The following is a 57,333-nucleotide window of genomic DNA, read 5'->3' on the forward strand; positions in this document are numbered from 1 at the left end:
TATTTCAACCATTATATATATGTTTAATATAATGATTGAAGCGCCCACTTAAAGAACGTCTATTTTTTACTACCAACGAAGTTCGGATGTCGGCAAAAATGTTAATTTTTCAACCATCTCATTTTCGTCATATCGAATTTGTAAGGTTATAGGGATATGAAAGCCTTCAAGAGAGTATCTTTCCGTCATGCCAAATGATAATCCCGCAACTACCTTTGGGGGCAGGATTTTATCAGGCTCGGAAAGAGTTTCATGGACCCAATCGCGAGACATTTTCTCTTCTAATGGTGAGGGCAATTCGTTTGGGAATACCCAATTTTTAGCCTTACTATTCTGAATTCGTAATGTTACCTCTTTCAGAACTTGACCTTCGCGAGCGAATGATAAAAAGACTCCCTCCTTTGCCAAATCCAGGCTTATTACAGGAGAGCCAGGAGCCCCTTGAGGTTTTGTTTGATATGTTATTAATCCAGTTTTAACAAGATCAGGATAAGCCTTCCCAAGGCTACGAATCAATGTTTCTACGTGTATAGTCATTTTTTGTATAACCCCATGCTCTCGTTCAATTGGTGCATTTTCTCTCTGGCAGCTTCTAGTTGCTCCTCAGTCACACCATGTTCTTTCAATGCTGGTTTAATTGTATCTAAGTTTCTATTTACAGCAAATTTCAAGCCTTGAGCATCGCGAATTACTTGCTGGCGATCATTTCTACCGCCAAATGTTTCACTAATTTTTCTATGGACTTCTTTAGGAACAACGATCGCGGCTACTCGACTTGTAAGAATTTTAATATCATCATTATCCAGATCGGGATAATTAAGCCGATAAAATTCCTCCACAGCAGCCCTCGAAGGCATATGATCAGCCTCATACTTGCCCTGCCGTGAACGCCCTTTAAAATCACTATAAAGCTTAACTTCCAACAACTCGACCGGGGACTTACTGAGGTAGATGTAGATCGGCGGATGTATATTCCCCGGAAACACCAGAATGTAATCCCGAAAATCCTTTTCTTCCGGCACAGGCGTTGTGGTGATAGTTACGCCCTGAATATCGGGATGTTCAAGCCCCGGAATCGTTACAGTACCCGCTTGTGGACTGTTGTTACCTGTATTCCAGCTATCTTGCGATCCCGGCGTGCTTGCTGGTGTCCAGGTAATTAATGGCTTATTGCTTCGCTCATCGCCCCAAAATTCATAGCTACCGTCCATTTGCTTTTCAAGCAGTCGGACACGTACTTGATCGCGTCCACTGGCAGCACTTGTATGATAGCCAACAGCTCTCAATCGCCCGGTTTCATCGTCGGTAATCCAGTTATAGCGTACCCGGGTTGGTACGGTTCCCTTGCTGTGAGCGACTTCCAGTAACTTTTCAGGGGTTAGCAGATCGCTCTTGTCGCCCTTGAGTTTTGACTGAGCAATCGCCCCCATAACAACAAACGGCAAATTCATCGCAAGCGAACCGCTCCAGACTCCCGGGCCTGAAAGGTGTTTCATCGTATGGGTAAGGGCTTTGGCTGCGTCCTGATTCGCTTTTGCTGTAGCACCTCCCGCTGCTGCTGCCATTCCAGCTTCTGCTGAACCGCCCATAACAACCGGAGGCGGGGGAAGTGGCATTGCTTCAGCTTCACCAAAGAAGAAACCTGTTACTTTATCGAAAAGTGATTTTTTCTTCGGTGGCTCTGGTGGCGGCGGTGAAGTTTTCTTCTTCTTCGCGGCCTGGGCGTGCTGTTCTGGCTCAGGGGCTGGCTGCGATGGTCTGGACTGATAGAAACTCATCTCACCAACGTTGTCCTGTGGCTCGTCTTCTGTTCCAGCATCAGTATTACCCGTACCGCGAAGTGCTGATTTAGCAAAAACAGGTACAACAGCCGTTGCCACCAGGCTTGCTATAGCAGGAACAATATTTTTATTATTACCCGATGAGCTACCTGAAGTCCTGCTTCCCTCACTACGTGATTCATATTTCATAGCAGGGAATTTCGCAACGATGAATTTCGCCTGGCAAGGGCAGCTACTAAAGCTATCAAGCGTTCCTGCTATCAGCTTTATAGAATTACCCTCAGTATCTTTCATGAAGCTAATCCCGCCAATAATCCTGTATATGCCTTCATGTTTTCCACAAGTTACAGGATCGCCCATCCGCGCAACAGGTCGTGAATGAGATCTACGATTAGGATTCCCGCCAATAATCGTCCCTCCGCATGTGGTTTTATCGTTAAGGCAGAGGATGTATCCAATCGCCATGGCTATCCTTCCTCCCAAAAGCTGAACCCTTTTCCTTCAGAGGCCACAACGTACTGCCACATGTCTGTTTTTATAGCCATACCAGCATTTATTCCTTACATCCATATAATATCGAAGGCTTCCCCTCATGAATCAAATTGATATAGTATGCATAATATTCAAGAATCGACTTAACTTAAATCAACATGGATACAAAAACACCACAAATAGCAAGTAAACTTATTCCAGGAAAAAGGACAATAAAAAAGGTCGCTTTCGCGGCCTTATATTTTATGCCAGTAAACACACTCATTGAGAGCGACTAAATACCATGTACGCTGGTTGACTGAATATAACAGTGAGCGACCTCATGAGTCCCTGAATAACCTGATGCCGGAAGAATACCGGCTGATGGCTGAGAAACCGGAAATTTCAACAAGTGCGTGGCCGCTAACGGTTACCAGATGAGCGATGTTATCGCCTTTGGGGATAACTACAATGACCTCAGCATGCTGGAAACCGTGGGCCTTGGCGTGGCAATGGGCAACGCCGATGAGGCGATTAAAGCACGGGCAAAACGTGTTATTGGCACCAATCTGGAACCCGGCATTGCAGAAATAATATACCGTGAAGTGCTGTAATCAGGTGGTGATCGATACGCTTTTGATTTGAGCAAATAACCACATATTCGGCTTTATCATCAGCTCATCGCGGGCCCAGGGCGTTATACGCGCCCACAGCTCGCTTTGCCCCACCAGCAGCTTCACTTCCACCTGATTGTCGATCTCCAGCAGTTCAGATACCTGAGCCGGAATAACGTTACGGATGCTGCTGTTAACCGGCGGCTTCAGCACCAGCGATACGTCCGCCGCCTGAATACGGATACGTAGCGGTGTACCCTGCGGCAAATCTACCCGGTTTACCCAGATATGCTGATCGCCAAGGGAGAGCGCCGTCATCTGATAATGGGGATGCTGCTCCAGCACCTGAACGCGCAAAATACTGCTCTGGTCACTACGCGGCAGCCAGGGGCGCATGGCGCTGCTGGCCCAGACTCTCTCCAGCGCACCAAAAGCCTTCACTTTCCCCTGATCGAGCACCATCACGTTATCCGCCAGATGCAGCAGTTCATCCAGGCTGTGGCTGACATAGAGGATCGGCGTTGCCACCTGGCGCGCCAGGGTTTGCAGCCAGGCAAGCAGCTCACGCTTGCGCGGCAGATCAAGCGAGGCCAGCGGTTCATCCATCAGCAAAATATCCGGCGCAGTCAGCAGCGCCCGGCCAATAGCTACCCGCTGTTTTTCACCGCCGGAAAGCGACCAGGGAAAACGATCAAGTAGCGATTCCAGCCCCAGCAGCTGCACCAGAGTATCAAACTGCGGCCGCATACTTTTCGCCATACCGTATTCCAGATTGCCGCGCACCCGGTAATGCGGGAACAGCCGCGCATCCTGAAATACATAGCCAATACGCCGCAGTTCCGGCGGCAGCCAGATTCCCGTTGCGGTATCACTAAGCACGCGCTCTTTAAGCGTAATGCTGCCCTGCTGAGGCACACTCAGCCCGCCGATCGCATTGATCAGCGAGGTTTTCCCGGCACCAGAAACGCCAAAAATTGCCGTGACGCCGCTGGCAGGTATATTGGCCTTCACTGTCAGGGTATGGTCGCCCTGCTGTTGGGTAAAATCGAGAATCAGCATCAGAAACCTAAACGCTTACGACCCCAGCGGGTCAACCATTCGGAAAGGAGCAGAGAAACCAGCGCCAGCAGGATGGCAATCACGCATAAGCGCGCGGTCGCCCCTTCTGCCCCCGGCGTTTCAATCAGCGTATACATCGCTGAAGGTAGCGTTCGGGTCTCCCCCGGTATATTTGATACAAAGGTAATGGTCGCGCCGAACTCCCCCAGCGATCGGGCAAAGCCCAGCACCGTGCCGGCAATTATTCCCGGCAGAGTCAGCGGCAGAGTAATGGTGAAAAATACCCGCCAGCGCCCCGCTCCAAGGGTTCGCGCCGCCTGCTCCAGTTTGGTATCCACCGCTTCCAGAGCGAGGCGAATTGCCCGCACCATCAACGGAAAGGCAATCACCGCCGAGGCGAGCGCCGCACCGCGCCAGCTAAAGGCAAAGCTGAAACCAAACCAGTCATAGAGATATTCGCCAATAAAACCGCGACGCCCGAAACCCAGCAGCAGCAAATAGCCCACCACTACCGGCGGCAGCACCAGCGGCAGATGGATAATACTGTCGAGCAGGGTTTTTCCGGGAAACTGGCGGCGCACCAGCAGCCAGGCCACGAGGATCCCAAATGGCAGGCTACAGGCAACCGCAACCATGGATACTTTCAGGCTTAACGCCACCGCCTGCCATTCAGGGTCGCTTAAAAACATGCTTTAACCTTTATCACCTTCGCTTGTTAAACTTCAGCTATATCAGCTGCATCAGCTGCGCCGACTCTCCCGGTCACTTACCTGAGTAAGTTCCCGGGGATCTCCTTATTTGCTGCCCTGACGCCGTATTTGATTATTAGTGACGCCTGGCAGCAAACCGCATTTATAACGGTGCAAATCCATACTGTTTAAATACAGCGGCAGCTTCCGGCCCTTTCAGATAGTTATAAAAGGCTTTTACGCTGGCGTTGTTGTGATCTTTAACGATAGCCAGCGGATACTCCACTGGTTTATGGCTCTCTTTCGGGAAAATACCCACCACCGTCACTTTTTTACTGGCAACGGCGTCGGAACCGTACACAATGCCGTATGGCGTTTCGTCTCGCTCTACCAGCGCCAGCGCGGCGCGTACGCTATTACTGCGTGCCATCACCGGGGAAAGTTGCTCCCATGCACCGAGATTCTGCAACGCTTCTTTAGCATAAATCCCCGCCGGAACATGATCCGGATCGCCAACCGCCAGACGCTGGCCTTTGAGCAGGCTTTTCCAGTCGGTATTTTTATTGATACTGACTGCCTGTGGCTTACTGGCCGCTGGCGCCACCAGCACCAGATCGTTACCCAAAAGGGTAACACGGCTGCCGCTGTCGATGGTGTTCTTGTCGCTGGCGTAATCCATCCATTGCTGATCGGCAGAGATAAACAGATCTGCCGGTGCCCCCTGCTCAATCTGACGTGCCAGCGTAGATGAGGAGGCAAATGAAGAGACAATCTTCACCTCTTTGCCCTTCTCATACTGGCTGGCAATATCCTGCAACGCATTGGTCAGGGAGGCCGCAGCGAACACAGTAATATTCTCTGCACCAACAGCCGGACCAGTCACGCTCAGGCTAACGGCCGCTGCTGCCAGCCAGTGATTCCATTTTACAGACATGCTTATCTCTCCAGTGGGTTCGTTATGTACTGAATAATATAACGATACACTGGGAGCTGTAACCGTAATTATCGGCATTAGCGGAGGGAAGTTTAGGCAATGGCAGAAACGAAGATGCCCGGTATAACGTAACCGGGCATCCTGAAAGGCATGAAGGTGAGATTTACTGGCTGATACGATTTTTCTTCGCGGGCTGGTCATCATTGTGACCAAATTTGGAAATAACGTTAAATACTTCGCCCAGGCCCCAGATCAGCCCGAGAATAATCGCCATAACGACCGGTACCATAAGAATGGCTTCGACCAGGGCCAACAGTAACTCCAGCATAGGAACCTCATCTTACTCACATAAAAAAACCATTGTAGCGATAGATGCTCAGAAAGCACTGACCTTTTGTGCCTTAGTGCGCAATTTATTCTCCGTGCACTGATAGAATCAGCGCATAACATTTTTTTCCCCGTTCCGGAGTTCCTATGCAGGCCGATATTTCCCTGATCCTGAAGCTGCAACAGCGGCTGTTTGCCGACCCACGCCGCATTGAACTGCTGCGTCAGGTGAAAGAGAGTGGATCGATTAGCCAGGGCGCAAAACTGGCGGGTATCAGCTACAAAAGCGCCTGGGATGCGATTAACGAGATGAACCAGCTGGCAGATCGTACGCTGGTAGAGCGAGCCACCGGAGGTAAAGGCGGCGGCGGTGCGCTGGTGACCTCTTACGGCGAACGCCTGATACAGCTGTATGAGCTGCTGGAGCAGATTCAGCAAAAAGCATTCGATGTGCTGCAGGATGATGCACCTCTCGGCAGTCTGTTAGGGGCTATCGCACGTTTTTCACTGCAAACCAGCGCACGAAATCAGCTGTATGGCACGATTGTTACCCGCGATGACCGCCCGGTGCAGCAGCACGTTATGGTGCAGCTGGCCGATGGTCAGACTCAAATCAAGGTAGCATTGACGGAAGTGAGCGCTAACCGCCTGCAGCTGACCAGTGGTAAAGAGGTGCTGGTGCTGATTAAAGCGCCGTGGATTGACATCACCAGCGGCAGCGCGTATTCCGATAATCAGCTGCCTGGCACTATCAGCCAGATTGAACAGGGCGACAGCCACAGCGAAGTGCTGATTTCCGTTGGCGGCGGCGAAACCCTGTGTGCTACCGTTGATAATCAACATATTGTGCAGCAAAAACTCCAGCCGGGCACGGCAGTGACCGCCTGTTTCAATGCCGATCGCGTCATCATTGCCACGCTGCTCTGAACATGAAATGGAAATGATAATGTCAACATTACTGCAAATTACCCAGGGCATTTTTCGCCTGAGCGATACCCGCACGCTTAATCTGCATGACCTGACCCTGACCTCCGGTGAAAGCTGGGCGTTTGTGGGAGCTAACGGCAGCGGTAAATCCTCACTGGCCCGCGCACTCTCAGGCGAACTTCCGCCGTCCAGAGGTAGCGTCAACAGCCAGTTTCAGCGCACTACCCGCCTGTCACTGGAGCAGCTGCAAAAACTGGTGGCAGAGGAATGGCAGCGTAATAATACCGACCTGCTCAGTGCCGATGAAGATGATACCGGCCTCACTGCGGGTGAAATCATTCAGGAAGCAGTGCGCGATACCGTTCGCTGCCAGCAGCTGGCCGCACAGTTTGGTATTGAGCACCTGCTGTCCCGCCGCTTTAAATATCTCTCTACCGGGGAAACCCGCAAAACGCTGCTCTGCCAGGCACTGATGGCACAGCCGGATCTGCTGATCCTTGATGAGCCTTTTGACGGGCTGGATGTGGCCTCGCGCGCTAATCTCGCCAGCGTGCTCGGCGGCCTGCAACGGCAGGGTTTAACTCTGGTGCTGGTGCTGAACCGCTTTGATGATATTCCTGATTTTATCGATCGGGTGGGTGTGCTGGCAGAATGTACCCTGACTCACACCGGAGAGCGCAAGGCCATCCTTGCTGAAGCGCTGGTAGCGCAGCTGGCTCACAGCGAACAGCTGGCGGGTATGACGCTGCCGGAAGCCGATGATATCAATGCGATTCCCGCGCTGGCGGATAATGCTCCGCTGATTACGCTGCGCGACGGCTTGGTGTCATACAACGATCGGCCGATCCTGCATCATCTTAGCTGGCAGGTGGAGCGCGGTCAGCACTGGCAGATTACCGGCCCTAACGGCGCGGGGAAATCAACGCTGCTTAGTCTGGTCACCGGCGACCACCCTCAGGGGTATAGCAACGACCTGACGCTGTTTGGCCGCCGCCGTGGCAGCGGAGAAACCATCTGGGATATTAAACAACATATTGGCTATGTCAGCAGCAGCCTGCACCTCGACTACCGGGTCAGCAGCAGCGTACGTAACGTCGTGATCTCCGGCTATTTCGATTCTATTGGGATTTATCAGGCGGTATCCGATCGTCAGCAGGCGCTGGCAAAACAGTGGCTGGCGCTGCTGGGGATGAGCGGTGCCGTGGCCGACTCTCCGTTTCACGATCTCTCCTGGGGCCAGCAGCGACTGGTGCTGATCGCCCGTGCGCTGGTTAAACATCCGGCACTGCTGATCCTTGATGAACCGCTGCAGGGGCTGGATCCGATCAACCGCCTGCTGGTGCGCCGCTTTATTGATGTACTGATTGGGGAAGGACGTACCCAGCTGCTGTTTGTATCGCACCACGCGGAAGATGCTCCACAGTGCATTACCCATCGCCTGAGTTTTGTCCCTGAAGGTGACGGCTATGGCTACCAGCAGGAAGCTCTTCACTAAAGGGCTGCCAATATTGACGGAGGCCATCTGCAAAGGTGGCCCCTGAGTTAGCGTCAGGCGGCTGTTTGCCCTTAAGTGTAAGCGCTACCATTATTTCCCCCTTCCTGCCCGCCCCATATGTTTAACCTCGCTACTTTTATTGACACTTCGGAATATTCAGCTTGTGTAAACGATTCCATTTATACAGACTTGATCACGCTTTCCGCATCAACATTGTGCTATTTTTCTCTGTAGTTCAAAAATGCATAACACAGGTTATCAGGACTCAACATGCAGAAATTTAATCCGGTCGATCACCCTCATCGCCGTTATAACCCGCTGTCCGATCAGTGGATTTTAGTTTCCCCTCACCGTGCCAAACGACCGTGGCAGGGTGCGCAGGAAACACCGTCGCAGGAAAAACTGCCTGCACACGACCCCGACTGTTTCCTCTGCCCGGGGAATACCCGTGTTACCGGGGATAAAAATCCTGAATACACCAGCACTTACGTTTTTACTAACGACTTTGCTGCGCTGATGACGGATACCCCGGATGCGCCTGAAAGCGACGATATTCTGATGCGCTGCGGTAGCGCTCGTGGCACCAGCCGGGTGATCTGTTTTTCTCCGGATCACAGTAAAACCCTGCCAGAGCTATCACTGGATGGTCTGGTCGATGTGGTGAAAACCTGGCAGGAGCAGACGTCAGATCTCGGTCAGCACTATCCCTGGGTGCAGGTCTTCGAGAACAAGGGCGCGGCAATGGGCTGCTCCAACCCGCATCCGCACGGACAGATCTGGGCTAACAGCTTCCTGCCGAATGAAGCAAAGCGCGAAGACGATCTGCAACGAGCTTATTTTGCGAAACACGCTTCACCGATGCTGGTTGACTACACCGCACGTGAGCTGCACGACGGCAGCCGTACTGTGGTGGAAACCGAGCACTGGCTCGCCGTGGTGCCCTGGTGGGCTGCCTGGCCGTTTGAAACGCTGCTGCTGCCAAAAGCCCACGTTAAGCGTCTGCCCGATCTGAGTGACGCACAGCGCACCGATCTGGCGCTGGCGCTGAAGAAGCTCACCAGTCGCTATGACAATTTGTTCCAGTGCTCCTTCCCATACTCCATGGGCTGGCACGGCGCGCCATTCAATGACGATGCCAACGACCACTGGCAGCTGCATGCACATTTCTATCCACCGCTGCTGCGTTCAGCGACGGTGCGTAAATTTATGGTCGGCTATGAAATGCTGGCTGAAACCCAACGCGACTTAACGGCCGAGCAGGCAGCAGAGCGTCTGCGCGCCGTCAGCGATATTCATTTCCGTGAAACCGGAGCACAACCATGAGTTTACAGACCGCTACCCAACAGATTTTTAATACTGCCTTCGGCTACGCCCCAACCCATACGCTTCAGGCTCCGGGCCGCGTAAATCTGATCGGTGAACACACCGACTATAACGACGGTTTTGTACTGCCCTGCGCCATTGACTATCAGACGGTGATCGCCTGCGCAAAACGCAGTGACCGTCAGGTACGGGTTATTGCCGCCGACTATGACAATCAGCAGGATATCTTCTCGCTGGATGAAGAGATTGTCAGCCATCCCGATCAGATGTGGTCTAACTATGTGCGCGGCGTGGTGAAACATCTGCTGAAGCGTGCGCCAGGCTTTGCCGGTGCGGATCTGGTGATCAGCGGCAACGTGCCGCAGGGTGCCGGGTTGAGCTCTTCGGCGTCGCTGGAAGTGGCGGTAGGTACCGTGTTCAAGCACCTGTACCAGCTGCCGCTGGATGGTGCCGCGATTGCGGTCAACGGTCAGGAAGCAGAGAACCAGTTTGTCGGCTGTAACTGCGGCATTATGGATCAGCTGATTTCAGCGCTGGGTGAGAAAGATCACGCCATGCTGCTCGACTGCCGCACTCTTGGTACGCGTCCGGTGCCGATGCCGGCCGATATCGCCGTGGTCATTATCAACTCCAACTTCCGCCGCAGTCTGGTGGGCAGCGAATACAATACGCGCCGTCAGCAGTGTGAAGCCGGAGCGCAGTTCTTCGGAAAAACGTCGCTGCGTGATGTGGAACTGAGTCAGTTTACCGCGCAGCAGGATGCACTTGATCCGCTGGTAGCGAAGCGTGTGCGCCACGTGTTGACGGAAAATGCACGTACGCTGGAGGCCGCTGATGTACTGGCCCGTGGCGATCTGGCACGCATGGCCGTACTGATGGCCGAGTCGCACGCCTCAATGCGTGACGATTTTGAAATTACCGTACCGCCTATCGATCAGCTGGTTGAAATTGTTAAAGCTACTCTCGGCGAGCGTGGCGGCGTGCGGATGACCGGCGGCGGCTTTGGCGGCTGCATCGTCGCGCTGATGCCGTTTGAACTGGTTGATGAAGTGAAAGCAGCTGTCGCAGAACAATATGAGGCGCAGTCCGGTATTAAAGAGACTTTCTACGTCTGTAAAGCCTCAGCGGGAGCGGGCGTATGCTAAAACCTGACTCACACGCGCCAGACGGGCAGCCCTGGCGCATCACCACCCTGCGCAATAAAAACGGCATGGTGGTCACTTTTATGGACTGGGGCGCGACCTGGCTCTCTGCTCGCGTACCAATGGGCGATGGTCATGTGCGTGAGGCGCTGCTCGGCTGCGCCACACCTTCCGACTACCTGCAACAGAGCGCCTACTTAGGTGCAACGGTTGGCCGCTACGCCAACCGCATTGCTCAGGCACAGCTACAACGCGATGGTCAGTCTGTTACTCTCAGCGCCAACCAGGGGAAACATCAGCTACACGGTGGCCCTGATGGCTTCAACAGTCGCCGCTGGCAGATTGTCAGCCAAAGCGACAGTGAAGTGGAGTATCGCCTGAACTCTCCCGATGGCGACCAGGGGTTCCCGGGCGCACTACAGGTGACGCTGCGCTACCATCTTGACGACAGCAATACGCTGTCGATCAGCTATGACGCCACTGTGGATAAAGCCTGTCCGGTGAATCTGACCAACCATGCTTATTTTAATCTGGATGCAGAACATGGCGATGCGCGTGAGCATCACCTGCTGCTGAACGCCGACCACTATCTGCCGGTAGACAGCGAAGGCATCCCCAATGCCCCGTTAAAAGCAGTCGATGGCACCAGCTTTGATTTCCGCCAGGCGAAATCCATCATGCAGGATTTTATGCAGGACGACGATCAGCGGGTGGTAAAAGGTTACGACCACGCGTTTCTGTTAAACAGCGGAGCAGAACAACCGGCAGCAACCCTGTGGTCTGCTGATGGCAAATTGCAGCTAAATGTGTTTACCAGCGCACCGGCATTACAGCTTTATAGCGGGAATTATCTGGAAGGCACCCCGGCACGTGAACAAGGGGTCTATACTGCTTTCCAGGGCATTGCGCTGGAGAGCGAGTTTTTACCCGACTCGCCGAATCATCCTGAATGGCCTCAGCCCGACTGCTGGCTGCAACCAGGTGAATCGTATCAGTCGATAACTCGTTACCAACTGACTCCGGTTTGATAAAGCGCATGAAAATCGCGCATCGCGAGCGTTACGGACTTACGCGCTGCGCAGAATTCAGCTATGGTAATGCACATTAAAATTGCCGTGTGGTTGTTTCCGGCAGTTTCCAGTCACCATTATCATAGAAACGTAAAGTTATTAAGGAGTTAAGCTATGGCTGTAACTAAGCTGGTTCTGGTACGTCACGGCGAAAGCCAGTGGAACAATGAAAACCGTTTCACCGGTTGGTATGACGTTGATCTGTCAGACAAAGGCCGCACCGAGGCGAAAGCCGCCGGTCAGCTGCTGAAGAAAGAAGGCTTCACCTTCGATTTCGCTTACACTTCTGTGCTGAAACGTGCCATCCACACTCTGTGGAACATCCTGGATGAAGTGGATCAGGTGTGGCTGCCGGTTGAAAAAACCTGGCGCCTGAACGAACGTCACTACGGTGCGTTGCAGGGTCTGGATAAAGCTGAAACCGCACAAAAATACGGTGACGAGCAGGTTAAGCAGTGGCGTCGCGGTTTTGCCGTTACCCCACCAGAGCTGGATCGTGCTGATGAGCGCTTCCCTGGCCACGACCCACGCTATGCGTCACTGACCGCTGAACAGCTGCCAACCACCGAAAGCCTGGCGCTGACCATCGATCGTGTGCTGCCTTACTGGAACGAAACCATTCTGCCACGCATGAAAAGCGGCGAGAAAGTGATCATCGCTGCACACGGTAACTCACTGCGTGCACTGGTGAAATACCTGGACAACATGAGTGAAGAAGAGATCCTCGAACTGAACATCCCAACCGGCGTGCCGCTGGTATATGAGTTCGATGAAAACTTCAAACCAATCAAACACTACTATCTGGGTGATGCCGACGAGATTGCTGCGAAAGCCGCTGCCGTTGCTAACCAGGGCAAAGCGAAGTAAGTTTTTCGCTGATAAAAAAACCCGCCATCAGGCGGGTTTTTTATGCGCGTTGTGCCATCAGCCGCGACGCGTTTTCACTGCATCAGCCAGCTGGCGCAGCACGGTTTCTGTATCTTCCCAGCCAATGCAGGCATCGGTAACACTTTTGCCGTACACCAGTGGTTCACCGCTCTCCAGGCTCTGATTACCTTCTACCAGATGACTTTCGATCATCACCCCGATAATGGCACGATCGCCGCCAGCAATCTGCTGCGCCACATCCGCCGAAACGTCCAGCTGCTTTTTATACTGCTTGCTGCTGTTGGCATGGCTGAAGTCGATCATAATCTGCGGTTCAAGACCGGCCTTTTCCAACCCGGTTTTCACCGCGCTGACGTGGTGCGCACTGTAATTCGGCTCTTTGCCACCGCGCAGAATAATATGGCAGTCTTCATTACCGGTAGTCTCAACAATCGCTGAATGGCCATATTTAGTCACCGACAGGAAGCAGTGCGGTGCACTGGCCGCGCCGATAGCGTCAATCGCCACTTTAATGGTGCCATCGGTACCATTTTTAAAACCTACCGGGCACGAGAGGCCGGAAGAGAGTTCACGGTGCACCTGAGATTCCGTAGTACGCGCACCGATAGCGCCCCAACTCATCAGGTCAGCCACATACTGCGGGGTGATCATATCCAGGAACTCACCTGCCGCTGGCAGGCCGCTGTCGTTGATCTCCAGCAGCAGCTGTCGCGCAATGCGCAGACCGTCGTTAATCTGGAAGCTGCCATCCATATGCGGATCGTTGATCAGCCCTTTCCAGCCCACGGTAGTGCGCGGCTTTTCAAAATAGACTCGCATCACCACTTCCAGCGAATCTTTCAGCTCATCACGCAGTGTCAGCAGGCGGGAGGCGTACTCTTTAGCCGCCGCTGTATCGTGAATGGAGCAGGGGCCAATCACCACCAGCAGACGATCGTCCTGCTTTTTAAGAATATGATGAATTGCCTGGCGGGCCTGAGCAACGGTATTGGCCGCTTTGTCCGTGGCAGGGAATTTTTCAAATAACGCAACTGGAGGTAAAAGTTCTTTTATCTCTTTGATTCTTAAGTCATCGTTCTGATAATTCATAATATTTCCAGGTAATTTTATTGCCGTACTGCACACCAGGCGCATCGCCTTCAATCTATCGCGACTGCCCTGCCCTGTAAATCGTCTTAAGTCAGTAATACGCCGCTCAAATTTGATTTCTCCGCGATGCATACTACACTTTTAAACGTTATCTCTTGCATTAAAAGCATTTGTACCACTTACGATTTCTCCCTGACAGGTTTGCAGGATTTTATTCTGAACATAATAAAATGCCTTAATTCGTCGAAACGAGTGATTAGGTCAGGCAACATTCAATAATTAACGGAGCATAATGATGAATAAGTTTGCAATCGTACTTCTGACAGCGGCAATGACTCTGGGTAGCGGTGCAGCAATGGCTGCCGGAAATGGCGCGTCAAACGCTGCGGCGGACGCGGGCGCTATCGCCCCTGGCGCACATAAGAATATCGCCCCAAATCATGTCAGCAATGACAAGATCAATACTGACGGCACCGGCACTCATAAAGATATGAAAAACCATAATGGTATGAGTGCGGATGAAGTGAATAAAAACGCGCAGTGTAAAGATGGTAAATGCCCGGACATCAACAGCAAAGTTGGCTCCGATGCAGACACCAAAACTGACGGTACTTCTCAGTAACCCGTCACAATAACGGATTTACCAGAAGGAGAGCTGATGCTCTCCTTTTTTCTTTCTCATTTGCTTCCGTATTCTCATCGGCTATTCTGAGCCTCCTGTTTGACTTCGGACTTTTCCATGACCACGTTGCTGCTGATTGACGATCATCCGCTGGTGCAGGTTGCGCTGGAAGCGGCACTGGCGCACGCCCCTTTCCCCCTAAAATTATTCGCGGCTGAAAATCAGCAGGAAGCGCTGGCCCTGCTCGACGGTGAAAAGATCGGCCTGGTGATTCTGGATATCGGGCTGCCCGATACAGATGGCCTGCAATTATTGAAACGTATTAAGCGCCATTTCCCGGCGTTACCGGTGGTGATCTACTCCGCACAGGAGGAGCGTCTCTGGCCGCGTCTGACAGAAGCTGCCGGGGCATCCGGCTATGTAGCCAAGCGGCAGCCCCTCAGCCAGCTGCTGTCGGCTGTGCTGGCGGTGCTGGGTGGTCAGCGGGCGTTTCCTCCCCTGCAACAGGATGAGACGCCGCATGAGCTGCTGACAGCCAAAGAGTTACAGATCCTCGCCCTGCTGGCGCGCGGTCAGTCAAACCTGCAAATCGCCGGGCAGCTGCACATCAGTAATAAAACGGTCAGCACCCACAAAAAGAACATTATGGAAAAAACCGGAGCCAGGTCGGTGGTTGAGCTGGCACAGCTGTGGCAGTCTCGCCAGTGAGGGCAAAATATCTGCTGCTGCTCCTGCTGCTCTGTGTCACCAGCGTCTGCGCTAATCTGCGCCCTGTCAGCAGTATTGCCCTGCCGCAGGAAATGATGCCGCTGACATCCTCAGCTACCGGCTGGAGCAGCAACCTGCGCGTTGGCGTACTGTTGGGCGGCAGCTCCCCCTGGAATATGGTGGTCGGTAACGATCTCTACGGTATCAATGCAGATTATCTGGTGGCATTGCAGCAAACCAGCGGTCTGAATATCCACAGCGTCAAGGGCTACAACCGCCTTTCAGAGATGCTTGAGGCGTTGCAGCAGGGACAGCTGGATGTGCTGTTCGGCGTGCCGCAGTCTCCCCTCCCGGCAGGCGTGAGTGCCACCCAGCCCTGGTTCAGCAGCCCGCTGCGGATCTATCGCAATCGTAATAATCTGCGCCCGGTGATGTTTAACTCCGCAGAAGCGCGCATCAGCGTCAGCCGCGACACCCTGACGCGGGTAAACCCCGATTTCGTCAGTCGGCACCGCTGGCAGGTCGTTGACAGCGATTTACAGGCGCTGGCAGGCTTACTGAATCAACACAGTGATTACGTTGTGGCAGATGAAACCAGCGCAGGTTTTTTGCTGGGTCAGTTACAGCAGGGTGAGATTTACCAGCTCGCCTCCCCCCTCGATCCGGGAGTGTTACAGCTCAGGGCGCTGACCAGGGATCCGGCACTGACGCAGCAGCTGGATAGCGCGATACGCCAGCTTCCGATGGAGGTGGTAAACGGTATTCAGGGGCGCTGGAGCAGCGCACTACCGCGCTATCAGGACAGTAATACCGCGCGCCTGACCCCGATGGAGCGTAGCTGGATTGCCCGACACCCAACAATTATTTACGCGGCCGTCAGCGACGATTATCCGTGGAGCTACCGTAATGCCAGCGGCCAGCCTGCCGGTTATAACGTTGATTTACTCAACAGTATTGGTCAGATCACTGGCCTGCGTTTTGAGCCTTACTGGGTCAGCAATGCGCAGCAGGCGGGTATGCTGGTCACTCAGGGTCGTGCGCTAATCCAGCTAACGCTGCCGCTGACCGGCAATGGCGCGATGCTAAACAATACGCAGCCGGTCTGGCGCGCCCTGTGGGGCGTCTACATCCGTTCATCGGGGCAGAGCGTCAGCGAGTGGGCGGATCTCAGCGGCAAGCGGATTGGCATAAAGCGCGGCGACATTGCCTCCCGGCAGCTACCTGCGGACGTGGTGCCTCAGGTATTCGATGACACCACCAGCCTTTACGATGCCCTCGCCAGCGGCCAGATTGATGCACTGGTGGATAACGTTCTTTCTGCACGCTGGCGTATCCAGAGCCGCTATGCCAACCGGTTGCAGCTGGCCTTTACCGCCAGTGATACCGCCTGGCCCGTTGCGTTGGGTATCGCTCCTGACCAGCCGCTGCTGCGCGCATTACTTAATAATAGCCTGCAACAGATTCCTGTTGAGAGCTGGCAACGGCTGCGGGAAACCTGGAGCAGCACGCCGGAAGGTTTTGATGAGGGCCATCAGGGCGTGATGCGGCCAATATCACTGTTTGTGCTGGTCGCCGCGCTGTTTGCCATTATCTTCCTGCTCATTCTGCTGCTGAGGCGTTATCTCGATCAGCGCCGTGAACGCCAGCAGCGATTGCAGCTGGAGCAGGAGCGCGAAGTTGCCCAGCGGGAAAACCGGATGAAAAGCCAGTTTCTGGCGACGGTCAGCCACGAGTTACGCACGCCGATGCAGGCAGTGCTGGGGTTGCTGGAGCTGGAACTGGCACAGCAGCCCCAGCGCCATAATTTATCGTTGATTTACAGCAGCGCAGCCAGTCTGCTGACGCTGCTGAATGACTTACAGGATCATGCCAGGGTGGAGAGCAACAGTTTTAGCCTGGTGCCGCGCCCGCTGGAGCCGAAGAGCTGGCTCAGGCGCATGGAAGCTTTCTACCATCCGCTGATGCGCCAGCATGGCCCCCGGCTGCGCGTCAGCGCCGAGACAACGCTGCCCGCATGGGTATTGATTGATGGCGAGCGCCTGCAACAGATTGCCAATAATCTGATTGGTAACGCGATTAAATTTACCGCGCAGGGGGAGATCCATCTTACGCTTACTGCGCTGGAGGATCCGCCCCGGCTCTGTTTGTGCGTTACCGATACCGGCAGCGGCATTCCTCCGGATGAGCAGCAGCGGCTGTTTGAACCCTGGTATCAGACGCCGTCTGGCCGTCAAATGTCGGTACAGGGCAGCGGACTGGGATTGTCCATCTGCCGTGAAATTGTCAGCCGAATGGGCGGGACGATTGATTTGCAATCTGCACCCGGCGAGGGCACCCGGGTTAGCGTCATTTTGCCATGGCAGATAATTGATGCACCGCAGCATAGCGCGACTGCGGATCGCCCCGTTGCGGCTATCACCCGCCACCTGCACGTGGCAATTGTCGATGACCATCCGGCCAACCTTCTGGTTATGCAGCAGCAGCTGGCGCACTGCGGTATCCAGGCTGACACGTTTTCCAACGGTCGTGAGCTGCTGGACGCCGCGCGGCATACCCAATGGGACTTACTGCTGATTGATTTCAGCATGCCTCACCCGGATGGCGTAACGCTGGCGAAGATCCTGCGCCGCAGTGAACGTCATCAAACGCATCACACACGCATTGTGCTCTGTTCGGCGGATGCGCAGATCCTCAACCACCCACAGGCGCAGCAGGTTGCCGATAATCTGCTGCTCAAGCCCGTTTCTCTGACCGATATTGCCGCGCTATTGCAGGATGATGCCGCCGATGATCTGTTTGCCGACGTTGCCCAGCGCCTGAACCAGCTTGCCCATCATGATGCGCACTATTTCCAACGTTTGTGCCGCACATTAAGTGACACATTAGCTCGCGATTGCCAGGCAATGACCCAGGCGGCAGCCGCGCAAGAGTGGACGGCGCTGGAGAAAGCCGCCCACAGGATGAAAGGGAGCTGGCTGCTGCTGGGATACAGTGAAGGTGAGCGTCTGTGCCAGCAGATCATTGAAGCGGCACAAACTCATCAGTCAGCTAAATCTGCGCTAACTTTATTGGTATCATTTAGCGATAAATTACTCACTCAACTGGAATTTTATGGCTCACAACCACAGTGAAAAAGACACTAATCGCTCCCGTCTGCTGGCCGCCTTTACGGTAACGGCGATCTTTATGGTGGCAGAGGTGGCGGGTGGGCTGCTCTCTGGCTCGCTGGCGCTGCTGGCAGACGCCGGACATATGCTTACCGATGCCGCAGCACTGCTGCTGGCGCTGCTGGCTACGCAATTTTCCCGACGTAAACCCACAGCGCAGCACTCATTTGGCCTGCTGCGTTTAACGACCCTTGCCGCATTTATTAATGCTATTGCCCTGCTGGCGATTACCGTTCTGATTGTATGGGAAGCATTAGAACGCTTCTGGCAACCAAGACCCGTAGCCGGGGGCATGATGCTGATTATTGCTATCGGCGGGCTGCTGGCGAACCTGCTCTCATTTTGGCTGCTGCGCAACGGCAGTGAAGAGAAGAATCTTAATGTGCGGGCTGCGGCGCTGCACGTGCTTGGGGATCTGCTGGGATCGGTAGGAGCTATCGTTGCCGCGCTGATCATTATGCTGACCGGCTGGACGCCAATTGATCCGCTGCTGTCTGTTCTCGTCTCTTTGCTGGTGCTGCGCAGCGGCTGGGCGCTGATGAAAGAGAGCGGCCGTGAACTGCTGGAAGGTGCACCGCGCGATATTAACGTGGATAAACTGCAACGCGCGCTGGTGCGTACTATTCCTGAGGTTCGCCATATACATCATGTGCATCTGTGGCAGGTGGGAGAGAAGCCGGTAATTATGCTGCATGCCCAGGTGATCCCGCCGCGCGATCATGATGCGCTGGTACAGCGAATTCATGACTATCTGCAGGAACATTACGGCATTGGTCATGCAACAGTGCAGCTTGAGTATCAGCGCTGCGATGAAGAAGGCTGTGATTTACACTGGATTCAGGGCGGTGGCGAGCATCACCACCATCACCATTGATTCATCAGGGTCAGGCTGCTGCCTGACCCTGACCGTTTAGCGGGGCTGGCGGGCGCTCTTGATCCACAGCCACGAACCGTTGAGGGCAATCAGTGTCAGCAGGGCATATTCCAGCGCCATCGCATAGACGCCCTGGCGGGCGAAAATCATCACACTGATCACATTAATGATCACCCACAGCAGCCAGTTCTCGACATACTTACGTGTCATCAGAATCATCGCCACTATCGACAGCACCATCATGCAGGAGTCCCAGAACGGGAACGCATCCGGCTGTAGCTGCGGCATCACCACGTTGAGACCCAGGCTCTGCATCAGCGATACTGAGGCGTGCGTCAGGAAGGCAAATACCGGATCGATGAAACGTGTCATCAGCGCAATGGCCACGACAATCGCCGCACCCCAGCCAAGCAGTTTTGGCAGAGGCAGCCAGCGGATTTTCAGCGCTTGCTGATTATCGCTGGTTTGCCGGCTCCACGCGTACCACCCGTAGATATTGGCGACAAAGAAAAACAGTTGCAGCAAAAGGCTGGCGTACAGCTGGATCTGGAAGAAGATCACCGCAAACAGCGTAACGTTGATCAGACCAAACGCATAGTTGACGATCTTTTCCTGGCTCGCCAGCCAGATACAGAGCAGTCCGGCAATGGTGCCAATCGCTTCGATCCACGACAGATCGTAACCGCCTGCACCAAGAGGAATATGCACCAGAATATTAGAAGTACTGAAAAAATCCATATTGGTAAATCCTTCAATTTATAGCCTGTTATAAGCCTGAATGGTGCTCGGTAACCTCAGGCAATCAGGCATTACCTTTGCCCATGATTTTAACTTTCAGATCAGCAGCAAAGGTTAGCATACGATCCAGCGGTATCAATGCAGCCTGACGCAGTGCCTCATCCACAAAAATTTCATGCTCATGCCCGCCCTGCTCCAGGCCATCGGCAATGGCTTTCAGGCCATTCATCGCCATCCACGGGCAGTGAGCGCAGCTGCGACAGGTGGCACCTTCACCCGCAGTTGGCGCTTCCAGCAGCTCTTTATCCGGACAGGCCTGCTGCATTTTGTAAAAAATTCCGCGATCGGTAGCAACGATCATCTGCTTATGGGGCATGGTCTGTGCGGCGTGGATCAGCTGGCTGGTGGAACCAACGGCATCGGCAAGGTCGACAATCGCCTGCGGGGATTCCGGATGCACCAGCACCGCTGCATCAGGATAAAGCAGCTTCATTCGCTGTAACGCCTGGGTTTTAAACTCGTCGTGAACAATACAGGCTGCCTGCCAGCAGATAACATCGGCACCGGTTTTGCGCGTCACGTACTGACCAAGATGGCGATCAGGTGCCCAGATGATTTTTTCACCCAGACTATCGAGATGCTCAATCAGCTCTACGGCAATACTCGAAGTGACAACCCAGTCGGCACGAGCTTTAACCGCCGCCGAAGTGTTGGCATACACCACCACGGTGCGGTCGGGATGAGCGTCGCAGAATTTACTGAATTCATCGATCGGACAGCCAAGATCGAGCGAACATTCTGCCTGCAAGGTCGGCATCAGAATGGTTTTTTCAGGGCTGAGGATTTTCGCTGTTTCCCCCATAAAACGAACTCCGGCCACCAGCAGCGTGGAAGCGGGATGCTGGCTGCCGAAGCGGGCCATCTCAAGGGAGTCCGATACGCAGCCGCCGGTCTCTTCCGCCAGCGCCTGAATTTCCGGGTCGCTGTAATAGTGGGCCACCATCACCGCATCACGCTCTTTCAGGAGGCGCTTGATTTTCTCGCGGTAAAACTGTTTTTCATCAACAGATAAACGGGCCGGTTTCGGCGGAAAGGGATAGATAGCAGCTTCAGGATCAAACATCAGGCTCATAAGGCGACTCTCGTTTCTTCAACTTAACCGAATTAACGTAGAAGGCCCGTCTGGTGCCAACTCTACGGCTGGTTTGTTTTATATGCTAAACACAATAGCTGAATTACGAATTTATGTCGCCGGGTTTTTAATTTTTGCCTCAGGGTGTGATGACGATCGTCAAAGCGTCTCTTCCGTCCACAGCTGCCCCCCCTCCAGGCGCAGCAAGAAGGCTTTAGTTGGCAGGCCGCCGGCAAACCCGGTCAGCTTACCGTTAGTACCGATCACCCGGTGGCAGGGAGCAATAATCGACAGCGGGTTACGACCGTTGGCAGCACCAACCGCACGCACGGCGGTAGGGTTACCAATCTGTTGGGCAATCTGCCCGTAAGTACGGGTTTCACCAAAAGGAATAGTCACCAGCGCAGCCCAGACGTTCTTTTGAAACTCGGTGCCGATAAACACCAGCGGTAGTGAAAATTGCTGACGCTTGCCGCTAAAATATTCCCGTAACTGACGTTCCGCTTCCAGCAGCGTCGCGTGGTGCAGGTCTTCCTGCTGTGGCCGGAAGCGTACGCGTTTCGGATCGTCGTTCTCCCAGAGCACTGCTGCCAGCCCCTCTTCCGTCGCAACCAGCTTAAGTTCCCCGACCGGGGAGTTCATCATTTTGTACCAGAATGCCATCTTCCCTCTCCTTCTCTGTCAGGGGTAAGCTGTATTATGCCCTGGCGCTGGCGCATCGCTGGCCGTTTTCGGACACCGGCACAGAATAATTTCGCGTCCGGAAATGGCGAGTACCAGAAGTGCTAAATGCCTACACTGAAGTGAATTGTGTGCAACAGGACATAAAGATGATTGATCCGACCTCTGCTTACCGCGCCCTTACCTCACGTGATGCACGCTTTGACGGCGTATTTTATGTGGGCGTGACCTCAACCGGAATCTACTGTCGGCCAATTTGCCCGGTTAAAGCACCGCGGGCCGAAAACTGCCTGTTTTTTGACAGTGCTGAGGCAGCAGAAAAAGCATCTTTCCGTCCGTGCCTGCGCTGTCGCCCCGAACTGGCCCCCGGACACGCCCCTGTGGATAGCGGTCAGCGGATTGCGGAACGATTAATGCAGCGGATTGATGAAGGGCTGATTGAGCAGGTTGATAGTCTGGAAGAGATCGCCGCCTGTTTTCATCTCAGCCTGCGCCAGCTTCGCCGTATTGTGCAGAAGGAACTCGGGGTTTCTCCGCAAGAGCTGCGCCAGACCCGGCGACTGCTGCTGGCTAAACAGTTATTGAGCGAGACCCACCTGCCGGTTACGCAGATTGCCTTTGCCAGTGGATTCTCCAGCCTGCGGCGCTTTAATGCTGCATTCAGCAGCCAGTATCGTATGCCTCCCACTCATCTGCGTAAGCATCGCGAGGCCCGCGAAGGCCACCTCAACGGCGGTGATACTTCCATGCTGCAACTGAGCTATCGCGCCCCTTATGACTGGGAGGCGATGCTGGCCTTTCTGCGGCGTCGTGCGCTGATGGGGGTAGAGAGTGTGGATGATAGCAGTTATGCGCGTACCGTTCGTCTGGGGCAGCATAATGGCTGGATAAGAGTGACGCAGCAGGTTGAGAAGAAAGCGTTACAGGTAGAATTCACACACTCACTGAATCCCGTGCTACCTGTTTTGCTGCGCCGCCTGAGAAATCTGTTTGATCTGAGCGCCCGCCCTGACCTGATTGCGGAGCATCTGAGCCAGGATGCGTTATTGCGCCCTTCTGTGCTGGCTAATCCAGGATTACGGGTTCCCGGTGCATTTGATGGTTTTGAGATGGCGATGCGCGCCATTCTCGGACAGCAGATCACCGTGAAAGCAGCTGCTACGCTGGGCGGTCGATTTGCTACGACGCTGGGTGAAGAGATCGAAACGCCTGTTGCCGGGCTGACGCACCTTTCCCCTCTGCCTGCCCGGGTGGCGCAATGTACTGTAGATGAGATTGCCAGTCTGGGAATCGTCAGTGCCCGCAGCCGCTGCATCCTGGCGCTGGCGGAGCATTGTTCACAGGGAAAATTGCAGCTGGATGCCGCCAGTCATACCGAGCAGACCATTACGCAACTGCTGACCCTGCCGGGAATTGGCGAGTGGACGGCACAATACCTTGCTATGCGCGCTCTACGCTGGCCAGACGCGTTTCCGGCGGGAGATATCGTAGTGCGTAATAACCTTGGCGGTCTTAGCGTTAAACAGGCGGAGGCGCGCTCTCAGGCATGGCGTCCGTGGCGAAGCTATGCGGTGATGCATATCTGGCATAGCGGAAAGTTGGTTTAGGCCGGCGGGTCAGGCGTGCCTGACCCCTACGAGGGCGCGCAACTATTTACCCAGGGACGTGCCGCGCTGGCATCGCAGATAGCAAAAAGGCGCCTTTAGGGCGCCTTCTTAACATTGGTGGGTCGTGCAGGATGACTCGGCTTCGCCTCGCCCTTCGGGTCGTTGCTGGCGCAACGCTGTCTCACTGCGTTCGACCCGAACCTGCGGCAGGTTCGAACCCCGCCCGATTTGCACATAGCAAAAAGGCGCCTTTAGGGCGCCTTCTTACATTGGTGGGTCGTGCAGGATGACTCGGCTTCGCCTCGCCCTTCGGGTCGTTGCTGGCGCAACGCTGTCTCACTGCGTCGACCCGAACCTGCGGCAGGTTCGAACCCCGCCCGATTTGCAGATAGCAAAAAGGCGCCTTTAGGGCGCCTTCTTAACATTGGTGGGTCGTGCAGGATTCGAACCTGCGACCAATTGATTAAAAGTCAACTGCTCTACCAACTGAGCTAACGACCCGATATGGTGGGTGATGACGGGCTCGAACCGCCGACCCCCTCCGTGTAAAGGAGATGCTCTACCAACTGAGCTAATCACCCATATCAGAACTGCTACGCATGCTTTCACGGTTTACACCGCTTACTGCTTAGATAGTGGTGGGTCGTGCAGGATTCGAACCTGCGACCAATTGATTAAAAGTCAACTGCTCTACCAACTGAGCTAACGACCCGCAATGCGGTAAATCTGTACTATGCTATCTCTTACTACTTTGAAGTGGTGGGTCGTGCAGGATGACTTCGCCCTTCGGGCCGTTGCTGAAGCAACGTTGTCTCGCTTTCGCTCGACTCGAACCTTTTACGGTTCTCATCCTTCACGGTTTGCACCGCTTACTACTTTGAAGTGGTGGGTCGTGCAGGATGACTTCGCCCTTCGGGCCGTTGCTGAAGCAACGTTGTCTCGCTTTCGCTCGACTCGAACCTTTTACGGTTCTCATCCTTCACGGTTTACACCGCTTACTACTTTGAAGTGGTGGGTCGTGCAGGATTCGAACCTGCGACCAATTGATTAAAAGTCAACTGCTCTACCAACTGAGCTAACGACCCGATATGGTGGGTGATGACGGGCTCGAACCGCCGACCCCCTCCGTGTAAAGGAGATGCTCTACCAACTGAGCTAATCACCCATATCGAAACTTCAAAGCACGGCTTTCACCGCTTACTGATTACCAATATCCTTCACGGTTTGCACCGCTTTCGCTCGACTCGAACCTTTTACGGTTCTCATCCTTCACGGTTTGCACCGCACACTACTTAGATAGTGGTGGGTCGTGCAGGATTCGAACCTGCGACCAATTGATTAAAAGTCAACTGCTCTACCAACTGAGCTAACGACCCAATTTTGTGCTGCTGGCGTCTGTTAAGATATCCCCCGGCAACGGCGGCATATATTACTGATTTCCATTTCCAGCGCAACCACTATTTCTGGATAAGCCGTTCAACTGCTTAGGATTCACGCGGCAAGACTATAAATCACGCTAAAACAGGCCAAATCACACCAGTTAAAGTGTTGCAGAGCGCTTTTGCGCCTGTTTCGCAGCTTCACTGTTTGGGTACAGTTTAACCACCTGCTGATAGACCGCTTTGGCTTTCGCCTTGTCGCCTTTTTCCTGCATGATCACCCCAACCTTCAATAACGCATCTGCGCTTTTAGGTGATTTGGGGTAATTTTTAACTACAGTGGCAAAATAAAATGCTGCGTCGTCTTTTTTGCCTTTGTTGTAATTCAGCTGGCCGAGCCAATAGTTCGCGTTAGGCTGGTAAGTTGAATCCGGGTATTTCTTCACAAAAGCCTGAAACGCAGATATCGCCTGATCGTACTGTTTCTTTTCCAGTACCAGCGCAACAGCCGCATTGTAGTCGGTATTCGCATCACCGCTCTGAGTTGGAGCAGCGGCAGCAGCTGGTGCTGCCGCCGGGTTGCTACTATCAGAAGAGCTGGCAGCAGCCGCACCAGCACCTGAAGCAGCCGCTGCGCCGGCGTTTGCACCACCGCTGCTGAGACTGTCAATCTGCTGATAAAGCCCTTTCTGACGCTCCACAACCTGATTCAGCTGATAGCTATTTTCCTGAATTTGACCGCGTAATGAATCAATATCACTTTGAGTTTCGGAAAGTTGCTGCTGAAGCTGCTGGAGGAGTTGCGCTTGAGAGTTAGAAATACGCTCAAGGGTAGTGACACGGTCTTCAACCGAGCCGGAGCCAACGTTACTGATTGTTGCCTGGGCATTAGCGGCCCAGGGGGCCGCTACGCCAACCAGTAACGACAGACTCAACAAGTGAGTTCTGAAGCTACTAATCATGTGATTCTCTTAGTAAACCAGTACTGCACGACGGTTTTTAGCATAAGCTGCTTCGTCGTGACCCAGTACTGCAGGTTTTTCTTTACCGTAAGAAACGATAGAGATCTGGTCAGCAGAAACGCCTTTACCCTGCAGGTACATTTTAACAGCTGAAGCACGACGTTCGCCCAGGGCGATGTTGTATTCAGGAGTACCGCGCTCATCCGCATGACCTTCTACAGTCACTTTGTATGATGGGTTGCTGCGCAGGAAGTTAGCGTGTGCATCCAGCATCTGAGCGAAGTCAGAAGCGATGTCATACTTATCCAGACCGAAGTATACGATGTTGTTTTTCTGCAGTTCTTGCATCTGCAGACGTGCCTGCTCATCAGAAGACATGTTACCGCTGTTCATGCCGCTGTTAGAACCGTCACCCATGCCCATACCGTTAGTCTGGTCATTGTTGTTGTTCTTGTGAGAGCTACATGCAGCCACTGCGATTACTGGCAGTGCCAGCATTAAGCCTTTCAGCACTTTGTTCAGTTGCATTATTTAATTCCTATTATAGTTTGCCATACATATTTACACATGCATCACAGATACGGCGACCAGGCAGGAAATTTGACCTGTCCATCGGTTGCCGGAAGACGCGCTTTGAAACGCCCATCCGTCGAAACCAACTGCAATACGGAACCCATACCCTGTGTAGAGCTGTAGATTACCATTGTGCCGTTAGGTGCGAGACTTGGCGTCTCATCCAGGAACGTGTCCGTTAATTGTTGAACGGCTCCCGTTACCAGATCTTGTCGGGCGACGTGTTGAGCGCCGCCATTGGTGCTGATCATCACCATAGATTTACCATCAGTGCTTACGTCGGCGTCCTGGTTCTGAGAACCTTCCCAGGTAATACGCTGGGCAGTACCGCCGCTTGCGCTGACTTTATAGATTTGCGGGCGACCGGCCTGATCAGAGGTATAAGCCAGACTCTGGCTGTCCGGGAACCACGTTGGCTCGGTGCTGTTGTAGCGACCATCAGTGACCTGACGAATCTGACCAGAACCAATATCCATCACATACAGATTCAGGCTACCGGTTTTAGATAACGCAAACGCCAGTTTGCTGCCATCTGGAGAGAATGCCGGCGCACCATTGTGACGTGGGAACGAAGCAACCTGTCTGATAGCGCCGTTTGCCAGCGTCTGGATAACCAGTGCAGACTTACCGCTTTCAAAGGTAACGTACGCCACTTTGCTACCATCTGGTGACCAGGCTGGTGACATCAGTGGTTCAGGAGAGCGATGTACCACAAACTGATTGTAACCATCGTAGTCAGAGACGCGCAGCTCATAAGGGAACTGACCGCCGTTGGTCTGTACTACGTAAGCAATACGGGTACGGAACGCACCTTTAATGCCGGTCAGTTTCTCAAAGCTTTCATCACTGGCAGTGTGCGCTGCATAACGCAACCACTGTTTGGTGACTTTAAACTGATTCTGAGCCAGCACAGCGCCCGGGTTGCCGGAAGTATCCACCAGCTGGTAAGAAACCTGATAGCTTCCGTCCGCGCCTGGCTGAACCTGGCCTACTACCACGGCATCAATACCCAGTGCGCTCCATGCAGCAGGCTGCACTTCGGCAGCAGTGGTTGGCTGCTGTGGTAAACGTGAACGATCGATTGGATTGAATTTACCGCTGTTGCGTAAATCAGCAGCAACAATGCCACCAATATCTTCTGGCGCAGCACCTGGGCCATCCCATTTGAAGGGGACAACACCAATTGGACGCGCAGAATTTACACCCTGGGTAATTTCAATGCGTACTTCTGCATGCGCAACTGCGACAAACAGCATTAAAAAACTCAGCGCTACACGAAATGCCTGCTTCATTCTTTCTCCCTTATCCGGGCATAGCACCCACGATAATTAGCCTTGTATCAAGAAACCTAAGAGTACGGCATGCAGAACATAGTTCAACATGCCGCTGATTACTGAATTCTTACAGTTTAAACACGACCGTTGCTTCTTTCACCGCCTGCCAGACATCCTGACTAGGTGGTTTCGGGATTTTCGCCGTACGTGCCGCACTTAATGCAGCCTGGCACAGTGCAGGATCGCCACCCGCAGAAGTTGCAGAAATCAGCAAGCCATCCGGCGCCAGCTTGATGCGGATATCGCATGTTTGTCCGGCGAAAGTATCAGCATCATACAACTTACTCTGGATTGCGCCTTTCACCTGGCCGAGATAACTGTCAATGGCAGCTCCCGATGCACCCGCTTTTTTCTGATTGCCCTGCCCTGCGGCACCGCCACCACCGGCTGCGTTGCCAGATTTTGGCGCATTTTTACCTGAAGTCAGGTCGCCCAGCAGGTCTCCGACATCGCCGGATTCCTTAGCGGCTTCAGCGGCGGCCTTCTTCTTGGCTGCGGCATCAGCTTTGGCTTTCGCCGCTGCTTCAGCTTTCGCTTTCGCGGCGGCATCGGCTTTTTCTTTCGCTGCCGCTGCGGCTTTCTCTTTAGCTTCTTCCGCAGCTTTGGCTTTCGCCTCAGCGGCGGCCTGCTCTTTAGCTTCCTGCGCGGCAGCTTTTGCATCCGCAGCAGCTTTCGCTTTAGCGTCAGCGGCTGCTTTGGCTTTCGCATCAGCAGCGGCTTTCACTTTAGCTGCTTCGGCGGCGGCCTGTTTTGCCTCAGCTTCAGCTTCTTTTTTTGCGTCGGCAGCGGCTTTTTTCGCCTCTTCAGCCGCTTTTTTCTGTGCATCTGCGGCAGACTTCGCCTGAGCATCAGCCTGAGCTTTCGCATCCGCTTTGGCCTTCGCCGCCGCTGCTTCTGCCTGTTTTTGCTCCTGCTGTGCCTGCTTCGCAGCATCAGCGGCCTGCTTCTGCTCGGCGGCCTGTTCAGCAGCCTGCTGTTTAGCCTCTTCCTGGGCTTGCAGTCGCTCTTTTTCGATCTGTTTCAGTCGCTGCTGCTCTGCGGCCTGCTTCTGCTGCAACTCTTCTGCCTGCTGTTTAGCCTGCTTTTGACGTTGCTGTTCAGCTCGCTTGCTGTCACTTTGCTGATTTTGCTGACGATTGTACTGTTCTACGACCGCGCCAGGATCGACCATAACTGCATCAATATCGCCACCGCCACCGCCGCCGCTGGCGTCGATGTTTTCGTCAAACGAGCTCCACACCAGCACTGCCACCAGAATAATGTGGAAGATAACTGACAGGGTTATGGCTCGTTTTAACTTTTCGTCTTGCTCGGTTGCCTTCGACACTCTCGGTTCCCAAAAACGGTTCGAATGAATTAAATCGGCTGCGTCATTAATCCGACAGACTTCACGCCTGCCTGATGCAGCAAGTTCAGTGCCTTGATGATTTCCTCGTAAGGAACCTCTTTGGCTCCGCCAATCAGGAACACCGTTTTAGGGTTGGCCGTAAGGCGACGCTGCGCTTCGGCTACCACCTGTTCCGCTGGCAACTGCTCCATCCGATCGTGATCGACCACCAGGCTGTACTGCCCGACGCCTGCAACTTCAACAATCACAGGAGGATTATCATCGCTGGAGACGGTTTTAGAATCTGTTGCGTCCGGTAGATCAACTTCCACGCTTTGAGTGATGATTGGCGCCGTTGCCATAAAAATCAGCAGCAGCACCAGCAGCACGTCCAGCAACGGAACAATATTGATCTCGGACTTGACGTCGCGGCGACCGCGACCACGCCTTCTGACCATGCTAACCTCCGACTTACTTGCTTACGTCGCTAGAAAAAGCCTGACGATGCAGGATAGCCGTGAATTCTTCCATAAAGTTGTCGTAGTTCTGCTCCAGCTTGTTCACGCGCTGGGTCAGGCGGTTGTAGGCCATAACCGCAGGGATAGCGGCGAACAGACCGATTGCGGTTGCAATCAGCGCTTCTGCAATACCCGGTGCTACCATCTGTAAAGTGGCCTGCTTCACCGCACCCAGTGCGATAAAGGCGTGCATAATCCCCCATACCGTACCAAACAGACCAATATAAGGGCTGATGGAACCTACGGTACCGAGGAAAGGTATATGGTTTTCCAGCGCTTCCAGTTCACGGTTCATGGAAATACGCATAGCTCGGGTCGCGCCCTCCACAACCGCTTCCGGCGCATGGTTGTTAGCACGATGCAGACGGGCAAACTCTTTAAATCCCGCATAGAAAATTTGCTCAGAACCGCCCAGCTCATCGCGACGAGCCTGGCTTTCCTGATAGAGACGAGACAGTTCGATACCAGACCAAAACTTATCTTCGAAGGCATCTGCATCACGCGTAGCTGCATTCAAAATACGGGTGCGCTGAATGATAACGGCCCAGGATGCGATAGAAAAACCCATTAAAATCAACATGATAAGTTTGACCAGAAGGCTCGCCTTCAGGAACAAATCAAGAATGTTCATGTCAGTCACTGCTTGAACTCCGCGACAATAGACTTGGGAAGCGCTATCGGCTTCATTAGATGTGGATTGATGCAGGCGATCAAGACCTCTGCCTCATTGAGCACACGGCCTTCTGCATTAACGATGCGTTGTGCGAATGTCATGGTCGTTCTGGTCATGCCAATAACCTCGCTTTGCACATCGAGCATTTCGTCGAGTCGTGCAGCTGCAAGGTAATCAACCGTGATACGACGCACGACGAAAGCCACCTGCTGTTCCAGCAGAGCCTGTTGATTGAAATGGCGCTGGCGCAGCATTTCAGTTCGTGCCCGTTCATAAAAAGCGACATAGCTGGCATGGTAAACCACACCACCGGCATCGGTATCTTCGTAATAGACACGCACCGGCCATCGAAACAGCGTTGTACTCACTCTACATCCCGGTAATGCTAACGTTGGTACAGGAAAACGTTGCTACTATACGCAAGAGCTAACCTATTGGGAATGGGTTGCCACAAGCTGATGAAAATAATTATCGCACCGTAACAACTTCACTAATTTCAGCACATTTGTTAGACAATGATTGACATAAAAGCAGCTGAGAAAAGATTTAAAGGCAATACAACGCGGTGTTTTAAGAAGAGAAGAACAGAGGGGCCTGAGAAACTGCCCCTCTGCACTATCAGAGGAAGAAAAAGCCGACTCCACTCAGCAGGATCAACAACGCCGGAAGTGGAGAGAAGAAACCGCGCCAGCGCAAACGGTGCGGGCGGAAACCCACGCCGTGAATCACACCGGTACAAACGGCCCACATCAGTACCAGCCCCTGCCAGATAGCCAGGTCGCTGCTGTTGGCCGCAAAGCGCGCCGGGTTCCAAAACATACATCCCGCCAGCACTAATGCAGCCACCAGGGAAAGAGCCCGCAACGGGCCCTTATCCATAAGTTGATAGAGTCGAGCGATGCCCTCCCCCATTACAGCTTCTCTTTACTCGCAGCAGACGCTTCAGCTTGTTCCAGCGCCAGTGCCGTAATGATACCGAAGGCACAGGCCAGCAGCGTGCCGAGAATCCAGGCAAAATACCACATGATGTCGCTCCTTCCTTAGTAGAGAGAATTGCTGTTACTTTCAATCTGTTCTTTGGTCACACGACCGAACATTTTGTAGTAACACCAGGCTGTATAGGCCAGGATGATCGGAACGAAGATGATGGCCGTTACGGTCATAACTTTCAGCGTCAGCACTGTTGATGTGGCATCCCACATTGTCAGGCTAATATTCGGTACGGTGCTTGATGGCATCACGAACGGGAACATGGCGATACCCGCAGTCAGGATGACACAGGCCAGCGTCAGTGAAGAGAACACAAACGCCCATGCCCCTTTCTCAAGCCGTGAGAACAGAATCGTTAACAGCGGCAGTACCACACCCAGTGCCGGGATAGCCCAGAGAACAGGTGCGTGGTTGAAGTTTACCATCCAGGCACCCGCCTGACGGCTCACTTCTTTGGCCAGTGGATTAGATGCACCGTTATGATCCATCACTGAAGTCACGACGTAACCATCAATGCCGTACACTACCCAGATACCAGCCAGCACGAAGCACACCATCATTACCGCAGCAGAAATCTGTGCTGCTTTGCGTGTACGCAGGTGGAGTTCACCAACGGTACGCATCTGCAAATAGGTGGCACCCTGAGTCAGGATCATGGTCAGGCTGACAATACCGGCCAGCAGGCCAAACGGGTTCAGCAGCTGGAAAAAGTTACCGGTATAGAACAGACGCAGATCGCTGTCGATATGGAACGGTACGCCCTGTAACAGGTTACCGAATGCCACACCAATCACCAGCGGCGGAACAAAGCTACCGATGAAGATCCCCCAGTCCCACATACCACGCCAGCGCATATCTTCAATCTTAGAGCGGTAGTCGAACCCGACCGGACGGAAGAACAGTGACGCCAGCACCAGGATCATCGCCACATAAAAGCCGGAAAACGCAGCAGCATAAACCATCGGCCAGGCGGCAAACAGCGCGCCGCCTGCGGTGATCAGCCAAACCTGGTTACCGTCCCAGTGTGGAGCGATACTGTTGATCATAATTCGGCGCTCGGTATCGGTACGACCAAGAATGCGGGTCAGCATCCCTACCCCCATATCGAAGCCGTCGGCGACTGCAAAACCAATCAGCAAAATGCCGATCAGCAGCCACCAGATAAAACGCAATTCTTCATAAGTTAACATGTGTGGACTCCTGTCTTAGCGTGCCGGCTGCGAGGCGATGCTGGACTGTTCATAGTGATAGCGTCCGGTTTTCAGGCTGCTTGGACCCAGGCGAGCGAACTTGAACATCAGATACATTTCAGCCACCAGGAACAGCGTGTACAGACCACAAATCAGCCCCATTGAGAACAGCAGGTCGCCGACAGTCAGTGATGAGTTCGCTACAGCGGTTGGCAACACTTCACCAATTGCCCACGGCTGACGGCCGTACTCTGCAACAAACCAGCCTGATTCAATAGCAATCCACGGCAGCGGAATACCGTACAGAGCACATTTCAGCAGAAGCGGGCATTTACCAATACGGTTACGAATGACTGACCAGAATGAGAGGCCAATGATCAGTAACATCAGCACGCCACAAAGAACCATGATGCGGAAGGAGAAATAGAGCGGTGCAACACTCGGAATCGAGTCTTTGGTTGCCTGCTGGATCTGTGCTTCGCTGGCATCTGTAACTTTCGGTGTATAGCGTTTTAACAGCAGACCATAGCCAAGATCGTGTTTCGCTTCATTAAACGCAGTTCTTACCGCCGGATCCTGATTACCTGTGCGCAACTCCTGCAACAGCTCATAGGCTTTCATCCCGTTACGAATACGCACTTCATGCTGTTGCATCAGCTCTTTCAGCCCGGTGACCTGCTTATCGACAGATCGGGTTGCGATCAAGCCCAGAGCCCACGGAATCTGGATTGCATATTTATTCTGCTGTGCTTCCTGATCAGGAATACCAAACAGAGTAAAGGCGGCTGGTGCAGGCTGTGTTTCCCACTCTGCTTCGATTGCGGCCAGTTTGGTTTTCTGTACGTCACCAATTTCATAGCCTGATTCATCACCCAGCACGATAACGGACAGGATAGCCGCCATACCGAAGCTGGCAGCAATGGCAAATGAGCGCTTGGCGAAAGCAATGTCGCGGCCACGCAGCAGATAGTAAGCACTGATACCAAGAATGAACATGGCACCACAGGTGTAACCCGCTGCAACGGTGTGCACGAATTTAACCTGTGCTACCGGGTTCAGCACCAGCTCGGAGAAGCTGACCATCTCCATGCGCATGGTTTCAAAGTTAAAGTCAGATGCGACAGGATTCTGCATCCAGCCGTTTGCCACCAGAATCCACAGTGCGGAGAGGTTAGAACCTAATGCGACCAGCCAGGTCACTGCCATATGCTGCACTTTGCCCAGGCGATCCCAGCCAAAGAAGAACAGCCCGACAAAGGTCGACTCAAGGAAGAACGCCATTAAGCCTTCAATGGCGAGAGGGGCACCGAAGATATCACCCACGTAGTGCGAGTAATAAGACCAGTTCGTACCGAACTGGAACTCCATGGTCAGCCCGGTTGCAACACCCAGGGCAAAGTTAATACCAAACAACTTTCCCCAGAACTTGGTCATATCTTTGTAGATTTGTTTACCAGACAGTACATAAACCGTTTCCATGATGGCCAGTAAAAACGCCATACCCAGCGTTAATGGCACAAACAAGAAATGGTACATAGCAGTCAAAGCAAACTGTAATCGCGACAGTTCGACAATATCAAACATTTTGACTCCTTGCTCCGCAAGTGGGTTCCGACAGAAGAATACCCGAGTAAACTACTCAGAATTACCTGGAACATCCCAATAAAAAATGAATATTTAAATCCCATAATGTGGCCACGGAGAGGCAGGAAAAAAACACCTCAGCCTTTAACCCAAAGTTCACGTCACAGCTCAGGAAAATCCAAAAGACATTCCATCGACTATAATACGCCTTTATACACACAGGTTTAAAGTGGTTTTGTGACACCCGTATTATTTTTAGCAGGTTGCATCAAATTTCAATGAAATGGGAGACATAACCCTAATTTGATGCAGCGCAATTTAAACCAAAAACAGGCTAACACTCCAGAGAAATACCCAACAAATAAGTTTGTTTTTGTTGATCTAAATTAATATTTAGATCTCTCACATTGTGGTACCACGCGATTCTTGTTAAAGAATTGTATGCGTTATTTGGGATAAGGTTAAATATAAAAAGCAATACCGGGGCAATTTAACGTTAAATAACATATTGAGGATTTAATAATAATTTAACGTTAATGCACATACCGTGAAAAGTGTGGCAGAGGAAAACAAAAAAGGCCACCCGTGGGTGACCTCTGCTTGAAAAAAGTTGCTGCGGGCGAATGTTACTGAGGCAGTACCGCTTTTACGGCTTCGCCGATATCAGCCAGACTACGGACAGTTTTCACCCCGGCCGCTTCCAGTGCAGCAAATTTCTCATCCGCTGTACCTTTACCGCCCGCGATAATGGCACCTGCGTGGCCCATACGTTTACCCTTCGGCGCAGTCACACCCGCGATGTAGCCGACCACAGGTTTGGTCACGTATTCTTTGATAAATGCCGCTGCTTCTTCTTCAGCACTACCGCCGATTTCACCAATCATCACGATGGCTTCGGTCTGCGGATCATCCTGGAACAGTTTCAGGATATCGATGAAGTTAGAGCCTGGGATCGGGTCACCGCCAATGCCCACACAGGTGGACTGTCCGTAACCAATATCGGTGGTCTGCTTCACGGCTTCATAGGTCAGGGTGCCGGAACGGGACACAATGCCGATACGGCCTGGCTGGTGAATATGACCAGGCATAATACCAATCTTACAGGCACCCGGAGTGATGACACCCGGGCAGTTTGGACCAATCATACGCACACCGGCTTCATCCAGCTTCACTTTCACGGTCAGCATATCCAGAGTCGGGATACCTTCGGTGATAGTAATAATCAGCTTGATGCCCGCATCAATCGCTTCCAGGATACCGTCTTTGCAGAAGGGTGCCGGAACGTAGATCACGGATGCAGTAGCGCCGGTCGCTTCTACCGCTTCACGCACGGTGTTAAACACTGGCAGACCCAGGTGCTCGGTGCCACCTTTGCCTGGCGTTACGCCGCCAACCAGCTGAGTACCATAGGCCAGCGCCTGTTCGGAGTGGAAGGTACCCTGACCACCGGTGAAGCCCTGGCAGATTACCTTGGTGTTTTTATCGATCAAAATAGACATTATTTACCCTCCGCTGCGGCAACAACGCGCTGCGCCGCGTCACTCAGGCTGGTTGCTGCAATAATATTCAGGCCGCTTTCTGCCAGTTTACTGGCACCCAGCTCGGCATTGTTTCCTTCCAGACGTACCACAACCGGCACGTTCACACCCACTTCTTCCACCGCACCGATGATGCCATCAGCAATCAGGTCACAACGTACGATACCGCCGAAGATGTTCACGAACACCGCTTTCACCGCATCATCAGAGAGGATGATTTTAAAAGCTTCGGTGACACGTTCTTTGGTGGCACCGCCGCCAACATCAAGGAAGTTTGCAGGCTGACCACCGCTCAGTTTAACGATGTCCATCGTACCCATCGCCAGACCGGCACCGTTCACCATGCAGCCGATGTTACCTTCCAGCGCCACATAGTTCAGTTCCCACTGTGCAGCGTGTGCTTCACGGGAGTCTTCCTGGCTTGGATCGCGCATTTCACGCAGTTCAGGCTGACGGAACAGTGCATTACCGTCGGCAGTCAGTTTACCGTCCAGGCAGACCAGATCGCCCTGCTTAGTGATAACCAGCGGGTTGATCTCAACCAGCGCCAGATCGCGCTCCAGGAACAGCGTCGCCAGACCCATAAAGATCTTGGTGAACTGACCAACTTGCTTACCAGTCAGACCCAGCTTGAACGCCAGCTCGCGGCCCTGATAAGGCTGCGGCCCGGTCAACGGATCCAGCGCCATTTTATGAATCAGGTGTGGAGTTTCTTCAGCGACTTTTTCAATTTCTACGCCACCTTCAGTCGACGCCATAAACACCACGCGACGGGTGCCACGGTCAACTACCGCGCCCAGGTACAGCTCCTGATCGATATCGGTCGCAGATTCAACCAGAATCTGGTTCACCGGCTGACCGTGCGCATCAGTCTGGTAGGTCACCAGACGCTTACCCAGCCAGTTTTCTGCAAAAGCACGAATCTCTTCTTTGCTGTTAACCACTTTCACACCGCCCGCTTTACCGCGGCCACCGGCATGAACCTGACATTTCACTACCCACGGGCCGGCACCAATCTTAGAGGCGGCTTCTTCTGCTTCACGTGGCGTGGTGCAGGCATAACCGGTTGGTGCCGGTAAACCATACCGTGCAAACAACTGTTTTGCCTGATATTCGTGTAAGTTCATGATGTTCTATCCATTCAGATCTGAAAAGATTTAGCTGCGAGAGAGGCAGCTACACATAGGGTTGAGCACGGCATAATGCCGTGCTCAGGGGGTCAGACATCCAGCAGCAGACGCGCAGGATCTTCCAGCAGCTCTTTAATCGCCACCAGATAGCCCACAGACTCGCGGCCATCAATCAGACGGTGATCGTAGGAGAGTGCCAGATACATCATTGGCTGGATAACAACCTGTCCATTGACCGCCATCGGACGATCTTTGATCGCATGCATACCCAGAATCGCGCTCTGCGGCGGGTTGATGATCGGAGTAGACATCAGGGAACCGAAAACACCACCGTTGGTGATGGTGAAGTTACCGCCGGTCAGTTCGTCAACGGTAAGCTTACCGTCGCGCCCTTTCACCGCCAGCTCTTTAATTTTCTTCTCAATGTCAGCCATGCTTAATGCATCAACATCTTTCAGCACCGGGGTCACCAGGCCGCGCGGCGTGGAAACGGCAATGCTGACGTCGAAGTAGTTGTGATACACCACTTCTTCGCCATCGATAGAGGCGTTGACTTCCGGATAACGTTTCAGCGCTTCGACAACGGCTTTGATGTAGAAGGACATAAAGCCCAGACGCACACCATGACGTTTTTCGAAGGCATCACCATACTGCTTACGCAGGGCCATAATTGGCTGCATGTTGACTTCGTTAAACGTAGTCAGCATCGCAGTACTGTTTTTCGCTTCCAGCAGGCGCTCTGCCACGCGTTTACGCAGGCGTGTCATTGGCACGCGTTTCTCACTGCGGTTGCCCAGTGAAACTGCCGGGGCAGCAGCAGCAGGCTCTGCGCTCTTCGCAGGCGCTTTCGCCAGATGTTTTTCCACATCTTCACGGGTGATACGTCCACCAACACCGCTGCCTTTGATAGCAGCCGCATCCAGGCTGTGTTCGGCGATCAGGCGACGAATAGCCGGACTGAGGGCATCGTTGCTCTCTTCTTCCAGAGATGCCGTCGCACGCTGCGCAGGAGTTGACTCATTGGCTTCTGCTTTCGCTGAAGTCTCTTTGCCGCCGCTGTTGCCTTCTTTCAGGCGACCCAGCGCCTGACGTGAAACGACGGTAGCGCCTTCATCTTCGAGAATCGCTTCCAGTACGCCGTCGGTGGAAGCCGGGACTTCCAGAATGACTTTATCAGTTTCAATTTCTACCAGCACTTCGTCACGCTTGACGCTGTCGCCAGGTTTTTTATGCCAGGTTGCTACGGTGGCGTCAGCCACAGATTCAGGCAGGTCAGGAACAACGATATCTACGCTACTCATTCTTTTTCCTTAATTATTCAACGTTCAGCGCGTCATTAACCAGATCTTGCTGCTGCTTCTGGTGAACGGACATATAGCCAACTGCCGGTGATGCAGATGCAGGGCGACCGGCATAACGTAATGAAGCCCCAAACGGCACGATTTCGCGGAAGTGATGCTGGCTGCAATACCATGCACCCTGATTCAGCGGCTCTTCCTGACACCAGACAAAATCATGCACGTGAGAATACTGCTGCAACACATCCTGTACCGCTTTGTGCGGGAACGGATATAGCTGCTCAATACGCACGATAGCGACGTCGGTTTGCTCATTTTTACGGCGTTTATCCAACAGATCGTAATAAACCTTGCCGGAACAGAGCACAACACGCTTGATGCCTTGCGGATCGAGGTTATCGATTTCACCAATTGCAGGCTGGAACGCACCGCTGGCAAGCTCTTCCAGAGAAGAAATTGCCTGAGGATGACGCAACAGTGACTTCGGTGACATTACCACCAGCGGACGGCGCATACCGCGCAGCGCCTGACGACGCAGCATATGGTAGACCTGCGCAGGCGTAGAAGGTACGCAGACCTGCATGTTCTGTTCAGCGCAGAGTTGCAGATAACGTTCCAGACGTGCGGATGAGTGCTCAGGCCCCTGACCTTCATAGCCATGCGGCAGCAGCATCACCAGGCCACACATACGGCCCCATTTCTGTTCGCCGGAGCTGATGAACTGGTCAATAACCACCTGCGCACCGTTAGCAAAGTCACCAAACTGCGCTTCCCAGATAGTCAGGGTGCGCGGTTCTGCGGTGGCGTAGCCATATTCAAATGCCAGTACGGCTTCTTCCGAGAGTACGGAGTCCCAGACTTTGAAGATGCCCTGCCCGTTGTGCACATGCTGTAACGGGGTGTAAGTCGAGCCGTTTGCCTGGTTATGGATGACCGCATGACGATGGAAGAAGGTACCGCGCCCCATATCCTCACCGGAGAGACGGCACGGAATGCCTTCATCCACCAGCGTAGCGTAAGCGAGGTTTTCTGCGGCACCCCAGTCGAACGGTTTATTACCGGCCGCCATTTCCGCGCGATCGTTGTAGATCTTCGCCACGCGTGACTGCATTTCTACAGATTCAGGCACCGTGCTGATACGTTTAGCCAGTTCCTGCAAACGTTTCAGTTCGATAGCTTCCGGGTAACCTTCGTCCCAGTCGTGGTTGAGATACGGCGACCAGGTGAAAGAGTGCAGGCTCATCGGACGCCATTCCGGCACCACGCACTCACCGGCATCCAGTGCATCACGGTACAGGTTGACCATTTCCGTGGCATCTTCCAGGCTGGCTACCTGTTCGGCTTCCAGCTTGTCAGCATAGATCTTACGCGGTGTTGGATGTTTTTTGATTTTCTGATACATGACGGGCTGCGTGGCGCTTGGCTCATCAGCTTCGTTATGACCATGACGGCGATAACAGACCAGGTCAATAAACACGTCGCGTTTAAAGGTGTTACGGAAATCCAACGCCAGACGGGTGACAAAGGCAACGGCTTCCGGATCGTCCGCGTTAACGTGGAAGATCGGGGCCAGCACCATTTTACCGATGTCAGTACAGTACTGGGTGGAACGGGCATCTTTAGGATTCGAGGTGGTGAAACCAATCTGGTTGTTGATCACGATACGCACGGTACCGCCCACTTCGTAACCCCGGGCCTGGGACATGTTCAGGGTTTCCTGCACCACACCCTGACCAATTACCGCAGCATCGCCGTGAATGGTGATTGGCAATACTTTATTGCTGGCGGGTTCATCAAGACGGTCGAGACGGGCGCGTACCGATCCCATCACCACCGGGCTGACAATCTCAAGATGCGACGGGTTGAACGCCAGCGCCAGGTGAACCATGCCGCCTTCGGTTTCCACATCGGATGAGAAGCCCATATGGTACTTAACGTCACCGGTGCCCAGATGCTCTTTATGCTTACCAGCGAATTCGTCGAACAGATCCTGTGGTTTTTTGCCCAGCACGTTAATCAGCACGTTCAGACGGCCGCGGTGTGCCATACCCAGCACCACTTCGCGCGTACCGCTCTTACCGGCATGACGGATCATCTCGTTCAGCATGGGCACCAGCGCATCGCCGCCTTCCAGTGAGAAGCGTTTGGCACCCGGGAATTTTGCTCCCAGATAACGCTCCAGACCTTCCGCTGCGGTCAGCTGTTTGAGGAAGCCTTTCTTCTCTTCAACGGAGTAGGAAGCCCGCCCCACCACCGATTCCAGACGCTGCTGAATCCAGCGTTTTTCTTCAGTGTTGGTGATGTGCATATACTCCGCACCAATCGAACCGCAATAGGTCTGCTGCAATGCGGCAAACAGATCGGCCAGCTTCAGCGTCTCTTTGCCGATGGCAAAGGAACCAACATTGAAGCTCTCCTGGAAATCGGCCTCGCTCAGACCATGATAGGCCGGGTCGAGATCCGGTACAGTTTCCTGCTTCCACAGGCCTAACGGGTCGAGGTTTGCTTGCTGATGTCCGCGGAAACGGAAGGCGTTGATCAGCTGCAATACTTTAACCTGTTTGGCATTGGTTTCAGGATCGCTGACGGAGGCGGTGTAGCGCGAAGCATCTTTCGCCAGACGGCGGAAATACTCGCGAGTAGTGGAGTGAAATTGCTCAGGTCTAACCCCAGTTCCAGGAAGCTGCTGGAAAAGAGACTTCCAGGCCACATCGACAGAGTCAGGATCGGTTAAATAGTCCTCATAGAGCTGTTCTATGTAGGACTGGTTCGCGCCGGCCAGCCAGGAGGAGTCCAGCCAGGGTTTCATCGCGCTGTTCTGCATTGTGATCCCTTAAGCATATTTGTGCTTTTTTTTTCGCCGTGGTTGGTTATGGAACCTTTGCAAGTCCCGCGCCGCGTTAACGGCTTACCGTGGTACGGTTCTTCGATACGAGCGACCGGCCCGTAAGGGAACCTTTGCAAAGGGTTTCCGGCAACATATCGCTCTGCCGAAAACACCTTACAAAGATGACCTGATAACGCCGGGAATCCGCAGATCCCCGGAACGTTACGGTTAAGCGCCCCGCTGCAACAGCATCGACTTGATATGGCCGATGGCGCGCGTTGGGTTCAGTCCTTTCGGACATACGCTCACACAGTTCATAATGCTGTGACAGCGGAATACACTGAAAGCATCGTTAAGATTGTCGAGACGAGCATCCGTTTCGGTATCACGGCTGTCAATCAGGAAACGGTATGCCGCCAGTAACCCTGCCGGGCCAATAAATTTGTCCGGATTCCACCAGAATGACGGGCATGAGGTGGAGCAGCAGGCGCAGAGAATACATTCATACAGGCCATCCAGTTTTTCACGCTGTTCCGGCTGCTGAAGGTGCTCCCTTGCTGGCGGTTTTTGCCCATTATTCAACAGGTAAGGCTTAATCTTCTCATACTGAGCATAGAATTGCCCCATGTCCACCACCAAATCGCGGATCACCGGTAAACCGGGCAGCGGGCGGATAACAATTTTCTGTTTACCATTACCCAGCGCAGAAACTGGAGTAATACAGGCCAGACCGTTTTTACCGTTCATATTCAGACCGTCTGAGCCACACACCCCTTCACGGCAGGAGCGGCGAAACGCTAACGTCGGGTCTTTCTCTTTCAGACGCATTAACGCGTCCAGCAGCATCATGTCGCGGCCTTCTTCAGACTCCAGCGTATATTCCTGCATACGCGGAGCATCATCGACATCCGGATTGTAACGATAGATGGAAAATTCGAGTCTCATGGTGTTATCTCCGCAAACTAGTATGTACGTGCTTTCGGCGGGAAGGCCGCACGCAGTTTCGGCTGCATGTTCACCTCACGGCGCGTCATGCTTTCACTCAGCGGCAGATACACGCTGTGACATAACCAGTTTGCATCGTCACGTTCAGGATAGTCGAAGCGGCTGTGCGCTCCACGGCTTTCGGTACGATAGTTGGCAGATACCGCCGTGGCGTACGCTGTTTCCATCAGGTTATCCAGCTCCAGGCACTCAACACGCTGGGTGTTAAAGTCGCTGGAACGGTCATCCAGACGGGCATTCTTCAGACGCTCACGCAGTACTTTCAGCTCTTCAAGACCGCGCGCCATCGCATCACCTTCACGGAACACCGAGAAGTTGTTCTGCATACAGGATTGCAATGCTTTGCGCAGTTCTACCGGATCTTCACCCGTGACGTTATTGTTCCAGCGGTTGAGACGGGCCAGAGAAGCTTCAATCTCTTCTTCTGTTGCCTCACGCAGTTCACCCTGCTCGGCGATGGACTCCTGCAAATGCACGCCCGCAGCACGACCAAATACCACCAGGTCAAGCAGCGAGTTTCCGCCAAGGCGGTTAGCACCGTGCACCGAAACGCAGGCGATTTCACCTACCGCAAACAGTCCAGGAACCAGCACATCTTCGCCCTGCTCGTTCACGGTCAGCGCCTGACCGCTCACGCGGGTCGGGATACCGCCCATCATATAGTGACAGGTTGGGATAACCGGGATCGGCTCTTTCACCGGATCAACGTGAGCAAAGGTACGCGACAGCTCAAGGATACCCGGCAGACGCGCTTCCAGCACATCTTTACCCAGGTGATCCAGTTTCAGCTTGGCGTGCGGGCCCCACGGGCCATCGCAGCCGCGACCTTCGCGGATTTCGATCATGATGGAGCGCGCCACCACGTCACGGCCCGCCAGATCTTTCGCATTCGGCGCGTAACGTTCCATAAAGCGCTCGCCGTGCTTGTTCAGCAGATAGCCGCCTTCACCACGGCAACCTTCCGTTACCAGCACGCCCGCACCGGCAATCCCGGTCGGGTGGAACTGCCACATTTCCATATCCTGTACCGGTACACCGGCACGCAGTGCCATGCCCACGCCGTCACCGGTGTTGATATGGGCATTGGTTGTGGACTGATAAATACGTCCGGCACCGCCGGTCGCCAGCACGGTGGCGCGTGCTTTAAAGTAGACAACTTCACCATCTTCAATGTTCAACGCGGTACAGCCAACAATAGCGCCATCCGCATTTTTCACCAGATCCAGCGCATACCATTCGGAAAAGATAGTGGTGTGGTTTTTCAGGTTCTGCTGATAAAGCGTATGCAGCAGGGCGTGGCCGGTACGGTCAGCTGCCGCCGCCGTACGTGCTGCCTGCTCACCGCCGAAGTTTTTCGACTGACCACCAAATGGACGCTGATAGATACGACCATCATCAAGACGCGAAAATGGCAGGCCCATATGCTCCAGCTCAAGAATGGCTTCCGGGCCGGTTTTACACATATATTCAATCGCATCCTGGTCACCGATATAGTCGGAACCTTTGACGGTGTCATACATGTGCCATTCCCAGTTGTCTTCATGGGTATTACCCAGCGCCACGGTGATACCACCTTGCGCAGACACGGTATGGGAACGGGTTGGGAACACTTTGGATAACAGGGCACAGGTCTGGCCCGATTGGGAAATCTGTAAGGCAGCGCGCATACCTGCACCGCCTGCGCCGATAACCACGGCATCAAATTCTCTTACTGGCAAACTCATTACGCACCCCACACTACGACAGTTCCATAAATTGCATACACTAACAGAGCTACCACAATCACCAGCTGCAACATCATGCGCAGCGCCAGCGGTTTAATATAGTCTGTTAATACCTGCCACATCCCAATCCAGCCATGCACCAAAATGGAGAACAGCGTCAGAAGGGTGAAAACTTTCGTGAAGTTGGAGGCAAAAAAGCCACGCCAGATGTCATAGCTCAGTGGCCCTGACATAACGATAAAGCCGAGGATATACAGTACATAGAGGGTCATAACCATAGCAGCAGCACGCAGCAGCAGCCAGTCATGAATGCCGTTGCGACCCAGTGCAGAAGCATTGCTTACCATACGAGGACTCCAGCCAGAATTGAGAGCACGACAGTGATACCGAATGCAATTTGCGCAGAAAACTTGCCCGTTTCTAATGTTTCACCGAGGAAGCCAAAGTCCATCATCATATGGCGGATACCGCCAGCGATGTGGTACGCCAGTGCGGTCAGAATGCCCCACATGATAAATTTGGCGATAAAGCTGTCCATGACGGCGGAAGCCTGAAGGAAACCTTCGGGAGAAGAGAGCGACAGACCCAGTAACCAGAGCAGAATCCCGATCGACACAAAGGTGATCACGCCGGATACGCGGTGGAGAATGGACGCAATTGCGGTTAAGGGAAACCGGATCGTAGTGAGATCCAAGTTGACAGGTCTTTGTTTTTTCACGGTTTTGCCCACACAGCTTTTCTTATTTTGCTTCCTCCGGTCCTGAAGGGGGGTCAGACAGCGTTAAATAAGTAAACATCGCGCCAGGCACCAAAACTACAACGTCCAGTGTCAAAAACGACGCGTATGAAACGCTGGGTGGCTCCTACTGCAGGGTATTTCCGGAGACCTGGCGGCAGTATAGGTGGATCACATTCTCATTACAATTCCCCTACAAACTCTTTGGGAACATTTCAGCGGAACAGTGATCGCTCTCACGATTTTCATAAATGATACATTTTTAATTGTTTGATTTGACAAAAAATCAACATTATTGTTACAACCAGACGGACAATAGTTCTATGATGCACAAAAGTTATGGGGATACACTTTCCCCTAAGCACAAGTTATGTAACATTGGTTGTGAATACCCATAAAGCATCAGGAATTGACGATAATAACGTCATATCCATACCGGATCTTTATACAACCATGTACGCTTCAGGATTATGTCATCCCGGCCAGTACGCGCCCGTCACTCTGTACCCTGCACGCAAAAAGATGCCACAGAGTTGATGACCTTCTGCGCCCGGCACAAGGCCGGGAGAGCTGACTTTCCTGGTGATAAAGATCCCTAAATAAGGCGCTAAGGAGACTGTAAATGGCTGATAAAAAAGCAACGCTAACCCTAGATGGCGAAGATCCTATTGTTCTTGATGTGCTGAAAGGCACATTAGGGCAGGAGGAGATCGACGTCCGAAATCTGGGTTCTAAAGGGTATTTCACCTTTGACCCCGGCTTTACTTCTACTGCGTCCTGCGAATCTAAAATTACCTATATCGACGGTGATGAAGGCATTCTGCTGCACCGTGGTTTCCCGATTGACCAGCTAGCCCTGCACTCTAACTATCTGGAAGTCTGCTACATCCTGCTGAATGGTGAAGCACCAACGGCGAAAGAATTTGAAGAGTTCAAAACCACCGTTACCCGCCATACTATGCTGCATGAGCAGATCCACCATCTGTTCCGTGGCTTCCGTCGTGATTCACACCCGATGGCGGTAATGTGCGGTGTGACCGGGGCGCTGGCGGCGTTCTATCATGATGCAATGGACGTCAATATTGAACGCCACCGTGAAATCGCCGCGTTCCGTCTGCTGTCAAAAATGCCTACCATGGCAGCCATGTGTTACAAATACTCCATTGGCCAGCCGTTTGCCTATCCGCGCAACGACCTCTCCTATGCAGGCAATTTCCTGCATATGATGTTCTCCACTCCGTGTGAAGACTATGTGGTGAATCCGGTTCTGGAACGCGCGATGGATCGCATTCTGATTCTGCATGCCGATCACGAGCAAAACGCATCGACCTCTACCGTGCGCACTGCCGGTTCTTCTGGTGCTAACCCGTTTGCCTGTATCGCTGCGGGCATCGCCTCCCTGTGGGGACCGGCGCACGGCGGCGCAAACGAAGCCTGCCTGCGGATGCTGGAAGAGATCAGCACCGTTGAGCATATTCCTGAGTTCCTGCGTCGGGCGAAAGACAAAAATGATTCGTTCCGTCTGATGGGCTTCGGCCACCGCGTTTATAAAAACTACGATCCGCGTGCCACCGTGATGCGTGAAACCTGCCATGAAGTGCTGAAAGAGCTGGGTATGAAAGATGACCTGCTGGAAGTGGCCATGGAACTGGAACACATTGCGCTGAACGACCCGTACTTTATTGAGCGTAAACTCTATCCAAACGTCGATTTCTATTCAGGCATCATTCTGAAAGCGATGGGTATTCCCTCTTCCATGTTTACCGTTATCTTTGCGATGGCGCGTACCGTGGGCTGGATTGCGCACTGGAAAGAGATGCACGATGACGGCGTGAAAATTGCCCGTCCGCGCCAGCTGTACACCGGCTACGACCAGCGCGATTTCTCGTCAAAAATTAAGAAGTAATCTTACAAAAGAGAAGGGTCAGGCATGCCTGACCCCTACGGGGTGCGGTATCACTACTGCGCCCCGTTTTATTTCTGACAGCCCGGACACCAGTAGAACGGCCGCGATGAGAGCATCGTGCGCTCAATCGTTTCACCACAGCGCTCACACCCCTGCCCTGCCCGGTGAAACACCTTAAAACGAAACAGCGCGCCGTGATGATGGTTTTCATCCACCTGCCCGCGCGTCTGATAAGAGAGACGCGGTACTGCCAGCAAGGCGGTAACCAGCGCATCAAGCTGAGTTTCGTTTAACGATTCAGCTTTATGATGTGCAGCCAGCTGCGCCTGCCAGAGGATCTCCACCCGCAGATAGTTACCCAGCCCGGCAAGAAAAGTCTGATCCAGCAGCAGCCCGCTGAACTGTCGGCGACGAAAACGCGGCGATAACAGCCGCTCGCGCACCGCCGCCTCCGTTAATGACATATCCAGCACATCTGGCCCGATTTTTTGCAGGAACGGATGGGTAGCCAGCCCTGCGGCATCCAGCAGCTCAATATCTGAGGCGCTGAACAGCAGCAGCGTCTTATCCGCCGCCGCCAGCCGTACGCGCAGTATGCGTTTCCCCTGTGGTTCAGTGCCGGTTTTCACCACGCGCCAGACGCCGTAGAGCTGGTTATGGCTGTAAAGCGTCAGGCCATTAGAGAAATGAGTCAGCAGCGCTTTGCCTCTGGTCTCAATCGAGAGCACGCGCTCCCCCACCAGCGCCTGCTGGTAGGTTTGCAGCGCCGGATAGGCAAACCAGACATCGGTCAGCACTTTGCCTTTGATTGCTTTTTCCAGCTGATCCGCCGCACGACGGATTTCCGGTCCCTCTGGCATAGCATCCTCACTAAGTTAATGTGTCGCACCGCCTTCCAGGCAGATATCTTTTTCAACTGTCAGAGCGATGCTGATGGCCATTTCCAGCGCCAGCACCACGGAAGCCTGAGACATGCTCGGTGTGCCCGGACGCTCAATCGCCTGCTCAGGTGAGCAAGGAATATGGATCAGCCCGGCGCGTGCTTTACGCCGCCGCAGACGGTGCAGCAGGCCATACATCACGTGATTACAGACAAAGGTTCCTGCGGTCTGGGAAACAGAAGCAGGAATGCCTGCCTCACGAATAGCAGAGATAATGGCTTTAATCGGCAGCGTGGAAAAATAGGCCGCCGGGCCAGCGGCGATAATTGGCTTATCAATCGGTTGATTGCCTGCATTATCCGCTATACGCGCATCATCAATATTTATCGCCACCCGCTCAACGCTGATATCCGTGCGACCACCAGCCAGTGCCACGGCAATCACCAGCACGGGATCCAGCTCATCAATCGCCTGCTCCAGCACTTCGAGCGAGGTGCCAAAAACACAGGGCAATTGTCTGGCGACCACTTTCACCCCGCCAATCATCCGTTCATTCAGCTGTCTGGCCGCTTCCCAGGAAGGATTGATGCGTGCGCCTTCAAAAGGCTCAAAGCCTGTAATCAGTACAGTTTTCATCGTTCCTCACAAAAACATCATGAAATACAAAAGGAAGATATTCGCTATCAACAGTAGCACACCGGTCGGGATCTGGGCCTTGATCACCGCGTTGCGGTCAGGCAGCTCCAGCAGCCTGGCAGGCACAATATTAAAGTTGGCGGCCATGGGTGTCATCAGCGTGCCGCAGTAACCGCAAAACATGCCAATCGCAGCCATGACGGCCGGATTACCATGATGCTGTAGCACCAGCACAGGAATGCCGATGCCAGCCGTCACTATCGGGAAGGCCGCAAAAGCATTGCCCATCACCATGGTCAGCAGCGCCATTCCGCCCGCGTAAAGCACCACGGCGATAAAGCGATTATCCACCGCCAGATAAGTCTCGGTCAGATGGGAAATGGCCGTTCCCACACCCGCGCTGGTAAACAGCAGCCCCAGCGTTGCCAAAATTTGCGGCAGAATAAAGGCCCAGCCGATGGAGTCCAGCAGACGGCGTGCCTCCTGCAATGACTGCGCCGGTGATTCGCGCGTCATCTTCAGCGCCAGCAGCCAGGCCAGCAGGCAGCCGATGGACATCGAAAGCAGCGTAACCAGCGTTGCGTGATTACCGCTGCCGAACACCGCCTGTTGCAGTCCGGGAATATTGTTAAACGCCAGTACACCAATTACGGTGACCACCGGAATAATCAGCGCAGGTAAAAACAGACGATTACCCAGGCGTCCGGCGCGTTCAATACGCTGTTCAGGAGTGCGCTGCGAGTAGCTGCCCAGCTTCACGCCGCCAAAACCCGCGATCAGCGCCATGACAACCACGCCGATACCCACGCTGATATGCAGCGTACGCGCACCCACCAGATCCGTGGCCCAGTCACCGATAAAGAATACCAGGCCATACAGCGCCCAGAACAGCCCCGTTGTCAGCCGACGTGGATTGGCTTTATCGCGCCATGACAGCAGCGCCACCGCCAACAGAATGGTACCAGCCAGCCAGTAGAGATAGTTTTGCTGGAACATTAGCGACCTCCCTTCTGTTGCAGCGCGCTGGCGTTCAGCTTACTCAGCTCACTGGCGAGAGTCTTATCCAGACGATGCAGCCGTGCCGAATGGATTAAAAAGGCGCAGAGTGCGGTGGGAATACCCCAGAGAGCAATATGCAGCGGCTCGGTCTGAATTCCCGCCGACTCCTGCATAAAGTTGTGCATAAAGATAATTGCGCCAAAGGCGACAAAAATATCCTCACCAAAGAACAGCCCGACGTTATCGGTAGCTGCCGCCATCGCCCGCAGGCGATAACGCACCGCCGCAGGCAGTTCACCATAGCGGCTTTCAGCGGCACCTTCCGCCATGGGGGCCAGCAGCGGGCGCACCATTTGCGGGTGTCCTCCCAGGCTGGTCAGCCCCAGCGCAGCGGTGATCTCACGGGCCAGCAGGTAGACGATCATCAGCCTTCCGGCGGTGGCGCTGCGAATCCGGGCGATCCACGCCTGGGCTCGCTCTTTCAGACCATTACGTTCCAGCAGACCAATGATCGCCAGCGGAAGTAACAGAATAAAGGGCAAATTGCGGGTATTGAGGAATCCCGAACCGAGTTTTTCGAGGATATCGGCGACCGGCATCTGCGCCGTCAGTCCGGTGATTAATCCGGCAACGACGACAACGATGACCGGGTTAAAGCGCAGAAGAAAGCCCACCACGATGGCGGCGATCCCCGTAAGAGGCCAGAGATTGATGGCTGCATCCATAAAAAATCCTTAAAAGAGAAAAAACGCTCCGTTGATTAACGAAGGCTTATTATTGTTTAGCGACTGGTCACCTCAATCTGCTGCTGGCGAAATGCCTGGCGCAGCTTGCGGGCAAAATCGAGCGCGTGTGCGCCATCGCCATGCAGGCAGACCGTGTCGGCCTGAACCTTCACCCATTCGCCGTCCAGGCTCTGAACCTGGCCTTGCTGGATCATTGCCAGCGTTTGTGACAGTGCCTGCTCGTCACTCTCCACCAGCGCACCGGGCTGGTTACGCGGCACCAGCGAACCATCGCGCTGATAGCCACGGTCGGCAAATACTTCCTGACGGGCGGTTAATTCATAACGTGCTGCGGCACGGATTAGCTCGCTGTTTGCCAGACCGACCAGTATTAACGCCGGATCAACGGCTTTCACCGCCGCTGCAATGGCATCCGCCAGCTGCGGATCGCTGGCCGCCTGGTTATAAAGCATGCCGTGAGGTTTGACGTGAACCAGCCTGCCCCCGACGCTTTCCGTCAGCGCTTTCAGCGCTCCGACCTGATAAATCACCTGTGCACGCACGGTTTCTGCCGGTAGCTGCATAGCGGTACGGCCAAAATTTTCGCGATCGGGAAAGCTGGGATGAGCGCCAATAGCCACGCCGGACTCCAGCGCCCAGCGCACTGACTGCAACATGGTTTGTGCATCACCGGCATGGAAACCGCAGGCGATATTGGCGGAAGAGACCAGCTGCAACAGTTCACGATCGCAGCCTGCGCCTTCGCCGAGATCGGCATTAAGATCAACCTTCATCAGCCAGCCCCCAGAGCATCTGATCCAAAACGCGCTGCTGCTCTTTTTTGGCTTGCAGCGCCTCTTCCAGCGTGCAGCACTCGAAATGGATCGGCTCACCGAGGCGCAGCTGTGCCAGATGATAGAGATCCGCTTCAATCACGCAGGCAATTCGTGGATAGCCTCCGGTGGTTTGCGCATCGGCCATCAGCACAATCGGCTGGCCGCTCGGCGGCACCTGCACCACTCCGGGGATCAGGCCGTGAGAGAGCATATCGCGGGTAGCATCACGCTGTAATTTCCGCCCCTGTAAACGATATCCCATGCGGTTACTTTGCGGATTAAGCCGCCAGGGGCTGCGCCAGAAACCCTCCTGACTCTCTTCACTGAACTCATGATATTCCGGTCCCGGTATGGCCCGTACGCGGTTACCCCACAGCAGCTGGCGGACTCCCGCTGGCTGCCGGAACTGGCGCGTTGGTTGCCCCAGAGGCAGTGAGTCACCGTCAAGCAGCTGGCGTCCGTTAAAGCCGCCAAAACCTGCTTTCAGATCGGTGCTGCCAGAACCGAGCTTCTCATCAATGGCATATCCGCCGTTAATCGCCAGATAGCTGCGCATTCCGTGGCGCGGCATACTCAGCGTAAGGCGCTGCCCTTTTTTAACCGCTGTTCTCCAGCCAGTCCATACAGGTTGACCGTCAAGCTCTGCATGACAGCCCGCGCCTGCCAGTGCTATCCAGCCGTCCCGCCGAAACTCAGCGCAAAACTGACCGAGGGTGATCTCCAGCACCGGGCTGTCTGGCGCATTACCCACCAGCATATTGGCGGTTTGCATCGCCGGATGATCGAGTACACCGCACAGGCCGATGCCATACTTTCGCCAGCCAGTGCGGCCGCTGTCCTGGATGGTGCTGCTCATCCCGGCACGAATAATCTTTAACATATGCCCTCCTTCTGCGGTACAAAACGCACGCGATCGCCGGGGCGCAGCAGTACCGGAGGATGTGCATCCGGCGTGAACAAGGCCGTTTTAGTCTGGCCAATCAGCTGCCAGCCCCCCGGCGCGGCCAGCGGATATACTCCGGTCTGGCTGCCGCCGATGCCTACCGAACCGGCTGGCACCTGCACACGGGGTTCGGCACGTCGCGGCGTATGCAGCCGCTGATCCAGGCCGCCGAGGTACGGGAAGCCGGGCTGAAAACCGATAAAATAGACCACGTAATCCACCGCTGCATGACAGGCAACCACCTGTGACGCGCTCATGCCGCTGTGGTGCGCGACCTCCTCAAGATCAGGGCCTGACTGGCCGCCATAGATCACCGGAATCTCCATCAGTCGTGATTCCAGCTCCACTGACTCGCTGGCTTCCCACCACTGCTGTAGCCACTCGATAGCCCCCGGCGCACTCTGCTGCGGATCGCGCAGCATAATGGTGATGTTGTTCATTCCGGGTACCACTTCGATGACTTCCGGGCGATCCTGCAATCTCTGCGTCAGCCCCCATATACGTTGCTGACTGGCGAGCGATACTGGCGGTTCCAGCTCCAGTACCACTGCCCGTTCGCCTAACAGGTAACAACGTGCTTGTTGCAAAAGGCGCCTCCTGATAATAGGAAAATGACAATACCCTCTCGCTCCAGCGGCATCAATATGACGACCTGAAGGATAGCGAGTCGGGTTAATTGCAGATATGACAAATAGTTATGCGGAATTGTTGTTACGGAGTCAACCTTCAGCGCGCTCATTTCAGAACGCGCTGAAAAACTGGAAAGGATCAGACAGGGTTATAGATATCAATAAAGGTCACATCGAGGCCATGCTCCCGGGCCAGCCATTCGCCCAGCGCTTTGATGCCGTCACGCTCGGTAGCATGATGACCTGCGGCAAAGAAATGCAGGCCCTGTTCGCGTGCGCTATGAATAGTCTGCTCGGACGCTTCACCGCTGATAAAGGCATCAACCCCAAAAGCAGCCGCACGATCGATATAGCCCTGACCACCGCCGCTGCACCAGGCAACACGACGAATAAGCGCCGGTGCGTTATCGCCACAGTGCAGCGGTTCACGACCCAGCGCGGTGCTGATTCGTTCGGCAAATTGCTCACCGCTTACCGGCTGGGCCAGTTCGCCCCAGGGCAACAGCAGATCAATTTCGCCTTTAACATCAATGCCAAAAAGCTTTGCCAGCTGTGCGTTATTACCGATGACAGGATGTCCGTCCAGCGGCAGATGCCAGCCAAACAGGTTGATATCATTTGCCAGCAGAGTTTTCAGGCGCTGCCGCTTCATCCCGCGGATCGCCGGGGCTTCGCTTTTCCAGAAATAACCGTGATGCACCAGTACTGCATCGGCTTCAAGACGTACCGCCTCATCAAGCAGCGCCTGGCAGGCGGTGACGCCGGTAATCACTTTTTTAATCTCGCTGCGACCTTCAACCTGCAACCCATTGGGGGCATAGTCTTTATAATCTGCGCTATTAAGTAACTGGTTAACCAGCTGTTCGAGTTCAGTATTTAGCATAATCAGTCCGTCTGTTTTCGTGCAGCCTCAAAAGCAGCCAGCGTTTGCTGACGCGCCTGTTTATGTTCCACGATCGGCAGCGGATAATCGAGTCTTTGCTGATTTTTCTTTGCCCATTCATGGGGCTGATGAATAAACTTTTCTGGCACCCCGCGCAGCTCCGGCAGCCAGTGGCGGATAAACTCACCGCTTTTATCGAAGCGTTCGCCCTGAGTGGTGGGATTGAAAATACGAAAATAGGGTGCAGCGTCGGTGCCGGTCGATGCGGCCCACTGCCAGCCGCCGTTATTGGCAGCCAGATCGCCATCCAGCAGCTGAGACATAAAATAGCGTTCGCCTTCGCGCCAGTCGATAAGCAGATCTTTCACCAGGAAACTGGCGGTAATCATCCGCAAACGGTTATGCATCCAGCCGAGGCTGTTAAGCTGACGCATCGCCGCATCAACAATCGGATAGCCGGTTTTTCCCTGCTGCCAGGCCGCCAGCTGGTGCGGGTCTTTGCGCCACACCACGTTACGTGTCCAGCGAGTAAACGGCTGATGACGGCATAGAGAGGGATACGCCACCAGCAGATGACGGTAGAACTCACGCCAGATCAGCTCATTCAGCCAGACGAAGATCTGATTGTCTTCCAGACCGTGCGGATGCTGCTTTAGTAAACGGTGCAGACACTGGCGCGGCGACAGTACTCCGGTTGCCAGATAGGCTGATAATCGGCTGGTGCCGTCACGTGCGGGCAAGTCGCGCTGCCCGGGATAGTCAGTCACCGGCTGCTGGCAGAACTCACGCAGGCGGGCAATAGCCGCCTGTTCGCCCGCAGGGAACAGCTTTGTGTCAATCTCTTCACGGGGATAGTCAAAGGCCTTAAGCGGCTGAATATCTTGTTCGCCCAGTGCGGCGTTACGAACGGACGGCGCAGGCAGACATTCGGGTAACCCCTCCTGCAAACGCTTTACAAACGCCCGGCTGAACGGCGTAAACACTTTATACATCTCCCGGTTGCCGGTCAGTACGCTGCCTGGCGGTAGCAGCAGGCTATCGTCAAAACCCTGCACCATGACATCATTATCAAATAACGTCCGTTCTACTGCGGCATCGCGCTGGCGTTCGTTCACTTCATACTGATAGTTATAGAACAGACGGTCGACGCCATGCTCACGGCAAAAGTCCTGTAACAGCGCTACCGAGGCGGTGAAATCATCGCACTCGGCGATGTGTAGCGCGATGCCCTTCTTCGCCAGCGACTGCTGAACATCCAGCAGACTGCGCCAGATAAACTCCGCCTGCTTCGGCGCCATATTATGCTGCGCCCACTGCCCGGGAGTGGCGATAAATAGTGCGATTACCCGGGCATTCTCAGAACGGCAGGCAGCGTGGAGTGCGTGATTATCATTGATACGCAGATCGTTGCGCAGCCAGACCAGATGAGTTGTCATAATGCTCCCTGAGATTAGTGTCCGTAACGCAGACGCAGTGCTTCCGGATAGGGCGCAAAATAGCGCTGCCCGGCCAGCCACGGATGCGGGAATTCTGCCATATAGTGTTTCAGCAAGGTGATCGGTGCCAGCAATGGTTGCAGTCCTTGCCGATAGTGGTCAATCAGCCCGGCCAGCTCCTGGCGCTGCGGTGAGGTCAGTTCACGACGGAAATATCCCTGCACATGCATCAGGACATTGGTGTGATTGCTGCGGGATGCCACATGCTTCATCAGATCCATCAGTCGCTGACGATATTCCAGCGCAAAAGCTTCCAGCGAGTCCCACTCATCCATCCTGGCGACAAATGGCCCGATTTCACGGTAGTCCGGCTGAGAATGCGCCAGCAGCAGCAGTTTATAACGGGTATGGAATTCGATCAGTTTGGCGCGGGTCAGCCCGCTGCGCCACATCTGGTTGAACTCATGCAGGGCGTAGACCCGCGCCACAAAATTTTCCCGCAGTAACGGATCATGCAGCCGTCCATCCTCTTCTACCGGGAGCCATGGCATCTGTTCCATCAGTTCGCGGGTAAATATTCCGGTACCGGATTTGCGATTGTTATTGTTATCCGGCTGGTAGATGCGCACCCGCTCCATTCCACAGCTGGGCGATTTTGCACAGACAATATAGCCGCAGAGATGGTGCAGTCGGCTGACTTTCTCCTGAGAAAACGCAGCCATCTTCTCAGTTACCGGTGCATCCTGACCATTGCTGAAGCGCAGAGATATCTCTCCCTCTTCTTCTGTCAGGCGCAGCGCCGGACGCGGCGTAGGCAAACCGATTGCCATTTCCGGGCATACCGGTTCATAGCGTAAATAGGGCGCCAGTTGTTCAGCGGCAAACTCATTACGTTTATGACCACCGTCAAAACGCACTTTCTCGCCTAACAGACAGGCACTAATACCGACCGGAATTTTGCTGCCCATAGTTATACAACCTCAATTATCCTGTACAGGTTTAAGTGTAGCGTAAATTGCGGAGTAACAGACAAAAAAAATCCCACCATAAGGTGGGATTATTGATATTTCAGTCAAAATAGATTGGCGCTGCTGCCGCTACCGGGCGTTTTTAATAAAAATCACACGCCACGGCTTCAGCCTGAGCCAGCCAGACAGGCTGATCGCTGGTTTTTAACCACACACGGTGCAGGTAGCTGTAAAAACGGGCGCGATCGGCACGGAACAACATAACTGGCAGCGCTAAGATGCCGAGCGCCAGCACCGCAGCACGACGCATGAAAATCCGAGTGGATGAATAATTATGATAAAGACTCATACGTCCTCCTTAAGTGAGCTGAAAAAATATACTGAGTGTAATCTGAGCAAAATAGTATCTCTTTCTCTGTAATTTTACTACTGATCCGACCACTTTTGCTGAAAAAAAAACCAACAACAGCATTAAAAATGAAAGTAGGTTACATTTTCGTTAAATACTCACTTAAAACCTGGAAAATCAGATCCTTTATTTAACAAAATCAGAAAAACCATACATTCACCGACGGCTGTTGCGCTTTTTTGCTAAATTAGCCTTTGTTAAGATTAAGCCCGTCGTTCACTACGGTTATCTGCTGAGGTTACGTGCCTACCATTCTGATTGTTGAAGATGAGAAAGAGATCCGCCGTTTTCTGCGCGTAGCGCTGGAAGGAGAAGGCTTTCGCGTTGTCGATGCTGAAACACTGAGTCGCGGATTAATCGAAGCCGCCACGCGCAAGCCTGAGCTGGTGATACTCGACCTCGGTCTGCCGGACGGCGACGGTTCAGAATTTATTCGTGAAGTTCGCCAGTGGAGCAGCATGCCGGTAATTGTGCTGTCAGCGCGCAGCGATGAGCAGGATAAAATTAATGCACTTGATGCCGGAGCCGATGATTTTCTCACCAAACCTTTTGGCGTAGGCGAACTGCTGGCGAGGGTTCGCGTGGCGCTGCGTCACCGCCCGCAGCAGGGTGATGATGGCCTTGCCGCACTGGTTAACTTTGGCAGCGTGAGTGTGGATATTGCCGCCCGCCGGGTGATGCGTGACGGTGAAGATCTGCACCTTACGCCGATTGAATTCCGCCTGCTGGTAAGCCTGCTTAATCATCCCGGAAAAGTCATGACGCAGCGTCAGCTCCTGACACAGGTCTGGGGGCCAAACGCGGTGGAACATAACCACTATTTGCGCATCTATATGGGTCATCTGCGTCAGAAGCTGGAACTTGATCCCGCACGGCCACAGCATCTGCTGACAGAAACCGGCGTTGGCTACCGATTTATGCCATAAAAAAAGGGACTCACAGTGTGAGCCCCTTGTTGCGCTACCTGATAAATCAGGCGTTTTTCAGCACTGCACTAACAATTTCTACTGCTTCTTTCTCAATTTTCTCGCGGTGTTCAGCACCGAGGAAACTCTCGCAATAGATTTTGTAAGCGTCTTCCGTACCGGATGGACGCGCTGCAAACCAGCCATTCTTCGTCATTACCTTCAGGCCGCCAATCGACGCACCATTACCTGGCGCTGCCGTCAGACGAGCGGTGATCGGATCGCCCGCCAGCGTGTCAGCACTGACCATTTCTGGCGACAGTTTTGACAGCGCAGCTTTCTGCGCAGAAGTCGCAGGTGCCTGAATACGGTTGTAGCTCGGCGCACCAAAGCGCTGTGCCAGTTCATCGTAATGCTGCTGAGGGTTCTTACCGGTTACTGCGGTAATCTCCGCTGCCAGCAGGCACATGATGATACCGTCTTTATCCGTTGACCACGGCGTGCCATCAAAGCGCAGGAAAGAAGCCCCGGCGCTCTCTTCGCCACCGAAACCAAAGCTGCCATCAAACAGGCCGTCAACGAACCATTTAAAGCCAACCGGCACTTCCACCAGCGTACGACCCAGATCCTCAACCACACGGTCAATCATCGCACTGGAGACCAGAGTTTTGCCAACGGCAACCTCTTTGCCCCACTGCGGACGGTGCTGGAACAGATACTGAATCGCTACCGCCAGATAATGGTTCGGATTCATCAGGCCCGCGGGGGTGACAATGCCGTGACGGTCGTAATCAGGATCGTTGGCAAACGCCAGATCGAACTTGTCACGCAGCGCCAGCAGGCCCGCCATCGCAGACTCAGACGAGCAGTCCATACGGATCACGCCGTCGTGGTCGAGGTGCATAAAGCGGAAAGTCTGATCGACAGCATCGTTAACGATGGTGAGATCAAGCTTGTAGAACTCCGCAATACGCTGCCAGTAAGCAATACCGGAACCGCCCAGCGGATCGACGCCAATCTTCAGACCGGCCTTCTGGATCGCTGCGATATC

Annotated in this window: 55 protein-coding genes, 6 tRNA genes, 4 other RNA genes and 2 pseudogenes (2 of these 67 running past the window's edge); 15 read left to right on the plus strand and 52 right to left on the minus strand. The window is 53.8% G+C overall.

The features are described 5' to 3' along the window. The 3 genes in view from GN242_RS14380 to GN242_RS14390 are tightly spaced (at most 21 nt apart) and all read right to left on the minus strand, a layout consistent with a single transcriptional unit that may run on beyond the window. Positions 1–48, minus strand: the 5' portion of a protein-coding gene (locus GN242_RS14380) for a hypothetical protein (RefSeq protein WP_156287714.1). The gene continues 573 nt to the left of window position 1, outside the view; the window shows 48 of its 621 coding nt (coding positions 1–48); it begins with the start codon at positions 46–48; its stop codon lies beyond the left edge, outside the window. A 21-nt stretch (positions 49–69) separates the two neighbouring features. After that, the gene (locus GN242_RS14385; protein WP_156287715.1) at positions 70–537 is read right to left on the minus strand and encodes a DUF6392 family protein; all 468 of its coding nucleotides are present in this window, start codon (positions 535–537) and stop codon (positions 70–72) included. Further along, a complete protein-coding gene (locus GN242_RS14390) occupies positions 534–2,246 on the minus strand; it encodes an S-type pyocin domain-containing protein (RefSeq protein WP_231617101.1) in 1,713 nt (570 codons plus the stop codon). Before GN242_RS14390 ends, GN242_RS14385 begins: the two co-directional genes overlap by 4 nt. Before the next feature lie 315 nt (positions 2,247–2,561). Between GN242_RS14390 and GN242_RS14395 the strand changes: the two are divergent. Both GN242_RS14395 and GN242_RS14400 read left to right on the plus strand, forming a co-directional pair. Continuing rightward, a pseudogene (locus GN242_RS14395) lies at positions 2,562–2,693 on the plus strand (integrase core domain-containing protein); the annotation flags it as partial. Then, positions 2,669–2,866 (plus strand): annotated as a pseudogene (locus tag GN242_RS14400) (HAD hydrolase family protein); the annotation flags it as partial. The pseudogenes GN242_RS14395 and GN242_RS14400, both read left to right, overlap by 25 nt. On the opposite strand, the gene modC reads toward GN242_RS14400, so the two are convergent. The 4 genes from modC to GN242_RS14420 all read right to left on the minus strand — a co-directional run bounded on the left by modC (position 2,867) and on the right by GN242_RS14420 (position 5,876). After that, on the minus strand, positions 2,867–3,925 hold the full coding sequence (gene modC, locus GN242_RS14405) for a molybdenum ABC transporter ATP-binding protein ModC (RefSeq protein ID WP_156287717.1): 1,059 nt from the start codon (positions 3,923–3,925) through the stop codon (positions 2,867–2,869). It abuts the pseudogene before it with no gap. Continuing rightward, the gene (gene modB / locus GN242_RS14410) at positions 3,925–4,614 is read right to left on the minus strand and encodes a molybdate ABC transporter permease subunit (protein ID WP_156287718.1); all 690 of its coding nucleotides are present in this window, start codon (positions 4,612–4,614) and stop codon (positions 3,925–3,927) included. The genes modC and modB overlap by 1 nt, the downstream gene beginning before the upstream one ends. Positions 4,615–4,777: 163 nt before the next feature. Next, the gene (gene modA / locus GN242_RS14415) at positions 4,778–5,548 is read right to left on the minus strand and encodes a molybdate ABC transporter substrate-binding protein (protein ID WP_154752080.1); all 771 of its coding nucleotides are present in this window, start codon (positions 5,546–5,548) and stop codon (positions 4,778–4,780) included. A 163-nt stretch (positions 5,549–5,711) separates the two neighbouring features. Next, positions 5,712–5,876, minus strand: a complete 165-nt coding sequence (locus GN242_RS14420; RefSeq protein ID WP_154752081.1) for an AcrZ family multidrug efflux pump-associated protein — start codon at positions 5,874–5,876, stop codon at positions 5,712–5,714. Between the two features lie 146 nt (positions 5,877–6,022). On the opposite strand from GN242_RS14420, the gene modE reads away from it, so the two are divergent. The 6 genes from modE (at position 6,023) to gpmA (ending at position 12,699) form a co-directional block, all read left to right on the plus strand. Next, positions 6,023–6,802: a molybdenum-dependent transcriptional regulator gene (gene modE, locus GN242_RS14425; protein WP_156287719.1), complete on the plus strand. Its 780-nt coding sequence runs from the start codon at positions 6,023–6,025 to the stop codon at positions 6,800–6,802. 19 nt (positions 6,803–6,821) lie between these two features. After that, positions 6,822–8,297 (plus strand): molybdate ABC transporter ATP-binding protein ModF, encoded by a 1,476-nt coding sequence (gene modF, locus GN242_RS14430; RefSeq protein ID WP_156287720.1) that lies wholly within the window; start codon positions 6,822–6,824, stop codon positions 8,295–8,297. A gap of 270 nt (positions 8,298–8,567) precedes the next feature. After that, a complete protein-coding gene (galT, locus tag GN242_RS14435) occupies positions 8,568–9,620 on the plus strand; it encodes a galactose-1-phosphate uridylyltransferase (protein ID WP_156287721.1) in 1,053 nt (350 codons plus the stop codon). Next, entirely contained in the window at positions 9,617–10,765 is a 1,149-nt protein-coding gene (gene galK / locus GN242_RS14440; protein ID WP_154752085.1) for a galactokinase, read from the plus strand. The genes galT and galK overlap by 4 nt, the downstream gene beginning before the upstream one ends. Continuing rightward, positions 10,759–11,790, plus strand: a complete 1,032-nt coding sequence (gene galM, locus GN242_RS14445) for a galactose-1-epimerase (RefSeq protein WP_154752086.1) — start codon at positions 10,759–10,761, stop codon at positions 11,788–11,790. Before galK ends, galM begins: the two co-directional genes overlap by 7 nt. A 156-nt stretch (positions 11,791–11,946) precedes the next feature. Beyond that, positions 11,947–12,699, plus strand: coding sequence for a 2,3-diphosphoglycerate-dependent phosphoglycerate mutase (gpmA, locus tag GN242_RS14450; protein WP_154752087.1), 753 nt, complete (start codon positions 11,947–11,949; stop codon positions 12,697–12,699). A gap of 57 nt (positions 12,700–12,756) precedes the next feature. Here gpmA and aroG read toward each other — a convergent pair whose 3' ends face one another. Further along, entirely contained in the window at positions 12,757–13,809 is a 1,053-nt protein-coding gene (gene aroG / locus GN242_RS14455; RefSeq protein ID WP_154752088.1) for a 3-deoxy-7-phosphoheptulonate synthase AroG, read from the minus strand. Between the two features lie 292 nt (positions 13,810–14,101). On the opposite strand from aroG, the gene GN242_RS14460 reads away from it, so the two are divergent. The 4 genes from GN242_RS14460 (at position 14,102) to zitB (ending at position 19,180) form a co-directional block, all read left to right on the plus strand. Beyond that, positions 14,102–14,431, plus strand: a complete 330-nt coding sequence (locus GN242_RS14460) for a protein YbgS (RefSeq protein WP_156287722.1) — start codon at positions 14,102–14,104, stop codon at positions 14,429–14,431. A gap of 117 nt (positions 14,432–14,548) precedes the next feature. Continuing rightward, positions 14,549–15,139 (plus strand): response regulator, encoded by a 591-nt coding sequence (locus GN242_RS14465; protein WP_156287723.1) that lies wholly within the window; start codon positions 14,549–14,551, stop codon positions 15,137–15,139. Next, positions 15,121–18,270 (plus strand): hybrid sensor histidine kinase/response regulator, encoded by a 3,150-nt coding sequence (locus tag GN242_RS14470; RefSeq protein ID WP_231617102.1) that lies wholly within the window; start codon positions 15,121–15,123, stop codon positions 18,268–18,270. Before GN242_RS14465 ends, GN242_RS14470 begins: the two co-directional genes overlap by 19 nt. After that, positions 18,251–19,180: a CDF family zinc transporter ZitB gene (zitB, locus tag GN242_RS14475; RefSeq protein ID WP_154752091.1), complete on the plus strand. Its 930-nt coding sequence runs from the start codon at positions 18,251–18,253 to the stop codon at positions 19,178–19,180. Before GN242_RS14470 ends, zitB begins: the two co-directional genes overlap by 20 nt. Positions 19,181–19,216: 36 nt before the next feature. Here zitB and pnuC read toward each other — a convergent pair whose 3' ends face one another. The 3 genes from pnuC to GN242_RS14490 form a co-directional block, all read right to left on the minus strand. Continuing rightward, positions 19,217–19,918: a nicotinamide riboside transporter PnuC gene (gene pnuC, locus GN242_RS14480; RefSeq protein ID WP_154752092.1), complete on the minus strand. Its 702-nt coding sequence runs from the start codon at positions 19,916–19,918 to the stop codon at positions 19,217–19,219. A 64-nt stretch (positions 19,919–19,982) separates the two neighbouring features. Next, complete coding sequence (gene nadA / locus GN242_RS14485; RefSeq protein ID WP_156287724.1) at positions 19,983–21,050, minus strand: quinolinate synthase NadA; 1,068 nt, start codon at positions 21,048–21,050, stop codon at positions 19,983–19,985. A 159-nt stretch (positions 21,051–21,209) separates the two neighbouring features. Continuing rightward, entirely contained in the window at positions 21,210–21,713 is a 504-nt protein-coding gene (locus GN242_RS14490) for a methylated-DNA--[protein]-cysteine S-methyltransferase (RefSeq protein ID WP_154752094.1), read from the minus strand. Between the two features lie 167 nt (positions 21,714–21,880). On the opposite strand from GN242_RS14490, the gene GN242_RS14495 reads away from it, so the two are divergent. Continuing rightward, entirely contained in the window at positions 21,881–23,338 is a 1,458-nt protein-coding gene (locus tag GN242_RS14495; RefSeq protein WP_156287725.1) for an AlkA N-terminal domain-containing protein, read from the plus strand. A gap of 115 nt (positions 23,339–23,453) precedes the next feature. On the opposite strand, the gene GN242_RS14500 is transcribed toward GN242_RS14495, so the two are convergent. The 29 genes from GN242_RS14500 to sdhC all read right to left on the minus strand — a co-directional run bounded on the left by GN242_RS14500 (position 23,454) and on the right by sdhC (position 44,120). Next, a non-coding RNA gene (locus tag GN242_RS14500) (RtT sRNA) lies at positions 23,454–23,577 on the minus strand. A 31-nt stretch (positions 23,578–23,608) separates the two neighbouring features. Further along, positions 23,609–23,731: non-coding RNA, RtT sRNA (locus tag GN242_RS14505), on the minus strand. 32 nt (positions 23,732–23,763) lie between these two features. Further along, positions 23,764–23,839 (minus strand) — tRNA-Lys (locus GN242_RS14510). Positions 23,840–23,843: 4 nt separating this feature from the next. Continuing rightward, positions 23,844–23,919, minus strand: a tRNA-Val gene (locus GN242_RS14515). Positions 23,920–23,974: 55 nt separating this feature from the next. Then, positions 23,975–24,050, minus strand: a tRNA-Lys gene (locus GN242_RS14520). Positions 24,051–24,095: 45 nt separating this feature from the next. Then, positions 24,096–24,209: non-coding RNA, RtT sRNA (locus GN242_RS14525), on the minus strand. Positions 24,210–24,221: 12 nt separating this feature from the next. Further along, positions 24,222–24,335: non-coding RNA, RtT sRNA (locus GN242_RS14530), on the minus strand. Positions 24,336–24,347: 12 nt separating this feature from the next. Continuing rightward, positions 24,348–24,423: transfer RNA gene (locus tag GN242_RS14535), tRNA-Lys, on the minus strand. A 4-nt stretch (positions 24,424–24,427) separates the two neighbouring features. Next, positions 24,428–24,503: transfer RNA gene (locus GN242_RS14540), tRNA-Val, on the minus strand. Between the two features lie 135 nt (positions 24,504–24,638). Further along, a tRNA-Lys gene (locus tag GN242_RS14545) sits at positions 24,639–24,714 on the minus strand. A gap of 164 nt (positions 24,715–24,878) precedes the next feature. Then, positions 24,879–25,679, minus strand: coding sequence for a cell division protein CpoB (gene cpoB / locus GN242_RS14550; RefSeq protein WP_154752096.1), 801 nt, complete (start codon positions 25,677–25,679; stop codon positions 24,879–24,881). A 9-nt stretch (positions 25,680–25,688) separates the two neighbouring features. Then, a complete protein-coding gene (gene pal / locus GN242_RS14555; protein ID WP_154752097.1) occupies positions 25,689–26,207 on the minus strand; it encodes a peptidoglycan-associated lipoprotein Pal in 519 nt (172 codons plus the stop codon). Positions 26,208–26,251: 44 nt separating this feature from the next. After that, positions 26,252–27,544, minus strand: a complete 1,293-nt coding sequence (tolB, locus tag GN242_RS14560; protein ID WP_154752098.1) for a Tol-Pal system beta propeller repeat protein TolB — start codon at positions 27,542–27,544, stop codon at positions 26,252–26,254. A gap of 109 nt (positions 27,545–27,653) precedes the next feature. Beyond that, the gene (gene tolA, locus GN242_RS14565) at positions 27,654–28,913 is read right to left on the minus strand and encodes a cell envelope integrity protein TolA (RefSeq protein ID WP_156287726.1); all 1,260 of its coding nucleotides are present in this window, start codon (positions 28,911–28,913) and stop codon (positions 27,654–27,656) included. 29 nt (positions 28,914–28,942) lie between these two features. Further along, positions 28,943–29,371: a colicin uptake protein TolR gene (tolR, locus tag GN242_RS14570; RefSeq protein ID WP_156287727.1), complete on the minus strand. Its 429-nt coding sequence runs from the start codon at positions 29,369–29,371 to the stop codon at positions 28,943–28,945. 13 nt (positions 29,372–29,384) lie between these two features. Further along, positions 29,385–30,062 (minus strand): Tol-Pal system protein TolQ, encoded by a 678-nt coding sequence (gene tolQ, locus GN242_RS14575; protein WP_154752100.1) that lies wholly within the window; start codon positions 30,060–30,062, stop codon positions 29,385–29,387. A gap of 5 nt (positions 30,063–30,067) precedes the next feature. Next, on the minus strand, positions 30,068–30,472 hold the full coding sequence (gene ybgC, locus GN242_RS14580; protein ID WP_156287729.1) for a tol-pal system-associated acyl-CoA thioesterase: 405 nt from the start codon (positions 30,470–30,472) through the stop codon (positions 30,068–30,070). 250 nt (positions 30,473–30,722) lie between these two features. After that, positions 30,723–31,016, minus strand: coding sequence for a cyd operon protein YbgE (ybgE, locus tag GN242_RS14585; RefSeq protein ID WP_154752101.1), 294 nt, complete (start codon positions 31,014–31,016; stop codon positions 30,723–30,725). Further along, positions 31,016–31,129, minus strand: a complete 114-nt coding sequence (cydX, locus tag GN242_RS14590; RefSeq protein WP_062748470.1) for a cytochrome bd-I oxidase subunit CydX — start codon at positions 31,127–31,129, stop codon at positions 31,016–31,018. The genes ybgE and cydX overlap by 1 nt, the downstream gene beginning before the upstream one ends. A gap of 15 nt (positions 31,130–31,144) precedes the next feature. After that, positions 31,145–32,284 carry a cytochrome d ubiquinol oxidase subunit II gene (gene cydB, locus GN242_RS14595; RefSeq protein ID WP_154752102.1) on the minus strand — a complete coding sequence of 380 codons (1,140 nt, stop codon included), beginning with the start codon at positions 32,282–32,284 and terminating at the stop codon, positions 31,145–31,147. 15 nt (positions 32,285–32,299) lie between these two features. Beyond that, the gene (gene cydA / locus GN242_RS14600) at positions 32,300–33,868 is read right to left on the minus strand and encodes a cytochrome ubiquinol oxidase subunit I (protein WP_154752103.1); all 1,569 of its coding nucleotides are present in this window, start codon (positions 33,866–33,868) and stop codon (positions 32,300–32,302) included. 626 nt (positions 33,869–34,494) lie between these two features. Then, positions 34,495–35,367, minus strand: coding sequence for a succinate--CoA ligase subunit alpha (sucD, locus tag GN242_RS14605; protein ID WP_156287730.1), 873 nt, complete (start codon positions 35,365–35,367; stop codon positions 34,495–34,497). Continuing rightward, positions 35,367–36,533, minus strand: coding sequence for an ADP-forming succinate--CoA ligase subunit beta (sucC, locus tag GN242_RS14610; protein WP_154752105.1), 1,167 nt, complete (start codon positions 36,531–36,533; stop codon positions 35,367–35,369). The genes sucD and sucC overlap by 1 nt, the downstream gene beginning before the upstream one ends. Before the next feature lie 92 nt (positions 36,534–36,625). After that, entirely contained in the window at positions 36,626–37,837 is a 1,212-nt protein-coding gene (gene odhB, locus GN242_RS14615; RefSeq protein ID WP_156287731.1) for a 2-oxoglutarate dehydrogenase complex dihydrolipoyllysine-residue succinyltransferase, read from the minus strand. A gap of 13 nt (positions 37,838–37,850) precedes the next feature. Continuing rightward, the gene (gene sucA, locus GN242_RS14620; protein WP_154752107.1) at positions 37,851–40,658 is read right to left on the minus strand and encodes a 2-oxoglutarate dehydrogenase E1 component; all 2,808 of its coding nucleotides are present in this window, start codon (positions 40,656–40,658) and stop codon (positions 37,851–37,853) included. A 231-nt stretch (positions 40,659–40,889) separates the two neighbouring features. Continuing rightward, positions 40,890–41,606, minus strand: coding sequence for a succinate dehydrogenase iron-sulfur subunit (locus GN242_RS14625; RefSeq protein ID WP_154752108.1), 717 nt, complete (start codon positions 41,604–41,606; stop codon positions 40,890–40,892). A gap of 17 nt (positions 41,607–41,623) precedes the next feature. Beyond that, entirely contained in the window at positions 41,624–43,390 is a 1,767-nt protein-coding gene (gene sdhA / locus GN242_RS14630) for a succinate dehydrogenase flavoprotein subunit (RefSeq protein ID WP_154752109.1), read from the minus strand. After that, a complete protein-coding gene (gene sdhD, locus GN242_RS14635) occupies positions 43,390–43,737 on the minus strand; it encodes a succinate dehydrogenase membrane anchor subunit (RefSeq protein ID WP_154752110.1) in 348 nt (115 codons plus the stop codon). The genes sdhA and sdhD overlap by 1 nt, the downstream gene beginning before the upstream one ends. Next, positions 43,731–44,120, minus strand: coding sequence for a succinate dehydrogenase cytochrome b556 subunit (gene sdhC / locus GN242_RS14640; protein ID WP_133845516.1), 390 nt, complete (start codon positions 44,118–44,120; stop codon positions 43,731–43,733). Before sdhC ends, sdhD begins: the two co-directional genes overlap by 7 nt. Positions 44,121–44,748: 628 nt before the next feature. Between sdhC and GN242_RS14645 the strand changes: the two genes are divergently transcribed. Continuing rightward, complete coding sequence (locus GN242_RS14645; RefSeq protein WP_154752112.1) at positions 44,749–46,032, plus strand: citrate synthase; 1,284 nt, start codon at positions 44,749–44,751, stop codon at positions 46,030–46,032. Between the two features lie 68 nt (positions 46,033–46,100). Here the strand turns inward: GN242_RS14645 and nei are convergent, their stop codons facing one another. From nei to GN242_RS14700, 11 genes are all read right to left on the minus strand, one after another. Further along, a complete protein-coding gene (gene nei / locus GN242_RS14650; RefSeq protein ID WP_156287732.1) occupies positions 46,101–46,892 on the minus strand; it encodes an endonuclease VIII in 792 nt (263 codons plus the stop codon). A gap of 15 nt (positions 46,893–46,907) precedes the next feature. After that, positions 46,908–47,549 (minus strand): pyroglutamyl-peptidase I, encoded by a 642-nt coding sequence (gene pcp, locus GN242_RS14655; protein ID WP_154752114.1) that lies wholly within the window; start codon positions 47,547–47,549, stop codon positions 46,908–46,910. A gap of 6 nt (positions 47,550–47,555) precedes the next feature. After that, complete coding sequence (locus GN242_RS14660; RefSeq protein ID WP_154752115.1) at positions 47,556–48,545, minus strand: DUF979 domain-containing protein; 990 nt, start codon at positions 48,543–48,545, stop codon at positions 47,556–47,558. Beyond that, complete coding sequence (locus GN242_RS14665; protein WP_154752116.1) at positions 48,545–49,273, minus strand: DUF969 domain-containing protein; 729 nt, start codon at positions 49,271–49,273, stop codon at positions 48,545–48,547. Before GN242_RS14665 ends, GN242_RS14660 begins: the two co-directional genes overlap by 1 nt. 56 nt (positions 49,274–49,329) lie before the next feature. Continuing rightward, a complete protein-coding gene (pxpA, locus tag GN242_RS14670) occupies positions 49,330–50,067 on the minus strand; it encodes a 5-oxoprolinase subunit PxpA (RefSeq protein WP_154752117.1) in 738 nt (245 codons plus the stop codon). Then, positions 50,057–50,989, minus strand: coding sequence for a 5-oxoprolinase subunit PxpC (gene pxpC, locus GN242_RS14675; RefSeq protein ID WP_154752118.1), 933 nt, complete (start codon positions 50,987–50,989; stop codon positions 50,057–50,059). The genes pxpA and pxpC overlap by 11 nt, the downstream gene beginning before the upstream one ends. Then, entirely contained in the window at positions 50,983–51,639 is a 657-nt protein-coding gene (gene pxpB / locus GN242_RS14680) for a 5-oxoprolinase subunit PxpB (protein ID WP_154752119.1), read from the minus strand. The genes pxpC and pxpB overlap by 7 nt, the downstream gene beginning before the upstream one ends. 181 nt (positions 51,640–51,820) lie before the next feature. After that, positions 51,821–52,564, minus strand: coding sequence for a type 2 GTP cyclohydrolase I (locus tag GN242_RS14685; RefSeq protein WP_156287733.1), 744 nt, complete (start codon positions 52,562–52,564; stop codon positions 51,821–51,823). A gap of 2 nt (positions 52,565–52,566) precedes the next feature. Further along, positions 52,567–54,000: a deoxyribodipyrimidine photo-lyase gene (gene phrB / locus GN242_RS14690; protein WP_156287734.1), complete on the minus strand. Its 1,434-nt coding sequence runs from the start codon at positions 53,998–54,000 to the stop codon at positions 52,567–52,569. 14 nt (positions 54,001–54,014) lie between these two features. Beyond that, the gene (locus GN242_RS14695) at positions 54,015–54,968 is read right to left on the minus strand and encodes a YbgA family protein (protein ID WP_154752122.1); all 954 of its coding nucleotides are present in this window, start codon (positions 54,966–54,968) and stop codon (positions 54,015–54,017) included. Positions 54,969–55,110: 142 nt separating this feature from the next. Beyond that, a complete protein-coding gene (locus tag GN242_RS14700) occupies positions 55,111–55,317 on the minus strand; it encodes a YbfA family protein (RefSeq protein ID WP_154752123.1) in 207 nt (68 codons plus the stop codon). A 302-nt stretch (positions 55,318–55,619) separates the two neighbouring features. Between GN242_RS14700 and kdpE the strand changes: the two genes are divergently transcribed. After that, on the plus strand, positions 55,620–56,303 hold the full coding sequence (gene kdpE, locus GN242_RS14705) for a two-component system response regulator KdpE (RefSeq protein ID WP_156287735.1): 684 nt from the start codon (positions 55,620–55,622) through the stop codon (positions 56,301–56,303). A gap of 46 nt (positions 56,304–56,349) precedes the next feature. Here the strand turns inward: kdpE and pgm are convergent, their stop codons facing one another. After that, positions 56,350–57,333, minus strand: partial view of a phosphoglucomutase (alpha-D-glucose-1,6-bisphosphate-dependent) gene (pgm, locus tag GN242_RS14710; protein ID WP_154752124.1) — the 3' portion only. 657 nt of this gene lie beyond the right edge of the window; only the last 984 of its 1,641 coding nucleotides appear in the window; its start codon lies beyond the right edge, outside the window — the gene reads right to left on this strand; the stop codon is at positions 56,350–56,352.

The sequence above is a fragment of the Erwinia sorbitola genome (assembly GCF_009738185.1).
Taxonomy (GTDB): Bacteria; Pseudomonadota; Gammaproteobacteria; order Enterobacterales; family Enterobacteriaceae; genus Erwinia; species Erwinia sorbitola.

Bases quoted from the DNA above. Each gene is read 5' to 3' on its own strand.
- GN242_RS14645 (WP_154752112.1), top strand. From the start codon at position 44,749: ATGGCTGATAAAAAAGCAACGCTAACCCTAGATGGCGAAGATCCTATT.
- pxpC (WP_154752118.1), bottom strand. From the start codon at position 50,989: ATGTTAAAGATTATTCGTGCCGGGATGAGCAGCACCATCCAGGACAGC.
- pcp (WP_154752114.1), bottom strand. From the start codon at position 47,549: ATGAAAACTGTACTGATTACAGGCTTTGAGCCTTTTGAAGGCGCACGC.
- sdhA (WP_154752109.1), bottom strand. From the start codon at position 43,390: ATGAGTTTGCCAGTAAGAGAATTTGATGCCGTGGTTATCGGCGCAGGC.
- modC (WP_156287717.1), bottom strand. From the start codon at position 3,925: ATGCTGATTCTCGATTTTACCCAACAGCAGGGCGACCATACCCTGACA.
- GN242_RS14385 (WP_156287715.1), bottom strand. From the start codon at position 537: ATGACTATACACGTAGAAACATTGATTCGTAGCCTTGGGAAGGCTTAT.
- GN242_RS14695 (WP_154752122.1), bottom strand. From the start codon at position 54,968: ATGGGCAGCAAAATTCCGGTCGGTATTAGTGCCTGTCTGTTAGGCGAG.
- sucC (WP_154752105.1), bottom strand. From the start codon at position 36,533: ATGAACTTACACGAATATCAGGCAAAACAGTTGTTTGCACGGTATGGT.
- sucD (WP_156287730.1), bottom strand. From the start codon at position 35,367: ATGTCTATTTTGATCGATAAAAACACCAAGGTAATCTGCCAGGGCTTC.
- pal (WP_154752097.1), bottom strand. From the start codon at position 26,207: ATGCAACTGAACAAAGTGCTGAAAGGCTTAATGCTGGCACTGCCAGTA.
- GN242_RS14495 (WP_156287725.1), top strand. From the start codon at position 21,881: ATGATTGATCCGACCTCTGCTTACCGCGCCCTTACCTCACGTGATGCA.
- pxpA (WP_154752117.1), bottom strand. From the start codon at position 50,067: ATGAAGGTTGATCTTAATGCCGATCTCGGCGAAGGCGCAGGCTGCGAT.
- tolR (WP_156287727.1), bottom strand. From the start codon at position 29,371: ATGGTCAGAAGGCGTGGTCGCGGTCGCCGCGACGTCAAGTCCGAGATC.
- GN242_RS14625 (WP_154752108.1), bottom strand. From the start codon at position 41,606: ATGAGACTCGAATTTTCCATCTATCGTTACAATCCGGATGTCGATGAT.
- modE (WP_156287719.1), top strand. From the start codon at position 6,023: ATGCAGGCCGATATTTCCCTGATCCTGAAGCTGCAACAGCGGCTGTTT.
- GN242_RS14390 (WP_231617101.1), bottom strand. From the start codon at position 2,246: ATGGCGATTGGATACATCCTCTGCCTTAACGATAAAACCACATGCGGA.
- GN242_RS14660 (WP_154752115.1), bottom strand. From the start codon at position 48,545: ATGTTCCAGCAAAACTATCTCTACTGGCTGGCTGGTACCATTCTGTTG.
- GN242_RS14420 (WP_154752081.1), bottom strand. From the start codon at position 5,876: ATGCTGGAGTTACTGTTGGCCCTGGTCGAAGCCATTCTTATGGTACCG.
- nadA (WP_156287724.1), bottom strand. From the start codon at position 21,050: ATGAGCCTGATGTTTGATCCTGAAGCTGCTATCTATCCCTTTCCGCCG.
- galK (WP_154752085.1), top strand. From the start codon at position 9,617: ATGAGTTTACAGACCGCTACCCAACAGATTTTTAATACTGCCTTCGGC.
- ybgE (WP_154752101.1), bottom strand. From the start codon at position 31,016: ATGGGGGAGGGCATCGCTCGACTCTATCAACTTATGGATAAGGGCCCG.
- gpmA (WP_154752087.1), top strand. From the start codon at position 11,947: ATGGCTGTAACTAAGCTGGTTCTGGTACGTCACGGCGAAAGCCAGTGG.
- cpoB (WP_154752096.1), bottom strand. From the start codon at position 25,679: ATGATTAGTAGCTTCAGAACTCACTTGTTGAGTCTGTCGTTACTGGTT.
- aroG (WP_154752088.1), bottom strand. From the start codon at position 13,809: ATGAATTATCAGAACGATGACTTAAGAATCAAAGAGATAAAAGAACTT.
- tolB (WP_154752098.1), bottom strand. From the start codon at position 27,544: ATGAAGCAGGCATTTCGTGTAGCGCTGAGTTTTTTAATGCTGTTTGTC.
- pnuC (WP_154752092.1), bottom strand. From the start codon at position 19,918: ATGGATTTTTTCAGTACTTCTAATATTCTGGTGCATATTCCTCTTGGT.
- phrB (WP_156287734.1), bottom strand. From the start codon at position 54,000: ATGACAACTCATCTGGTCTGGCTGCGCAACGATCTGCGTATCAATGAT.
- GN242_RS14685 (WP_156287733.1), bottom strand. From the start codon at position 52,564: ATGCTAAATACTGAACTCGAACAGCTGGTTAACCAGTTACTTAATAGC.
- galM (WP_154752086.1), top strand. From the start codon at position 10,759: ATGCTAAAACCTGACTCACACGCGCCAGACGGGCAGCCCTGGCGCATC.
- GN242_RS14490 (WP_154752094.1), bottom strand. From the start codon at position 21,713: ATGGCATTCTGGTACAAAATGATGAACTCCCCGGTCGGGGAACTTAAG.
- modA (WP_154752080.1), bottom strand. From the start codon at position 5,548: ATGTCTGTAAAATGGAATCACTGGCTGGCAGCAGCGGCCGTTAGCCTG.
- zitB (WP_154752091.1), top strand. From the start codon at position 18,251: ATGGCTCACAACCACAGTGAAAAAGACACTAATCGCTCCCGTCTGCTG.
- GN242_RS14465 (WP_156287723.1), top strand. From the start codon at position 14,549: ATGACCACGTTGCTGCTGATTGACGATCATCCGCTGGTGCAGGTTGCG.
- sucA (WP_154752107.1), bottom strand. From the start codon at position 40,658: ATGCAGAACAGCGCGATGAAACCCTGGCTGGACTCCTCCTGGCTGGCC.
- GN242_RS14665 (WP_154752116.1), bottom strand. From the start codon at position 49,273: ATGGATGCAGCCATCAATCTCTGGCCTCTTACGGGGATCGCCGCCATC.
- sdhD (WP_154752110.1), bottom strand. From the start codon at position 43,737: ATGGTAAGCAATGCTTCTGCACTGGGTCGCAACGGCATTCATGACTGG.
- modB (WP_156287718.1), bottom strand. From the start codon at position 4,614: ATGTTTTTAAGCGACCCTGAATGGCAGGCGGTGGCGTTAAGCCTGAAA.
- cydB (WP_154752102.1), bottom strand. From the start codon at position 32,284: ATGTTAACTTATGAAGAATTGCGTTTTATCTGGTGGCTGCTGATCGGC.
- nei (WP_156287732.1), bottom strand. From the start codon at position 46,892: ATGCCAGAGGGACCGGAAATCCGTCGTGCGGCGGATCAGCTGGAAAAA.
- galT (WP_156287721.1), top strand. From the start codon at position 8,568: ATGCAGAAATTTAATCCGGTCGATCACCCTCATCGCCGTTATAACCCG.
- tolQ (WP_154752100.1), bottom strand. From the start codon at position 30,062: ATGAACATTCTTGATTTGTTCCTGAAGGCGAGCCTTCTGGTCAAACTT.
- GN242_RS14460 (WP_156287722.1), top strand. From the start codon at position 14,102: ATGATGAATAAGTTTGCAATCGTACTTCTGACAGCGGCAATGACTCTG.
- modF (WP_156287720.1), top strand. From the start codon at position 6,822: ATGTCAACATTACTGCAAATTACCCAGGGCATTTTTCGCCTGAGCGAT.
- GN242_RS14700 (WP_154752123.1), bottom strand. From the start codon at position 55,317: ATGAGTCTTTATCATAATTATTCATCCACTCGGATTTTCATGCGTCGT.
- odhB (WP_156287731.1), bottom strand. From the start codon at position 37,837: ATGAGTAGCGTAGATATCGTTGTTCCTGACCTGCCTGAATCTGTGGCT.
- cydA (WP_154752103.1), bottom strand. From the start codon at position 33,868: ATGTTTGATATTGTCGAACTGTCGCGATTACAGTTTGCTTTGACTGCT.
- cydX (WP_062748470.1), bottom strand. From the start codon at position 31,129: ATGTGGTATTTTGCCTGGATTCTCGGCACGCTGCTGGCCTGTGCCTTC.